This window comes from Bartonella sp. PS7NMGDW (assembly GCF_042193585.1).
In the GTDB taxonomy this organism is placed as follows: domain Bacteria; phylum Pseudomonadota; class Alphaproteobacteria; order Rhizobiales; family Rhizobiaceae; genus Bartonella; species Bartonella grahamii.
In genome coordinates, this window is record NZ_JBHILX010000003.1 from 28,637 (window position 1) to 77,980 (window position 49,344).

Annotated in this window: 49 protein-coding genes, 1 tRNA gene and 3 pseudogenes; 33 read left to right on the plus strand and 20 right to left on the minus strand. The window is 38.6% G+C overall.

The features are described 5' to 3' along the window. Positions 1-208: 208 nt before the first annotated feature. Together groL and groES are read right to left on the minus strand one after the other, a co-directional pair. Positions 209-1,853 (minus strand): annotated as a pseudogene (gene groL / locus ACFIKJ_RS02300) (chaperonin GroEL). Positions 1,854-1,911: 58 nt separating this feature from the next. Beyond that, positions 1,912-2,208, minus strand: coding sequence for a co-chaperone GroES (gene groES, locus ACFIKJ_RS02305; protein ID WP_005774667.1), 297 nt, complete (start codon positions 2,206-2,208; stop codon positions 1,912-1,914). A 226-nt stretch (positions 2,209-2,434) separates the two neighbouring features. Here groES and fumC point away from each other — a divergent pair, with 226 nt between their 5' ends. The 4 genes and pseudogenes from fumC to ACFIKJ_RS02325 all read left to right on the plus strand — a co-directional run bounded on the left by fumC (position 2,435) and on the right by ACFIKJ_RS02325 (position 6,504). After that, on the plus strand, positions 2,435-3,823 hold the full coding sequence (gene fumC, locus ACFIKJ_RS02310; RefSeq protein ID WP_375670214.1) for a class II fumarate hydratase: 1,389 nt from the start codon (positions 2,435-2,437) through the stop codon (positions 3,821-3,823). Positions 3,824-4,055: 232 nt separating this feature from the next. Next, positions 4,056-4,181 carry a hypothetical protein gene (locus ACFIKJ_RS02315; RefSeq protein WP_375651771.1) on the plus strand — a complete coding sequence of 42 codons (126 nt, stop codon included), beginning with the start codon at positions 4,056-4,058 and terminating at the stop codon, positions 4,179-4,181. A gap of 553 nt (positions 4,182-4,734) precedes the next feature. Beyond that, positions 4,735-4,969, plus strand: a pseudogene (locus tag ACFIKJ_RS02320) (lyase family protein); the annotation flags it as partial. A gap of 644 nt (positions 4,970-5,613) precedes the next feature. After that, positions 5,614-6,504: an outer membrane protein gene (locus ACFIKJ_RS02325; RefSeq protein WP_375649085.1), complete on the plus strand. Its 891-nt coding sequence runs from the start codon at positions 5,614-5,616 to the stop codon at positions 6,502-6,504. 1,369 nt (positions 6,505-7,873) lie between these two features. Here the strand turns inward: ACFIKJ_RS02325 and ACFIKJ_RS02330 are convergent. Next, a tRNA-Leu gene (locus ACFIKJ_RS02330) sits at positions 7,874-7,958 on the minus strand. A gap of 222 nt (positions 7,959-8,180) precedes the next feature. Here ACFIKJ_RS02330 and ACFIKJ_RS02335 point away from each other — a divergent pair. The 4 genes from ACFIKJ_RS02335 to ACFIKJ_RS02350 all read left to right on the plus strand — a co-directional run bounded on the left by ACFIKJ_RS02335 (position 8,181) and on the right by ACFIKJ_RS02350 (position 11,751). Beyond that, positions 8,181-8,786: a YqaA family protein gene (locus ACFIKJ_RS02335; protein ID WP_375625309.1), complete on the plus strand. Its 606-nt coding sequence runs from the start codon at positions 8,181-8,183 to the stop codon at positions 8,784-8,786. Positions 8,787-8,798: 12 nt separating this feature from the next. Further along, entirely contained in the window at positions 8,799-9,371 is a 573-nt protein-coding gene (locus ACFIKJ_RS02340; protein ID WP_375653632.1) for a disulfide bond formation protein B, read from the plus strand. A 313-nt stretch (positions 9,372-9,684) separates the two neighbouring features. Continuing rightward, positions 9,685-10,209, plus strand: coding sequence for a type II toxin-antitoxin system PemK/MazF family toxin (locus ACFIKJ_RS02345; protein WP_375651768.1), 525 nt, complete (start codon positions 9,685-9,687; stop codon positions 10,207-10,209). A 1,173-nt stretch (positions 10,210-11,382) separates the two neighbouring features. Beyond that, on the plus strand, positions 11,383-11,751 hold the full coding sequence (locus ACFIKJ_RS02350) for a hypothetical protein (protein WP_375648805.1): 369 nt from the start codon (positions 11,383-11,385) through the stop codon (positions 11,749-11,751). Positions 11,752-12,509: 758 nt separating this feature from the next. Here the strand turns inward: ACFIKJ_RS02350 and ACFIKJ_RS02355 are convergent. Continuing rightward, entirely contained in the window at positions 12,510-13,181 is a 672-nt protein-coding gene (locus ACFIKJ_RS02355; protein ID WP_375625305.1) for a hypothetical protein, read from the minus strand. A 1,078-nt stretch (positions 13,182-14,259) separates the two neighbouring features. Here ACFIKJ_RS02355 and ACFIKJ_RS02360 point away from each other — a divergent pair. From ACFIKJ_RS02360 to dut (ACFIKJ_RS02370), 3 genes are all read left to right on the plus strand, one after another. After that, entirely contained in the window at positions 14,260-15,069 is an 810-nt protein-coding gene (locus tag ACFIKJ_RS02360) for a hypothetical protein (RefSeq protein ID WP_375670215.1), read from the plus strand. Positions 15,070-15,215: 146 nt separating this feature from the next. Further along, a complete protein-coding gene (gene dut, locus ACFIKJ_RS02365; RefSeq protein ID WP_375625303.1) occupies positions 15,216-15,755 on the plus strand; it encodes a dUTP diphosphatase in 540 nt (179 codons plus the stop codon). Positions 15,756-15,971: 216 nt separating this feature from the next. Further along, on the plus strand, positions 15,972-16,409 hold the full coding sequence (dut, locus tag ACFIKJ_RS02370) for a dUTP diphosphatase (RefSeq protein ID WP_375670216.1): 438 nt from the start codon (positions 15,972-15,974) through the stop codon (positions 16,407-16,409). 886 nt (positions 16,410-17,295) lie between these two features. Here dut (ACFIKJ_RS02370) and ACFIKJ_RS02375 read toward each other — a convergent pair. Together ACFIKJ_RS02375 and ACFIKJ_RS02380 are read right to left on the minus strand one after the other, a co-directional pair. Next, complete coding sequence (locus ACFIKJ_RS02375; protein ID WP_375670217.1) at positions 17,296-17,883, minus strand: biopolymer transporter ExbD; 588 nt, start codon at positions 17,881-17,883, stop codon at positions 17,296-17,298. Beyond that, on the minus strand, positions 17,880-18,782 hold the full coding sequence (locus ACFIKJ_RS02380) for a MotA/TolQ/ExbB proton channel family protein (RefSeq protein ID WP_375626474.1): 903 nt from the start codon (positions 18,780-18,782) through the stop codon (positions 17,880-17,882). Before ACFIKJ_RS02380 ends, ACFIKJ_RS02375 begins: the two co-directional genes overlap by 4 nt. 997 nt (positions 18,783-19,779) lie before the next feature. Here ACFIKJ_RS02380 and ACFIKJ_RS02385 point away from each other — a divergent pair. Further along, complete coding sequence (locus ACFIKJ_RS02385) at positions 19,780-20,106, plus strand: YqjD family protein (protein ID WP_375626476.1); 327 nt, start codon at positions 19,780-19,782, stop codon at positions 20,104-20,106. Between the two features lie 3 nt (positions 20,107-20,109). Beyond that, positions 20,110-20,553 (plus strand): hypothetical protein, encoded by a 444-nt coding sequence (locus tag ACFIKJ_RS02390; protein ID WP_375626478.1) that lies wholly within the window; start codon positions 20,110-20,112, stop codon positions 20,551-20,553. Between the two features lie 46 nt (positions 20,554-20,599). On the opposite strand, the gene ACFIKJ_RS02395 is transcribed toward ACFIKJ_RS02390, so the two are convergent. Then, a complete protein-coding gene (locus ACFIKJ_RS02395) occupies positions 20,600-20,875 on the minus strand; it encodes a hypothetical protein (RefSeq protein ID WP_375670218.1) in 276 nt (91 codons plus the stop codon). After that, the gene (locus ACFIKJ_RS02400) at positions 20,872-21,672 is read right to left on the minus strand and encodes a helix-turn-helix domain-containing protein (protein WP_375670219.1); all 801 of its coding nucleotides are present in this window, start codon (positions 21,670-21,672) and stop codon (positions 20,872-20,874) included. The genes ACFIKJ_RS02395 and ACFIKJ_RS02400 overlap by 4 nt, the downstream gene beginning before the upstream one ends. A gap of 1,018 nt (positions 21,673-22,690) precedes the next feature. Here ACFIKJ_RS02400 and ACFIKJ_RS02405 point away from each other — a divergent pair. Continuing rightward, positions 22,691-23,284 (plus strand): hypothetical protein, encoded by a 594-nt coding sequence (locus ACFIKJ_RS02405; RefSeq protein WP_375670220.1) that lies wholly within the window; start codon positions 22,691-22,693, stop codon positions 23,282-23,284. Next, the gene (locus tag ACFIKJ_RS02410; protein WP_375670221.1) at positions 23,277-25,061 is read left to right on the plus strand and encodes an MFS transporter; all 1,785 of its coding nucleotides are present in this window, start codon (positions 23,277-23,279) and stop codon (positions 25,059-25,061) included. The genes ACFIKJ_RS02405 and ACFIKJ_RS02410 overlap by 8 nt, the downstream gene beginning before the upstream one ends. 449 nt (positions 25,062-25,510) lie before the next feature. Here the strand turns inward: ACFIKJ_RS02410 and ACFIKJ_RS02415 are convergent, their stop codons facing one another. After that, a complete protein-coding gene (locus ACFIKJ_RS02415) occupies positions 25,511-26,254 on the minus strand; it encodes a nuclease (protein WP_375648720.1) in 744 nt (247 codons plus the stop codon). A 158-nt stretch (positions 26,255-26,412) separates the two neighbouring features. Here ACFIKJ_RS02415 and ACFIKJ_RS02420 point away from each other — a divergent pair, with 158 nt between their 5' ends. The 18 genes from ACFIKJ_RS02420 (at position 26,413) to virB11 (ending at position 38,212) form a co-directional block, all read left to right on the plus strand. Next, complete coding sequence (locus tag ACFIKJ_RS02420) at positions 26,413-26,763, plus strand: TrbC/VirB2 family protein (protein ID WP_375648718.1); 351 nt, start codon at positions 26,413-26,415, stop codon at positions 26,761-26,763. Between the two features lie 18 nt (positions 26,764-26,781). Further along, the gene (locus ACFIKJ_RS02425) at positions 26,782-27,105 is read left to right on the plus strand and encodes a type IV secretion system protein VirB3 (RefSeq protein WP_375617900.1); all 324 of its coding nucleotides are present in this window, start codon (positions 26,782-26,784) and stop codon (positions 27,103-27,105) included. After that, positions 27,105-29,465, plus strand: a complete 2,361-nt coding sequence (locus ACFIKJ_RS02430) for a VirB4 family type IV secretion/conjugal transfer ATPase (RefSeq protein WP_375626492.1) — start codon at positions 27,105-27,107, stop codon at positions 29,463-29,465. Before ACFIKJ_RS02425 ends, ACFIKJ_RS02430 begins: the two co-directional genes overlap by 1 nt. Continuing rightward, positions 29,462-30,247 carry a type IV secretion system protein gene (locus ACFIKJ_RS02435; protein ID WP_375670222.1) on the plus strand — a complete coding sequence of 262 codons (786 nt, stop codon included), beginning with the start codon at positions 29,462-29,464 and terminating at the stop codon, positions 30,245-30,247. The genes ACFIKJ_RS02430 and ACFIKJ_RS02435 overlap by 4 nt, the downstream gene beginning before the upstream one ends. 24 nt (positions 30,248-30,271) lie before the next feature. Beyond that, positions 30,272-30,547 carry an EexN family lipoprotein gene (locus tag ACFIKJ_RS02440; RefSeq protein ID WP_375653622.1) on the plus strand — a complete coding sequence of 92 codons (276 nt, stop codon included), beginning with the start codon at positions 30,272-30,274 and terminating at the stop codon, positions 30,545-30,547. After that, entirely contained in the window at positions 30,544-30,813 is a 270-nt protein-coding gene (locus ACFIKJ_RS02445) for an EexN family lipoprotein (protein WP_375626498.1), read from the plus strand. The genes ACFIKJ_RS02440 and ACFIKJ_RS02445 overlap by 4 nt, the downstream gene beginning before the upstream one ends. Continuing rightward, a complete protein-coding gene (locus ACFIKJ_RS02450; RefSeq protein ID WP_375653619.1) occupies positions 30,810-31,247 on the plus strand; it encodes an EexN family lipoprotein in 438 nt (145 codons plus the stop codon). The genes ACFIKJ_RS02445 and ACFIKJ_RS02450 overlap by 4 nt, the downstream gene beginning before the upstream one ends. Positions 31,248-31,249: 2 nt before the next feature. Further along, a complete protein-coding gene (locus ACFIKJ_RS02455; RefSeq protein WP_375653618.1) occupies positions 31,250-31,627 on the plus strand; it encodes an EexN family lipoprotein in 378 nt (125 codons plus the stop codon). Further along, a complete protein-coding gene (locus tag ACFIKJ_RS02460; RefSeq protein WP_375653616.1) occupies positions 31,627-31,917 on the plus strand; it encodes an EexN family lipoprotein in 291 nt (96 codons plus the stop codon). The genes ACFIKJ_RS02455 and ACFIKJ_RS02460 overlap by 1 nt, the downstream gene beginning before the upstream one ends. Positions 31,918-32,054: 137 nt before the next feature. Then, the gene (locus ACFIKJ_RS02465; RefSeq protein ID WP_375653615.1) at positions 32,055-32,471 is read left to right on the plus strand and encodes an EexN family lipoprotein; all 417 of its coding nucleotides are present in this window, start codon (positions 32,055-32,057) and stop codon (positions 32,469-32,471) included. A 26-nt stretch (positions 32,472-32,497) separates the two neighbouring features. Beyond that, entirely contained in the window at positions 32,498-32,713 is a 216-nt protein-coding gene (locus ACFIKJ_RS02470) for a hypothetical protein (protein ID WP_375653613.1), read from the plus strand. Between the two features lie 53 nt (positions 32,714-32,766). After that, the gene (locus tag ACFIKJ_RS02475) at positions 32,767-33,183 is read left to right on the plus strand and encodes an EexN family lipoprotein (protein WP_375653612.1); all 417 of its coding nucleotides are present in this window, start codon (positions 32,767-32,769) and stop codon (positions 33,181-33,183) included. Between the two features lie 46 nt (positions 33,184-33,229). After that, the gene (locus tag ACFIKJ_RS02480; protein ID WP_375653611.1) at positions 33,230-34,126 is read left to right on the plus strand and encodes a type IV secretion system protein; all 897 of its coding nucleotides are present in this window, start codon (positions 33,230-33,232) and stop codon (positions 34,124-34,126) included. A 6-nt stretch (positions 34,127-34,132) separates the two neighbouring features. Next, entirely contained in the window at positions 34,133-34,420 is a 288-nt protein-coding gene (locus ACFIKJ_RS02485; protein WP_375653609.1) for a type IV secretion protein VblB7, read from the plus strand. Beyond that, positions 34,417-35,088: a virB8 family protein gene (locus ACFIKJ_RS02490; protein ID WP_375622639.1), complete on the plus strand. Its 672-nt coding sequence runs from the start codon at positions 34,417-34,419 to the stop codon at positions 35,086-35,088. The genes ACFIKJ_RS02485 and ACFIKJ_RS02490 overlap by 4 nt, the downstream gene beginning before the upstream one ends. Before the next feature lie 2 nt (positions 35,089-35,090). Then, positions 35,091-35,945, plus strand: a complete 855-nt coding sequence (gene virB9 / locus ACFIKJ_RS02495; protein ID WP_375625280.1) for a P-type conjugative transfer protein VirB9 — start codon at positions 35,091-35,093, stop codon at positions 35,943-35,945. 27 nt (positions 35,946-35,972) lie between these two features. Next, positions 35,973-37,142, plus strand: a complete 1,170-nt coding sequence (virB10, locus tag ACFIKJ_RS02500; protein ID WP_375648958.1) for a type IV secretion system protein VirB10 — start codon at positions 35,973-35,975, stop codon at positions 37,140-37,142. Between the two features lie 17 nt (positions 37,143-37,159). After that, on the plus strand, positions 37,160-38,212 hold the full coding sequence (virB11, locus tag ACFIKJ_RS02505) for a P-type DNA transfer ATPase VirB11 (RefSeq protein ID WP_375653608.1): 1,053 nt from the start codon (positions 37,160-37,162) through the stop codon (positions 38,210-38,212). A gap of 834 nt (positions 38,213-39,046) precedes the next feature. On the opposite strand, the gene ACFIKJ_RS02510 is transcribed toward virB11, so the two are convergent. From ACFIKJ_RS02510 to ACFIKJ_RS02560, 11 genes and pseudogenes are all read right to left on the minus strand, one after another. Continuing rightward, positions 39,047-39,253 carry a type II toxin-antitoxin system RelB/DinJ family antitoxin gene (locus ACFIKJ_RS02510; protein ID WP_375648956.1) on the minus strand — a complete coding sequence of 69 codons (207 nt, stop codon included), beginning with the start codon at positions 39,251-39,253 and terminating at the stop codon, positions 39,047-39,049. A gap of 78 nt (positions 39,254-39,331) precedes the next feature. Then, complete coding sequence (locus tag ACFIKJ_RS02515) at positions 39,332-40,165, minus strand: BID domain-containing protein (protein WP_375653693.1); 834 nt, start codon at positions 40,163-40,165, stop codon at positions 39,332-39,334. Then, positions 40,066-40,641 (minus strand): Fic/DOC family protein, encoded by a 576-nt coding sequence (locus ACFIKJ_RS02520; protein ID WP_375625276.1) that lies wholly within the window; start codon positions 40,639-40,641, stop codon positions 40,066-40,068. Before ACFIKJ_RS02520 ends, ACFIKJ_RS02515 begins: the two co-directional genes overlap by 100 nt. After that, a complete protein-coding gene (locus ACFIKJ_RS02525) occupies positions 40,592-40,855 on the minus strand; it encodes a hypothetical protein (protein ID WP_375670223.1) in 264 nt (87 codons plus the stop codon). Before ACFIKJ_RS02525 ends, ACFIKJ_RS02520 begins: the two co-directional genes overlap by 50 nt. Next, positions 40,842-41,030: an antitoxin VbhA family protein gene (locus tag ACFIKJ_RS02530; RefSeq protein ID WP_375670224.1), complete on the minus strand. Its 189-nt coding sequence runs from the start codon at positions 41,028-41,030 to the stop codon at positions 40,842-40,844. The genes ACFIKJ_RS02525 and ACFIKJ_RS02530 overlap by 14 nt, the downstream gene beginning before the upstream one ends. A gap of 196 nt (positions 41,031-41,226) precedes the next feature. Beyond that, on the minus strand, positions 41,227-41,472 hold the full coding sequence (locus ACFIKJ_RS02535; protein ID WP_375625273.1) for a HigA family addiction module antitoxin: 246 nt from the start codon (positions 41,470-41,472) through the stop codon (positions 41,227-41,229). Continuing rightward, entirely contained in the window at positions 41,444-41,605 is a 162-nt protein-coding gene (locus ACFIKJ_RS02540) for a type II toxin-antitoxin system RelE/ParE family toxin (RefSeq protein WP_375626656.1), read from the minus strand. Before ACFIKJ_RS02540 ends, ACFIKJ_RS02535 begins: the two co-directional genes overlap by 29 nt. A 779-nt stretch (positions 41,606-42,384) precedes the next feature. Then, a complete protein-coding gene (glmM, locus tag ACFIKJ_RS02545) occupies positions 42,385-43,758 on the minus strand; it encodes a phosphoglucosamine mutase (protein WP_375625271.1) in 1,374 nt (457 codons plus the stop codon). 545 nt (positions 43,759-44,303) lie between these two features. Then, positions 44,304-46,454, minus strand: a complete 2,151-nt coding sequence (ftsH, locus tag ACFIKJ_RS02550) for an ATP-dependent zinc metalloprotease FtsH (protein ID WP_375626535.1) — start codon at positions 46,452-46,454, stop codon at positions 44,304-44,306. Positions 46,455-46,568: 114 nt separating this feature from the next. Beyond that, the gene (gene tilS / locus ACFIKJ_RS02555; protein WP_375626537.1) at positions 46,569-48,056 is read right to left on the minus strand and encodes a tRNA lysidine(34) synthetase TilS; all 1,488 of its coding nucleotides are present in this window, start codon (positions 48,054-48,056) and stop codon (positions 46,569-46,571) included. Positions 48,057-48,074: 18 nt separating this feature from the next. Next, positions 48,075-49,344 (minus strand): annotated as a pseudogene (locus ACFIKJ_RS02560) (tol-pal system protein); the annotation flags it as partial.

Consider the following 49,344-nt stretch of genomic DNA (forward strand, 5'->3'; position numbering starts at 1 on the left):
TGGAACTTCAGCAACCATTGCTTCTGTTGTAATCAGAAGGCTAGCAATTGAAGCCGCATTCTGGAGAGCAGAACGCAAAACTTTCACTGGATCAACAATTCTTGAAAGCAATCAAATCACCAAATTCACCGGTTGCAAAACGTGAAAAAGCATTAAAAAAAACGGGCACAGAAGGCCCGTTTCTTTATTACTTCTATGGAATAAGAGCTTAGAAATCCATTCCGCCCATTCCACCCATTCCGCCACCTAAGCATTGGAGGCATTGGTGTATCTTTCTTTGGAACTTCAGCAACCATTGCTTCTGTTGTAATCAGAAGGCTAGCAATTGAAGCCGCATTCTGGAGAGCAGAACGCACAACTTTCACTGGATCAACAATTCCCAAAGCAATCAAATCACCAAATTCACCCGTGGCGGTATTGTAACCATAAGTGTCAGCATTATTTTCCAACACTTTGCCCACAATAATCGCGGCTTCTTCACCGGCATTGGTTGCGATTTGACGTGCTGGCGCTTGGAGAGCACGACGAACGATATGAATACCAGCTTCTTGGTCAGGATTACTTCCCTTAACGGTCAACGCATTTGCTGCACGCAACAATGCGGTACCACCACCAGCAACAATACCTTCTTCAACAGCAGCACGTGTTGCATTCAAAGCATCATCAACACGGTCTTTCTTTTCTTTCACTTCAACTTCTGTTGCACCACCCACACGGATAACAGCAACACCACCAGCGAGTTTAGCAAGTCTTTCTTGCAATTTTTCACGGTCATAGTCAGAAGTTGTTTCTTCGATCTGAGCCTTGATTTGATTAACGCGAGCAGTAATTTCGCTCTTTTGTCCAGCACCATCAATAATGGTGGTGTTTTCTTTAGAAATATTGACTTTCTTTGCACGTCCAAGCATATCCAAAGTGACATTTTCAAGTTTAATGCCCACATCTTCAGAAATAACCTGTCCGGATGTTAAGATTGCGATATCCTCTAACATTGCTTTACGGCGATCACCAAATCCTGGAGCTTTTACAGCAGCAATTTTCAAACCACCACGCAACTTGTTAACCACGAGCGTTGCCAAAGCTTCACCTTCCACATCTTCAGCGATAATGAGAAGTGGTTTTCCAGATTGCACAACAGCTTCAAGCACAGGAAGAAGAGATTGCAAATTAGACAATTTCTTTTCGTGAATGAGAATGTAAGGATCATCAAGGTCAGCGACCATTTTCTCAGCATTTGTGACAAAATAAGGGGAAAGATACCCACGGTCAAATTGCATACCTTCAACGACTTCTAATTCCGTTTCAGCGGTTTTAGCTTCTTCCACGGTAATGACGCCTTCATTGCCCACTTTTTCCATAGCATCAGCGATCATTTTACCGATTTCAGCAGCGCCATTAGCAGAAATGGTTCCTACTTGTGCAATTTCTGCTGAAGTTTGGATTTTTTTTGCTTTTTTGAAGAGGTTTGCCACCACTTCATCCACAGCAGCATCAATCCCGCGTTTAAGATCCATTGGGTTCATGCCCGCAGCAACAGCTTTAACGCCTTCTTGCACAATAGCTTGTCCTAAAACAGTTGCTGTTGTTGTTCCATCACCAGCGATATCATTGGTTTTAGAAGCAACTTCGCGCAACATTTGTGCACCCATATTTTCGAACTTATCTTCAAGTTCAATTTCCTTTGCAACGGATACACCATCTTTTGTGATGCGAGGCGCACCGAATGATTTATCAATCACCACATTACGACCTTTAGGGCCGAGTGTCACCTTAACAGCATTAGCAAGGATGTCGACACCGCGCAACAAACGCTCACGCGCTTCACGGCCAAATTTGACTTCTTTAGCAGCCATTTAATTTCTCCTTGGAGTTTTCTCAAAATAGTACACAATGAAAAACTAAGTGCTTCAATTAGCCCATAATTCCCATAATGTCAGATTCTTTCATGATGAGGAGATCTTCCCCATTAATCTTGACTTCAGTTCCAGACCATTTTCCAAAGAGGATACGGTCTCCTGTTTTAACTTCTAAAGGCACGCGCTTTCCGTTATCATCGAGAGCGCCATTGCCAACAGCAATCACTTCGCCTTCTTGGGGTTTTTCTTTTGCTGTATCAGGGATGATAATCCCACCAGCCGTTTTATTTTCAGATTCAACCCGACGGACAACGACACGATCGTGAAGTGGGCGGAATTGTATATTAGCCATGTTTTAAATCCTTAAAACTGAACATAATTGCATTAATCTTAAAAGTTCTTGCTAGCACTCATAGCTTGAGAGTGCTAGTATGAGTTAGATATAAAATCGGCATCTCTTAATGTCAAGAATAGCCATAAAAATAATTTCTCTAAATGAAGCTTCAAAGTCTTGCCTCTTATTGCACTTTCGCGTTATCTATCTTTTTGAGAACCCGTGAACAAAAAAGGATCTTATCATGGTTGAAACACGTCAGGAAACGGATAGCTTTGGAACGATTGCGGTACGTCAAGATCGTTATTGGGGCGCACAAACTGAACGTTCTCTGCATAATTTTAATATTGGTAGTGAAAAGCAGCCTCTTGCCATCATCTATGCCTTAGTCCTTATCAAAAAGGCTGCAGCTGTTGTAAATATGGACAAAGGAAAACTACCAGAAAATATTGGAAAAGCAATTATTGCCGCCGCCGATGAAGTGCTTGCCGGCGATTTTGATACGCATTTTCCACTCTCCGTTTGGCAAACAGGTTCTGGCACACAAAGCAATATGAATGTCAATGAAGTCATTGCTAATCGTGCCAGTAAGATTTTGGGAGGAAAACTTGGAAGCAAAAAACCAGTTCATCCCAATGACCATGTCAATATGAGTCAATCATCGAACGATTCCTTTCCCACAGCGCTTCACATTGCCACCACGTTGCAAACACGCCAACACTTACTACCAATTCTTGAAGCTCTTATTGCTACATTAAAACAAAAAGAGCAAGAATTTGCAGACATCATTAAAATCGGCCGCACCCATACCCAAGATGCAACGCCTTTAACCCTAGGGCAAGAATTTTCAGGCTATCGTGCCGCATTAGAAGCCAATCTTCAGCGCATTGAAAATGCTCTAACCGATGTCCACATGCTTGCTCAAGGTGGCACAGCTGTTGGCACAGGGCTGAATGCACCAAAAGGTTTTGACATTGCTTTTGCAAAAACAGTGAGCGCTTTCACAGGAATAACGTTCCAAACTGCCAGCAATAAATTTGAAGCACTCGCCCATCATGGCGCCCTTGCGCATTTCCACGGAAGCTTGAATGCTCTTGCTGCTGATCTGTTTAAAATTGCAAATGACATTCGGTTTTTAGGCTCTGGTCCACGTTCCGGTTTAGGGGAACTCAGTCTTCCTGAAAATGAACCCGGATCTTCTATTATGCCCGGCAAAGTTAACCCCACGCAATGTGAAGCCTTAACCATGGTCGCATGTCAAGTTTTTGGTAATCACACCAGCGTAACCTTTGCCGCAAGTCAAGGACATTTTGAACTCAACGTTTATAAACCTGTTATTGGCTATAACGTTTTACAATCAATTACCCTTCTTGGTGATTGCATGCGCTCTTTCGATATGCATTGCATTCAAGGATTACGAGCCAATCGCGTTCATATTCACTCGCTCATGGAGCGCTCACTCATGTTAGTCACAGCTCTTGCACCAGAAATTGGCTATGAAAAAGCTGCTGAAATTGCCAAAGCAGCGCATAAACACGATACAACTTTGCGCACCGAAGCATTAAAAGCTGGCGTTTCTATAGAGGATTATGACCGATTAGTTGATCCCAAAAAGATGATTGCTCCCCAATAAACAACCCACTAAAAAAGATGTAAACGTCTTAAAACAAATCTTTCTGTCAAAAGATCGGGGTGTAAGCACACACCCCGATGATGACCGATAACGATTACCCACAGCGTTCATTTTAGGCTCTGGTCCACATTTATGCTATGAGTGGTTTTGTTGCTTATGTTGCTTATATTGTACTTAAAAGGCACAACGGCTTTGGAAAGGAATATCCGGTTTTGGAAAGAAGTGGATAGTCATGGCTCAACACCCAATGGCTATACTGGCAGAAAGTGATTTAAATGGATATGATCTTAAAGTGTTTTTCATTCTAGCTTCGCATCTTGATTTTGACAATCTATTAGCTATTAACCAAACAGAATGAGCTCAAAAAATCGGTATTAATAGGCATAATTTCAATCGAAATATAAAAGATTAATGAATTCATAGTAGTTACGCTTTACAATGTTATCATTATTGATACATTCTGTAGGTAGCTCTTATCTCAATGAGATAATGTATTGATTTATAATGATCATCTAGCGTTATCCATATTGAATGAGAATTCTGAATACCATAGGATTTTCCCGTTTTAAATCTGTCCTATGTTGAATCAATCAAAATCACTCACTTGCACATCACAAGCGAGATAAATGTGTGGCGAAGTGAATGTGTGGATAGAAATTGTATAAGATAAGAAAGGACTAAACACGCCTCTAATGAACCGCCTCAACTGCCAAGGGCTGTCACAACATTGTGGAGAAGTCTGTCACAACAGCCACGGGCTGGCAAATATAATGATGATGCCGGCTTGCTTCTTTATGAAGCGTAAAGATAGGGTGCTCAATGGCTTTATCGTTATACCATTCACGAGCCACCATCGTGAAGTGGGTCTGGGAGCATTTTTATAAAGCGTGAAGATAGGGGTGCTCAATAGAGGAACAGCTGTTGGAAAAAAACTCAATGCACCGAAAGGTTTTGGACTTTGCTGAAACAATCAGCTCTCTGACGGGGATATCCTTGACAACTCGCAAGAAATTTGAGGCATTTACCCATCATAGCGCCCTCACCCATTTCCGTAAAAACCTAAGTGTACGCGCTAATCTCTTTAAAGTTAATCTCTTAAAAATCACCAACGACATTCAGTTTTTAGGCTCTCATCCACGTTCCGGCTTTAAGCGAACGAAAAGGAGAATTTATCGTTTTACATGGCGCATGAGAAACCTCATGAAACTTTAAATTCTCGCACTTTTCTCCTTCTTATTCTTCGTATTCCATTCAATCAATCAAAACTATTCGCTTGGATTGTCATAAGCAAAAGTGGCATATAGATAAAAAAAGAAATAAAGAAATAAAGTCGCTCATCCTCTCAAGTGCTCAAAAGGCTATCGCAATACAAAGCTACGCAATATCAGAAACGAGAAAAGAATATGATAGTGCCAATACGCATTTTGCCACTAATTGAATATTAAGTACAATGATATCAATCATAGTGGATAATATATTTAACACTGAGTAGCAAAGAGTGCTTTTAATATATATAAAATAATATTTTTTAAACAAATAAAAAGCCTGTTTAACATACTATAATTTTTTCTAAAACAAAGAGAACTCTGAAGAGGGTGTATATAAAAAATACTGAAAAATCAATACAAAAGCGGGATAATAGCATGAAAGAAAGTTTTAAGAACGCTTAAATATGGGTAATTATAGATTTTTTGAGTATTTTAATTTTCATAATGATATTAAATATAGATTTCTTTAACCAATTTGTATATAATACACTTTGTATTCGAAATAAACTGGGGACGTTTTTTATGAAAACAAAATGTTTAATTGCACTATCTATTTTCACTTTCATTACCACTTCAACAGCGCAAGCAGCAGATACGGTAATCTTTGAGCAATCAAAACCGAAGGTTTCATTGCAAAATGATTCATCGTCACGTATCTCACCGGTTACTGTTTCTGCACCTTTTTCTTGGTCTGGTTTTTATTTTGGAGGACAAATTGGATATTTTTCCAGTAAAAATATTCTAGATTACGCACAAGAAGCCAGGGATGGAAAATGGGCTTGGGTTGATAGAACTCTATCACCGAAACCATCAGGATTGAGAGCAGGTTTGTATGCAGGTTCTAATATTGATCTGGGAGATGACCTTGTTTTCGGTTTTGATACGGACATAGTCTGGTCTGGGAAGAAAAGCACCCAAACAGACAATGGAAAGAAAATTCTAAATGAATTAGACTCCATTAACATTGCCTTTAAAGAAGCTGGGATTCCTATCATAAAACCTGCAGCTCAGGATGAAACAATCCCCAACTATGGTGACATTGTTGTCAGCAGTGTAACATTAAAAGAAACATGGTCTGGTGCTGCGCGTGCGCGTATTGGTTTTGCTTCCCATCGTCTTATGCCTTATATTGCAGGGGGTGTAGCCTATACACAGATGCAATATATCATGTCACTTTTATCAAAATCGCAAGAAGATTCGACAATTTTTGCTTCTGGCGATGTGTTAGATAAGACAAAAACAATGCTTGGTTACACTATTGGTGGTGGTTTTGACCTTGCAATGACAGATAATATCATCATGCGTACAGAATATCGTTATTCAGATTTTTTTAAAAAGAAATTTGCAAACGATGACCTTAAAATCTCTTCTCAAACGCATGATTTTCGCTTTGGTATCGCTTATAAATTCTAAGTTTTGTAGAAAAATTGAACTATTAAAAACCCCTGTTAAAAACGGGGTTTTTTTTATGCCTCTTTCCCCCCTAAAAAGACCTAGATTCTAAAAACTAAGACTAAACTGTAAACAAATAGTCATGAAACAATAAAGCCTCTCCCTCTCTTAAAGCAAGCTCCTATCCTCTCACCCTTCCATGTAATGCATTTGGAATATAAAAGCTTTACCACCATACCACTGAGCACCATCATAAAATAAATGAGAGCAGTTATTAAGAGATATTTCTTTAATATAAATATGGATATTGTGCATCAATTGCAGTTTTATAGGGTGATGTTAACTTGGCCTCCCCACTCTCGAAGGATCAAGATTCTAAAAACCCATTTCTAAAATCATATCCGTTTGTAAGAACACAACAACTCTTGGGGACTCTTGGGGCGGGCTCCTCTTGGCACCTCCCCGTGGAATGCCCTTAAACCTAAAGTAAAACAAACACTCTTAAGAATATCCAACACACACTGAAAAAAATACTGCAACCTTTCAAGGAAGTTTACAGACCCTATATGACCACACTTCAAATGACAGTGTTTTACAGCTATTGCATACCAAAGTAGAGAGAGGATATTGCGGTTCTCTGTTTATATAATTTCTGTAACGGAGAGACAGCTTCATTTGGGGAGAATATGAAATTGTCAAGGCAAAAACCAGTTTCCAACCTTACCATTTCCTTTTACTTCGGTTTTACGACTTTCAAAAACCTCTAAAGCCCTATCTTTTAAGCCTCTACAGCTCTGTCTTTTAAAGAAAGGAGTTTACGCATTGCCTCATGCTTGTATTTCTCACGGACCTTTTTGGGATCACGCCCCTCATGTCATACGACAACGCTCCAAACCAAACACATTCAAATCTCAAACACGCTCAAATCCCAAATACATTCAAATCAAAAACACTTTGGTTGCCAATTCACATGCGTGTTTTAAAGAAACATCTCTCAAAACCCTCAAGCCCATTTTGCGACAGCACCTACAAGAATATAAAATCTATAGAGCACCATCTTTACACTTCATAAAAGTGCAAGATAAAAGTACAAGCTGGCACCATCCATCATACACTCCTACCCCCCAATGATGCCCTTGAAACGGTTTATTAAGAGGCATTTTTATTCATTTTTTGTAAAATTTCATTCCACAATAGCGCATCCAGCTTGCAATGTACAAGAGACATGATTTTGGTCAATTTAAAATAAACAGACTTAAAATGAGAGAATCCTATGGTATTCGAGGTTTTTCATTCAACATGCAAAACATTGAACACTGTTTATCAATTCCACATGTTTTATAAATCAACACGATGCGCCATAACAGGATAAAGGAAAATATTTATGAAGTGGTGCGGGTGGTCGGACTCGAACCGACACTCCTCTCGGAACCAGATTTTGAGTCTGGCGCGTCTACCAGTTCCACCACACCCGCACATTGCTATAAAAGACAGGACTATAAGAGACAGACTTGTCGATTATTCTTTTGCACTATATGAAGAAGCACAGATTCGTCAACAGAAGACTTCTCATTTTTTAAGAATTCATATCATTTTCTTATCTGTTTTATGAAATATTTTCTTTATTGGATTTCTCTACCGGATTTATAACAATCTCATTTGTAAAGTCTTTACCTCTTAAATTTATAGAAAGCCTCATGATATTAAACAAATTAAAGCTTTGGACGATTTCTTTAGCAAATCGGCGTACAGCACCACACTGGCTTGGTTTCATTGCCTTTATTGAAAGTTCTGTTTTTCCAATTCCGATAGATGTTTTATATATTCCGATGCTGCTTATCCATCAAAAGCGGGTTTATTACTATGCTTTGATTGCGACTATCTGTTCTGTATTAGGAGGCATTGCCGGTTGGTTTATCGGACATTTTGCCTATGATACTCTTGCCAAACCCATTTTAGAAATTTACGGTAAGGTTGAAAGTTTTGAATCTCTGAAAAATAGTGCAACCCTGCAATTTCTAGTCATTTTACTGATAACATCAGGTTTTTTTCATCTTCCCCCCATCAAGATTGTCACAATTTTGGCCGGTGTAATGAGTGTACACCTTGAACTTTTCATTCTTATTTGTATTTTTTCTAGAGGCGCTCGTTTTTATCTTCTCGCATGGCTGATTAAACATTTTGGACAAAAAGCAATGAATTTTCTAGTACAGCATTTCAAATGGATTATTCTCATTGGTTGTGTTAGTCTCGTTTTAATTTATGGGATTTTCATAGCTTTTTTAAACAAAAAGCTTTTATAAGGAACAGACTTAATGGCGTGCCTTTTGTCTTCTCACCCACTTTTATACAAGCACCTTCATCTTGAACCCAGCAGAAAAGAACAAAGTTTATGGGCTTTTTTTCTCGCTTTTTGTTTGTCCGCTACAATAGGTCTTGCCCTTGGTTTTGAATATTTTGGAGGGTATCTTCCTTGCGATTTGTGTCTCATAGAGCGTTTCCCCTATTATGGGGCCATACCCTTTTTGCTCTTAGCAGGTTTTGGGGCATATTTTTTTCGCATAACTGCTTGGATACAACTTTTATTTTTGTGTGTTTTTGTCTTAATGTGCATCAGCCTTGTTTTAGCCGTTTATCATGCAGGTGTTGAATATGGCTTTTGGGCAGCTCCCCTCAGTTGTGGTTTAAGCGCAGTCAGAAAAACCTCAGACATTAACCAGCTACTTAACCAATTAAACAACATTCATCCCCCTTCTTGTTCTGAAGCATCCGCACGCTTTCTTTTTCTTTCATTTGCCGGCTGGAATGTCGTCTCAAGCCTATTTTACATGCTTATTAGTTTTTATGTTGCCTCAAAAGGGCTCTTTTCAAGCAATAAAAAACTCTAACCATAAAATAGAAACAAAACCGCATGCACTCGTTCTCTCCAATCGTTTTCCCCTAACCAACACCCTCCAGTCACCAATCACCACCCAAAACCACCCACCGCCAAACCAACCCACCAACACCAACGAGTCACCAACATCCCACCTATCACCAACATCCCTCCTCTAGCGTTGTACACAAAAGACAAAAATAAGCAGATATATCCATTTTATGGTTTCACCTCTCTGTACTTATGAGCAACATTTTGATAAAAACCCGTGATAGAAAAGCCGTAAAATAATAAGTGAGGGGACCGATAAATATAAATGGTCTGCTATGGCTGAAGATAAGAACACAGCGCCTTCTACCCTATCACCTATTTCCTTAGATATAACCAAACTTGAAGAACCATGTGTTATGATGGAACATGATCATAATGCATGGCGCGAGCATATAAGAGAAACGGATTTAAATGCTCCTTACAAAAAACCACCTCACATAAAACCACGAATCAAATCGGCACCACGCATCAGACAAGTTTTTTGGTGCGATTTTCCTCATGATTCGATACTCCCTGAATTTTGGAAAAAGCGGCCTGTTTTAGTGCTTTCTAAGAATGCAAAATTATATGGAAATGTGACAGTTTTACCTTTTTCAACGAAATCACAACCCAATAATCCCGCTGCGTATCCAATACAATCTCCCATAGAGAATAAAAAAGCATGGATTATCTGCAATTATGTCACAACAGTTTCTGTAAGTCGTTTAAGTTGCTCACGTACCGTTCCAAGATTATCCAGCGAAGATTTTCATAAAGTTGTAGCTCTGATGCTCAAATATTTACCGCATTTACAGTATTGACTTTTGAGAAAAATAAGTGTATCTATATCAGCATACACGGCATCAGTAATGGTGGCCGCTTCCCCGAAAGGGGAGATAGGAACGAAGGAGTGGGAAACCGCTCCTTTCGTCATTTTTGGTATTTTTTTTGAGAACTTTTTAGCCATTTTTTGCAACCTTCCCTAGAACATATCCAACATTCATTCTCCACCGTTGTTGTTTTGAAATATCTGCGATTTTGGGTAAGAAGAAGGCACTCTCCGTACTGTTAATCCGGTAAAGTTTCCCACGGAGATTACCGTGATGTTGTACATATTTATCATTTCATTGCACAAAAAACCGTGCTGCCGTTGCTTAAACTTTATATGATTTGCCGCAATGGGAATATCTTTCCAAGATTGAAAAAAACATTTTCATAATTTGGCATAACAAACAATCCCTTGTTCTTCGCGCTCTTGAAGTGTTCAATCGCTCAATTTACCAAAAGATATTCGACCTCACAACTTGTTTATTTACGTCCCTCAATACGGATGAAGCGGATGAAAAAGCCAGCATTTTTGAAAAGAAAAAATAGTAAAGAGCATTTAATGATTCAGGCACTAAGAACTACACAGAATACTCCATTCATCTTTGAACGCATCAATTTCTGTAAAGAGAGCTAACAATGCTTATGTAATCTGAATAATATTAGTTTACTTACCATATGATAACCGATTGATAACGATAACGCTAAACACAGAACTTACATCACCATACCGCAAAATAGTGTTTTTACGATATAACATAAAATGATTACTTCACACCGCAATATATCTTAAAAATTGCATCAATACTTCATACAGATCATATGTCATTTACACCACAATAAAACTACATTTTGTTTATTTAAAATATCTCCGTTAATAATATAGAATTGCGTTTACGATTCACCAAAACAGATGATACAATAATTATAATAAAAACAATAATATAATTTAAGTTAAAAACCAAAATTGAAAAGTTTACAAAATCAATAAACTATGGAACTTACCTAGGTATAATACAAAATGTGTAATTTAACACTTTGTATTAGCAGCACCTTAAACACATAATTTAATTATGCATCATGGGATGCCACGGTACTTTTTCTATTTTGTTTAGAAGGTGTAATGAAAAAACTTTTTTGATTAAATCTTTTAAATTTGGATCATTATAATGAAAATATTTCAAAAAATCGCGTTATATATTGTTACAATAGCCTTTTTCTTTTCACAGGTTTTGGAAGCTAATGCTTATTATTTGAATAGTCATTCTCAAGATTCTAGTTTTGCTTCTACAGTGTCAAAAGAAAATAAAGTTGTTAAAGCTATTGATATGGTTATGGATCATATTTCAACACAAAGCACTGAACAAGATTTTAAAAAAGGTGTTGTAAAGGTAGGAATTATGATGGGACTTGCACCAGCACTTTGGGGTCTTATTGCGTATTTTTCATGGTTGTTTTCTAAAAAGCGGCCTCCCTATCGTACACCGAGTGAAAGAGCATTTGATGCTTTTGCGGACAGTGCGTGGATGCTCGTTTAAACAACGTTTCACTTAAATACAGTTTAAACAGTAAGCTTATTTAATACTTAATAACATAAACTGTAATTCAGATTACAGTTTATGTTTTTTTAGATTCAATTAATATTGTTAACTTTTCCCCACTCTACATGATAAATAAAATTTGATCAGCTATATTCATAACAATGCAATGCGATAAATTGAACACTGTTTGATATGATAATCTCTCTCTCATTTATGCACTCCTACCCTTAAACCTGCCCCTACAATCACAGCACAAAAACAATTCGTTACACGCTAAAAAATCCACCTAAATGCAAAAGCTTTAACAACGCTCAACCTCGACTATTTGAATAACAGCGATCATTCAAACTTTAACCAACGCGATAATACCCCTATTCTAAACGATTTATGTACCACCTCATCCGCAGCACATTGCCAAATATCCGTACATTTCCCCGAAAAATTTTCACACTTTTACGCATAGTAAAAAAAAGATTAACTTTAATCATGTTACTCTCCTTAAATTGACAACGGATTGCAAAATGCCCAAAAAAATCAAACAAAAATAGAGAGGTACGTTACGAAAACTACAGGGTAAATTTTACTGCCCCAAAATGTCTATTTTCCCCGTCTGAACCGTCAGAGGAACACTATAAAAATTATTTTCATTGAAAAACAATTACTTATAATCTAGGGAAGAAAAGTAAAAAACTCCCCCAGAAAAAGAGATTATCTTCAAAATTATCAAAAAAAGCAGCACAATTTTAGTGATCTTTTTATTTTTTTTCTTTTGATAAAAGAGAGCTGGCAGGTGTCTTAGGCGCCCCTCCGGTAGGTTCCCAATTCGCAACAGCCGCTAATTCCTCAATAACATCCTTTTTTAACTTACCATTTTTCTTATTGTGTAAATCATATTGATCAGCATTCTGTTGCAACCATTTTGCAAGCGTTCCTTTAACAGTTTTACCACCCTCAACCTCACTCACCGCTTCCCATGCCGCAACAATAGCAGCAAGCTTTGGAGCATAACGTGGATGCGTTGGATCTTGAAACGCATAATATTTTTGGTCCTTAGTCTCAGCAGAATCATCCTCAGGGAAAAAAAATGGAGGGTACAGACCACGCGATGAAAGCCATTCTTTTAAATCATCAACGCGAACATATGAGGAATCTGCATCTATAAAATCCGAAAAATTATAGTACGACCATTCTATCTCTAATCGATTGCTTTTTCCCGCTTGAACGATAGCATGATAAGCTGCACGGAAATTAGCAGTTTTCTCTGATGATACGGAAAGGTTATCTTCGTAAATATCACTTTTTTCTGGTTCTAATTTGTTGACAAACAAATACTTTCCTGGATTTAATCCAACTATTAAAAGCGCTGCCTGCAGTATTGTTAGTTTTTCAGAAAGCCGCCAAAATTTCAAACCATCACTATTTTCCATATATGCTCCCTTTTTTATCTGCACAATTTCGCTCTTTTTTAAAAACATCAAAAACGTTTGTTAACGCGTAGAGATTATGCACTTCTCACATTTCAACTCATCCCATACTTTAAATAAAAACACAGCACCCACACCCCTCCTTGTGATACACAAGAAAATGATTTGAATTGTTTCAATATAAGAAGTTTTGAAGTGAGAGAATCCTACTGAATTTTGGGCTTTCATGCAAGATATCAGGCAAGTTACAAGGCGATAAATGCCCCTTCATAAAGCATAAATTTTTATGCGTGATCTCAAACAATTTAATATGGATAATATCTCTTCATTTATGCACTCCCACCCTTAAACCTGTCCCTGCAATTACAGCACAAAAGATAATTCGTTACACGCTAACAAATCCACCTAAATGCAAAAGCTGTAACAACGCTAAAATGCGCGTAAATATCATAAGAATACTGTCTTACACCTCCACAAGTGGGATCAAGTGGCGTAAAACTGTACAATAAAATGCCATGCCTATAATGAACCGTGCTAAAGACTGTCACAACACTGGGAGCTAAGGTGTACGATGATGCCGGCTTGCTCTTTTATGAAGCGTAAAGATTAAGAAGACTCAATGGAGTTTATATTATTTCATGGAAATTTTGCGGCTCTACCCTTCTATACTCTTCACAGGGGCCCCCTCGCGAAATGGGCTTTTATCCCTTGAAAAAGATCTCTTTTTAAAGAATCATTTCAAAGTCCAAGAGCTGTTACAGTCTTTTGAACGCATCAAATGAATGATGATGCTAGCTTATTCCTTTCCTATATTCTCGAGCATCAATACATTAGAATGCTCCATTCAAACGCCCCTTTAGCAAAATAAAGCACATTGTCTCTTAAATTTTTTCACGCAATTATTTCTTTCATGCGCCCCTGTCGTCTCCATTTGATAAATCTCCTTGTACTTTCTCAGCATCCCAGCACCTTTTTTCTCAGTGCAACCTTTTTGTAATTTGTCAGTTTTTAACTTTTAGATTGACTTTTGGTTTATTTTTCTTATGTTTTAGAATTATTCTAAAGTGCAAAGGAACAGAAAATGTTGAAATTGTTTTTTTCATTTGTACAACGTAAAGCTCTGTCCTTTCGTTCAGCACAAAACGTGATGCTTAAAGCGCTCAAATTAAAAGAGCAACATGCGGCGCTCTATTTAAAATATGCAAAAGCTCTAGAACCTTATTCCTCTAAGGAAGCCGCGGTTTTTACCGCCATGGGGCTTCAAGAGCTTAAAAATTATAAGCAACTTTTGTGCCTTTCTTGCCATAATCGTGCAAACACTATCGGTTCGTTATGTGACAAAACTTCTCTTGTGAAAGGCAAGAGCCGCCATCCATCCCCAAAAACAACAGTGGCCAATAACACCATAAAAAAACCTTCGAAAACGCAAAGACAAACACTTTTGACTTGGATTCAACCAGGTCTTGCAGGATTAATGGATGGCTCTGTCTCGACCCTTGCCCCCATTTTTGCCGCAGCTTTTGCCACGGGAGACACGCACCAAACTTTTTTGATAGGGCTCTCAGCTTCAATTGGTGCAGGACTTTCAATGGGTTTCACAGAAGCAGCCCACGATGACGGAAAATTATCAGGGCGTGGTTCGCCATTAAAAAGAGGTATTGCCAGCGGCATTATGACAACATTAGGAGGATTAGGCCATACTCTTCCCTATTTGATCAACTCTTTTTATGTAGCAACAATTATTGCTTTTATCATTGTTTTTTTCGAACTAGGCGCCATCGTCTGGATTCAGAACAAATTCATGTCAACTCCCTTTTGGCGTGCATCGTTACAAGTTATTATTGGCGGAGCGCTCGTTTTTGCTACGGGTATCTTCATTGGTAGTATTTAAAACAAACAGCATGAAAAATAAGCATTTCCCATACAAAACAAGCAGCAAAACCCATCGTCCCATCTATAGATTTTTCGCTGCTTGTTTCAAACGGAATCTTTTGTTAGAGTTGTGTTTGTTTTTTCTATTTTGGAGATGCTTTGACCATGCCTTCTACGCACCTGAACAGCCAAAAGAGTCCTTCTTCCTCGAATGCATTTCCTTCTCCCCCTCCACAACAAATAACCTTATCGATCCAGCGTCTTGAGCATGGACAAGGTTTAGAACTTCCTCACTACGCAACGGCTGGTTCTGCGGGTCTTGATCTACGGGCAGCAATTAGAGAAGAAGAAACGCTTGTTCTTGCCCCAGGGCAGCGCGCACTCATTCCAACGGGTCTCATTTTTCACCTTCAACCTGGTTTTGAGGCACAAATACGCCCACGCTCTGGCTTAGCCTTAAAGCACGGCATCACATGCCTCAACACTCCAGGAACGATTGATAGTGATTACCGTGGTGAAGTCAAAGTTCTTCTTATCAATTTAGGCCAAGAAGACTTTTCTATCCAACGGGGAATGCGCATTGCCCAAACAGTCATCGCCCCCGTATTCCAAGTCAAAGTTTGCGCTATTGAACCAGAGCAAAATACCCAAAGCCATAACGAGAGCCGTGGAACAGGAGGTTTCGGTTCAACGGGACATACTTAAGAAGCTCTGAAAAAATCACTCCCCTCAAAATATAACACTCGCTTATTCTAACTACTCTTTCACTGAAAGTCTTTCGGGCTTTTAAAGTATAGAAGGAGTGCGCATTTGCTTTCAAAGTTTTTTTACCAAACACCCCTCTAAACGATCATCCTTACTCTTCCTCTGTCTCTTCTCAATCTTCACATGCCCTAACTTTATCCCTTCAGCGTCTTGCACTTGGAACAAGGAAACTTCTTCACTACGCAACGACTGGTTCTGCCGGTCTTGGATTTACAAGCAGCAATTGGAGAAGAAGAAACGCTTGTTCTTGCCCCAGGGCAGCGCGCACTCATTCCAACGGGTCTCATTTTTCATTTATCACGTGGGCTTGAAGCACAAATACGTCCACGCTCTAGCTTAGCCTTAAAACACGCCATCACATGCCTCAATACTCTAGGAACGATTGAGTGTGATTATCCGGAAGTGAAGTCAAAGTTCTTCTTATCAATTCGAGCCAAGAAAACTTTTCTATTTAAACGGAGAATGCGCATTGCCCAAACAGTCATCGCCCCCGTATTCCAAGTCAAAGTTTGCGCTATTGAACCAGAGCAAAATACCCAAAGCCATAACGAGAGCCGTGAAACAGGAGGTTTCGGTTCAACGGGTCATACTTAAGAAGCTCTGAAAAAATCGCTCCCCTTAAAATATAACACACACTTATTCTAACCACTCTTTCACTTAAAACCCCTTGGGCTTTTAAAGTGTAGAAGGAGTGCGCGTTTACTACTTTCAAAGTTTTTTCACTAAACGCACTTCTAAACAATCATCTCTCAATTACGTTTCTTGTACTACACAAAACTTCATTATCACCGGATACCCCTCCCCCATAACAAAAACATTGGCATTAACCATTAAAAGCTCACACACCGCTTGTAATGTCGACAATCTATATATCATATTGATTTATAATAATGAATTGTCTTTCAACTTAAATGAGAGATCTCAATACTGTAAGATTGTTTCATTGCAAATCTATTTATATTAAATCAATCAAAAGCATGTCTCTCACGTTCCAAACGTGGCTAGCATGTGGATAAAAACTGGAAAAATGCCTATAATGAATACTTGTACTCAGCACTGTCACAACATTGGGAGAAAATATAAATACTATAATGGTGCTCGCTTGCTCTTTTGTTAAGCATAAAGATAGTGAGGTTCAATAGATTTTTTATTATTTTACGGGAGGCTTTACCGTTATACCATTTATAAACACCGTCGCAAAAAGGGCTTTAAGATATATTAAGGCACACAACAATCACCCTTGCTGTTTTTCTTGATCGCACCTCTTGAGGCAAGATGAGCAGTGCTTAATCCTAAAAAAACCGATTCAATATATAAACCCCCTGCATAATATAAACCCCCTGCATATGCCTCCCCTGCGTAATATCAAACTCATGCGTATTGGGTTTAATAAATCCACGACAAAACCCTCATCAATTTCACTCTACGACTTTGAGTCATATGCTTTGCTTCCTGCAACAAAGGCTATTTTTATCACTGGTCAGAGGGCATCGGCTGGAATATTAGCGTTTACCGCAGTGCCCGTTATTACGGCATTCACATGCCCCACAACGTTACCACCCGCGCTACCACCCGCTCCATCGACAGCAACGTCCGCTACCCCTGTTGTTTTATTATTGATCTCACCTCTTGAGGTAAGATTGGTAGAGTTTTGCAATCCTACAAGACCGATTTTATTATATCCAGCCATGCGTATTTGATTTAATAAATCGATGACAGTACCATAATCAATTTCGCTATCGGCTTTGATTAAAATTTTTGTCTCTAAATTTTGCGTCGTTTCCCTCAACAAAGCTTCTCTTAAAGCTGCCTGTTCTACAAGATGATCACCAATGTAAAGAGAACGATCTTTTTGCAAAGTAACATAAAGGGGTTCATCAGACTGAACCACTGAAGGTGCTTGAGTTATAGAAGGAAGCTGAACGGGAATGGCAGATGTTGCCAAAGGCGCTGCAACCATAAAAACAATAAGCAACACCAATACAACATCAATAAAAGGAGTCACATTGATTTCGCTTTGCAACCCACTCTCGTCTATATCCCAATCATTATTAAGGCTTGCTTTCATTTTTTATGACTTTTCTGTTGTCTTTGTCTATCAAGTTCACGGCTCAAGAGCCTTTCAAGAGCCGCAGCGATATCACCTAAATCATTGCGATAACCATTCAAAGCACGCATAAGGCTATTATACATAACAACGGCGGGAATAGCTACAAAAAGCCCAATAGCCGTTGCGAATAAGGCTTCAGCAATTCCAGGCGCCACCACATCAAGTCGCGTTGTTTGAGACTGAGCAATCCCAATAAAAGAATTCATAATTCCCCAAACAGTTGCAAAAAGACCAACAAAGGGAGCAATTGCGCCAATAGTTGCAAGAACAGCGCTTCCACATGCAACACGGCGTGTAGCAGCCAGCAAGCAGCGTGACAAAAGTGAATGAACCCTTTCTTTTAAACCTTCATGAACATCGCGAGCCTTAGCATCGCGAACATCGCGGGAAACATCTTCATATTGATTGCTCTCCTCATAAAAGAGAATATCTTCAATCGTTTGTGCACTTTCCCCTGCACTGGTTTTTTCACCAGAGCTTTTATTTATCCCTTCAGGAGCAGAAAAATGAACCTGTTGTGTAGAAAGATACACCTCTTTAAGAACTTCTTTGAGAAAAAACACCCCAGCCCCTTTGCTTTCTTTCAAGCTAGCTGCCAAACGCGTAAGAGTCTGAGCATTAAGAACCAATTGAAGTTCATGACGTACTCTTCGTTTTACCAAAGTGATCTCAACAATTTTCACAAAAGCAATTGTCCAAGACATAAGTGAAGCAAGTAACAAAATAATGATAACGGCTTTCACCACCCAATCAGCAGCCATAAACATAGAAAGAGGAGAAAAATCATGCACTGTCAATACAGAAGACATATTATCTAAAGGGACTGTTTTATCTAAAGGGACTGTTTCAGATTCCATTTTTATCTCACATTCTTGTGCTCTTATCTTTATTTATGAGCTGGATCGTCACCCCGCACAGCATCACTGTTCCACAATGCCACTACCCTTTTAACGTCGCTTTCGCATTCCTCTTAAGAAAGAAAACTTGATAAATCAAGTATAGTTTTATTCCACAAGCTCTCTCTTATTCTAAAGAAATCACTCAAGAAATTTTTCTCTAACAATTCAACAAGTTTATCTTACTCAATCAATTTATTGCATAAATTAGGCAAAATGATAAATTTACAAGAAATATTGCATATAATATTTTCATTTATAAGAATAATTTATCATCGTTCCTGTTGAATAAATCCCTCATATCGCAAAGCTTCTTTCATTTCAGCGGCTCTTTTAAATCCAACAAAATAATTTCTTTCATGGAATAAGCAGCAAAAATATCATAAAATCCTTGGAGAAAAGGATATGCACTTCTCTAACAATCAGTGCACTAAAGTACCTTCTATCCAAATAAAAATATACCTTTTTTTAAAAAAGAACGATCGCAATATCTTAAACTGACCAAAAGTATAATGGGAGAGCGCGATTAGCCCTCAAATACATAGAGAGCAAAGAACAGAAATAGCATTTTCTTTTTCTTCTGCAAAAGCATAAAAATGACATTACTTCTGCCGCAAAATCACAATAACCATGTTTTTTATCTGTCACAAGCCCAAAAAATAAGCCTCAACCCGCTTTTTAAAAAAACTTTTATAAAAACTGTGCCATGAGAAACTGAAGAATGGTGCTAAATTCCTGCAAAAGCATAAGACAATTTTCAACCGATGTAATCCTTTACGAACAGAGCATATTGTATAGGAAAGATTTATTTTATCAAAAACAGTTTTAAATTCGACAAAGTGAAAGGAACCAAAAAAAACTTTTGGCGTTACTCAAGCAGTGAAAATTTTCACTCCAATGCAAATGATCACTATGAACACACCAATGCAAATATAATGAATCAAGAGGGAAAAATATCATGGCCCATAATAAAACAACACAGCACGATAAATCAGCCGTAGAAAAAGACCTACAAGGACAATTAGAAACGTTACGCACTGAAATTTCAGGGATTACCTCAACCCTAACAGATCTTGGTGCAAACAAATTCAACGCCGCCAAAGACAAAGCGGAAAAACTATATCACTCAGCGAAAGAAAGTGGTGAAGACATGATGTCTCAAGCAAAAGAAAAAATCAGTGATCTTGAACAAACCATGAATCAATGCGTTCGCAAAAATCCTGGTAAAAGCGTTTTGTTTGCTGCAGGGGTTGGTTTTATTCTTTCTCAATTACTGCGTCGTTAAGCAATGCATAAGTTTATCGCTCCTCTTTTAAACCATCTTGTCGGTGGAGGGCTTAAAAGCACAGTCAAACAAGTACGCCTTCAAGCAATTTGCTATGGGTTTATTGGCATTTCATTCTTCATGTCTTTGCTTTTTTTATGTATCATCGTTTTTATTGCATTATGTTCTGTTATGAAACCTCTTGCCGCCGCTAGTATCATGTTTTTAATTTGTCTTTCTCTTGCAGGATTAGGTCTTATTATCAATCGTGTTCTCAAGGCTTATCAACGCTATGACCAACAAAAAAAGACAGAAGAACAACGCCACAAACTCATGACAGACGCGACCGTTTCCAGCCTTGCAGCTCTCAGTCAACATTTCCCTTTTGCCAAATTGAGAGTTCCCATTCTCGGACTTGTAACTTATTTTTTGTGGAAAAAAGATAAAAAAGACCGCTTTTCAAAGTAAAATATGTAAAGCTGTCACTCTAATCCCCCCAATGTGCTTTCTTTTACTATAAAAGAAAGCACATCTTTTTCATCATAGTCTCTTTAGCTTCTTCAAGTTCCTGAAAAGAAATCCCCTTTATTTTCGCTAAAAAATCCATGGATCCGATTAAATCTCTTTCAGATTGCAATCCATGTTTCATGAACATAGCAACATGAGGCAAAGCTTGCGTTAAAAATTCTGATTTGATTGGAAGCAATGTAGTGTTTTTTGAAGATAGGGATAATTCGCTTCTACCTTTCTCTATTTTTTCATAAGCCTTTTTTTCATGACCAAAGGTCATGTTATTGATTTGAGTGTGTTCAGATTTTTCTGAACACTCGTTTTTGTTACAATTACAATCATAGTTAGGGGTTGTATTAGTAATTGCATAACATTTTTGTTATTTGTGCATAACATTTTTGTAAAAAATAAACGATCTAGGAGCCAATTAAAAAGCTTAATAGCTTTTTCCAATTTAAAGGTAGACGCTTTAAAAGGGGACCCAAGAACAGATTTAATCTTATTCATACGATTTAAAAACATTGAAGCAATAGATGTAAATTTTATCTCTTCAATACGAAGCTGCAATCGACGACAAACACCACAAAAGGTCCTAACAACCATATCATGATGTTTCTTTTCTTCTTTAATCGTTAAAATAGAGTGCTGAAGTTCAGGGTAACGCGCGATTAAAATGCTAAGGTCAATACCACAAGCAATTGGTACGTGATTAGCAGAATTAAAACTATAGCGTTTATAATTACCAGAATCCCGCATCACAATAAGACCTTTATCAAAAAGGCGTGAAAGTAATCTACTTACATGAACAGACGTACAACCAATTTCCAGACCAATTTGATGGTTGCTTTTAAAAACTAGTGGAATTTTACCTTTTTCAAAATGCGAAACGGGTACAGTATTCAAAAGTTTGGTTAATAAATGGACTTCCGTTCCTTTGATAAGACCAATTATAGGTAATTCTTGTACAAGAAAAATAAGTTGGCTTCTACTAATGTGTCCAATATCAGTATTATCAGCAATTTTTATATATTCCCAGTGCTTTGAAGTTAATTTTCTAGCAGATGTTTTATTAACCATAATTTTTAAAACCTCTCTATTGGAGGCAAAAAAATGCTAAAAATATCCCTTTTCTACAAAATTTCTCTTGCAGAATGCATCACGATAAATTAAATTGGAAATTACTTTGTATTTTTTTTAATTTACCGTACAGGTATTTAGAAACCCTTCTGTTAACGCAGTTGGGTTTTTATTTTTTTGCCATTATATTTCCCTCTATTTGAAACGACTCATAGCTCGAAAAAAGCGTGTCAAGGTCAAAGCTATATTAAAAAAAAAGATTTTCAATATGGTAAAGATTTTACAAACAAGCTACCAAAACAAATTCTAGATAAAAACATAACAACCATTTTTAGTTCTTTCTTATACAAATTTGATCCACACACTCATCCCGCTTGTTATGTGCAAGCGAGTGGTTTTGATTGATTCAACATAAACAGGTTTGGAATGAGAGAATCTTGCGTTATTCGAGGGTCTAATTCAATATGAATAACGCTAGATTATCATTATAAATCAATATGATTGTATCTTTAATAAGAAATAAAAGTTTGTATTTTAGCGTCGAATAGAACCTCTTTTAAAGGTAATTTTACCGCAAGTAGTATTTCACAAAATTACAATTAAAACAGAAAAATAATTGAAAAATTTTTCTTCTGAGAAGCTGATTTACGCAACAACTATTCTTTATTTCAGCCCAAAAAAACCTTTTTAAAATTACTTGATAAAGCAGAGCATTGCATATTTCTTATTGCGATTGAAGTGAAATAACCATTGAAATCAAGAATAATACTTTTTGAATGAACTTAATAATTAAAATGGAAATTAGCTGATCAAAAGAGTTTTTCGATTTATACCAGTATAGGCCAATTTGTTTTCCAAACTGAATATTGCGTAATACAGTTAAATTGACTTTACAATTATAAAGTTATAAGTCTTCAGACTTTTTACAAAATACTAATTGTCTTGAATATAAATAAGGCACATAATAACAATATGAGGAGGATATTATGATATACGGGGGACGAATAAATTTGATCGCGTGTGGAAAAACATTGAAACAGTTAAGAATCTTCAACCTCTGCAAAGCATAGGAATAAGAGCGACAGTTACCAAAGAGATTCTAGAAAATATTATTAATTTTATCGATTTTTGTATAAGCAAAGATGTCCATTATATCGGATTCAGCCCGCTCGATACGTCGTCATTTAGTTTTTCTAGAAAAAATAATACAAAGGATCGATCTAAGGCTTTAAGAAACAAAACTCTTCCGCCAAACGCTTCACTTTTTCATTTGAGAGATGAATTATCAAGGAAAGAATCCCCCCTCCAGATTTATATAGATAAAAAGTTCCAAGAAAAGAAAATCTCATGGACGTCACAAAATTTTGTAAATTGTATTAATTATTACTTAGGCGAAAATTCTACGTACGTTTCGTCGCCGTTAATGTGTTTATTTCCATTTTCATCCTTGGTATTGGACTATAATGGAGATTTAAAAAATTGCTTTTATTCAGAAGCTTTTGGGAATCTACAAAATTATGAGGCAATAGATTGGTCTGCTCAAAGCGTTTTAAAATCTTTGAAAGAATCTGGCGCATGTAGCGGATGTCGTGGGAAGGTATTTTGTGGATAAGGTTAAGCAATTTAAGATTTATAGTGTTAGCAAGTCTACTGCTCTAGTGGTTGCTGTTTTACCACTTTTTTTGTCGGAAAAATTGCATTTGTCGCAAGCGGAAATTGTTTTAATCGGTAGTTATTTTTTATTGCTTCCTTTGATCTTAGAAGTCCCCTTGGGTTTATTATCAGATGTTTATGGAAGTAAGCGCGTTATTTATACTGGTCTGTTTTTCTTTCTTTGCGGTTTTTTAGCTCTTTTTATGAATTATGCATATTTTGCTTATGCCACTTATTTGTTGTGTATTACATCAGCAGCCGCTTGTTTCTCAGGTGCGGAAGATAGTTTACTCTTTTCTGTAGTACCAAAGCATCGCACACTGTTTTCCGTTAAGTCCGAAGTGGCTGCTGTTACCTATAGTGTGACAACGGTACTTATTTTTTTAGGAGGAATACTTTATTATGTGCATCCTGCATTGCCTGTGATTTTTCAAGTCCTTTCATTAATTTTTGCTATTTTTATGTTTTCAAAACTGACGAAGGGATTAGATAGTTTTCATATCAACGCTCATCCGAATATTTTCACAGTTATGTGCGCCAGCGGTAAAGAAGTCAAAAATCCTTATCGCTTCACTCTTATTTTTTTAAGTGCAGTTTCAGCTTTTGCTATTTTGGTTAACAATCGAACTGTTTCTATCGCATTTTCTGATTTTTTGCCATTTCAACCTGCTATTTTGGTTTCGATTATTTTTATCATTGGGAATTTTTTTTCAGCAAGTTCCAATATATTGTTTCAGAAGTATTTTTCAAAGTTTCAAAATCCTATTTTTCCCGTCTTAATGATTGGTTGTATGGTAACCATTGCTTTTTTTCTCATGTCATTTCAAATCATTGCGGCTCTTATATTAGGATTTTTACTGCTATGTGTTTTTAAATCTGCTTATCGATCTTATCTGTCGTCTCTTCTTATAAATTCACTGATTGATCCCAAAGCTATCGCGACTGTTTTATCATTTACAGCCATTATTACAGCTGTTGTATCCTTTGCATTCAGTTTTTTATACGGTCATGTTTTTTCAACATTCTGGCAAGCTAATTTGTGGTTAGCAGTGATTATGGCTGTGATTTTTGGGGGGGCTTCTTTAATTATTTTTATCAAAAAGCAAGAAATCATTTGGTTACAGCCTGAAAATGCACAATCGTCAAAACAACATTTCTTGAAACGCAAGCATCAAGAGTTTTGCTATGGGCAAATTTATCCGGAAGCATCGTGCATTAATGAAAACATAAAGGATGGCTCTTTTCGACAAAGTCTCTATCCTGCACCAAATTTGATAACACTTTGCGATGAAGTAGTCGAATGGGAGTTTATCCGGGGTACTGTATTGAGCCAAATGGATTTTCTACATCAAAAGGCGATTATTGATCAAATCAATAAGATCTTTCAAGATCGATTAAGCAAGAATATAATCTTATCACATGGAGATTTACATCCTGATAATATCATTGTTACTCCTGATAGTTCTTTTATGGTAGTGGATTGGGATTTATGTCAAGAAGCCAGTCCGGAATTGGATATCTTAACATTTTTCACCAGTCCAAGATTATCTCTCAATTTAGAAGAACGGATAGACTATATTTCTCATTTGCTGTCTATATCAAAGGATGAAGCTTTACCAATGATAAAAGCGTTTGTGGCTAAAAAAATTTCTGATCTTTGTCTATACCAAAATATTTTCATGAAACAATTAGTATTGGATTATATGAACTTGAATAAGAAATTTCATGGGCGATAATATTGTAATTTGTAATGAAAATTGCAGTGCGGGCTGCAATCATTGTCCGTATTCGATAGAATGTATGGTGAGAGATGACGCGTTGCCTGAATCTTTATATCCAATAAATGACATAAAATCTGATTTTATTATTCTTTCTGGTGGAGAGCCTTTTGAGCTCGATTATGATTTACTTCATAAATATATAAGAGTTTGAGAGGCAGAAAGCCTTTCATTTAAAAAGCAAAACGAAATGACGTATAGCCAAGGGAACGCGCTCTTACATAGCGCTGTAGTGAGCAACCTATATGCATACGCGAGCTTTAAACACAATAATTTTTCATCATGAGAGTTGTCCACCAAGGACTGTGTGGACTATGATTAACTTTTACCTAATAAAGTTTGTAATGGAATATTGTCTTGATTTTTAAATAGCGCTTGAAAAGACGCTTTATCAATAATGGTCAATATTAATTATGGTCAATGGGATTATAGCTCCCGTGATCTCTTCGCCAATCTTCTGGTTGTTGAAATTTGCTCGACCATAAGCCATTTTGTGCTTTTTGAGCAGCAGATTGTAGAGTTTTATAGTCTGCTGGAGATGGAAAATTATGCTGATCTTGTGTTAACACCATCAACCCTTCTGCAAGCCCCAAACGTGCCAGATCAACCCCGTCCACAAAACATTGTGCATAATGAACCTGTTGAATGACACGTGCTTGCCGACAAGTAACATTTTTATCGATTGTTTTTGAGACAAGCCAAGCAGTAACAAAAGCACCACATGGCCACTTAACTCCGTTGCGTGAGGCAAATTGCCTCATTTCACAGCTTTCCACACCATATAAGCGGATATCACGGATAATCTTTTTTCTCCATCCATCGTCCACAAGCGTAATCATTTTAAAGGTCACACCACTTGTAACCTGTATAGCACCTGAATAAACCGGCACATTTTCTTCATAAAATTGTGATGACAATGGTTCTGGATGCAATACCACATTTTGTTGGTTTACATCTTGTTGGTTTGCATAATCTATCAATTGTGACTTCGGATTTTGAACGGGATTTTCTATTGTCTTTTCTGATCCTTTTAAAAAAGAATTTTGAGTAAGTTCTTCATTATTTTTACTTAAATAAAAGTATCCCCAAATAATAATACAAATTAAGACAATATATTTAGGCGCTGCTCTAAGAGATTTTAAAAGTATCATTTTGAATATTACTATATTTTTTGTTCATTAAATAATAAAAGATTAAATATTGTTAATTTATCAATAGAAAAATTTATTTTTTTCATTTATATGATTCATGATTAATATTTTGAATATTAATTTTACGATCAACTTAAACATAAAGCGGGGAATTTTTCATGAAAAACATGAATAATTTGTTCAGTTGTGAACATACCTTACAAAAAACTACTCTATCCAACACACAAAAGAAATGGTTAACAGCAGCATTGATGCTTTTTATTGCCTTCATGGCACTGAGTGAACCAGCATTTGCTGATGGCGGCTTCGGAAAAATTGAAACTGCTCTTGATAAAATAATTGAAGCTTTAACAGGAAAAATTGCAACATCAATTGCAACCATTGCGGTTGCTGGTATTGGGCTTGCATGGATTGCTGGTTATGTTGAAATGCGTAAAGCTTTTTTTGTTTGTGTTGGCATCGGCATTGTTATGGGTGCAACGCAAATTGTATCAATGTTTTCCCATTAAACGTTGCCTTTCAAAGCCATGAAAGAGCACGACAAGCTAACAGAAGATACGTTATTTCTTGCTTGCACGCGCCCTGCAATGATCGCAGGCGTGACGGTGGAAGCTATGGGATTAAATGGGATAGGAACGATGATATTGTTCATTATGGCAGGCAATATTTTTCTTCTCACCTTTGGTGTGATGCTACATTTCATATTCAAGGAAATCCTAAAGCATGACCATAATAAATTTCGTATTCTTCTGACATGGCAAAAGACATCTATTTTTGCCAGAAATTCGAGTCTATGGGGTGGGGGAAGTATTTCTCCATTACGATTAATTCGTAATTATGAGGAATTATAATGAATAGAACAGAGCGCAAACGTGAAAAGCAGCCAGAGGCGATCATTCCTTATGTGCGCCATGTCAATAAACACATCATTGCGCTGGATTCACGCGCTCTCATGTCCGTTATTAAACTTGAAGGCATTAACTTTGAGACAGCGGATATTATTGATCTGAATGTGCTTCACGAACAGCTCAATAATCTGTTTAAAAACATAGCGGATGAACGGATAGCGCTTTATAGCCATATTATCAGAAAGCGTGAAACCGTTTATCCGGATGGGACTTTCAGATCGGCATTTGCCAAGCAATTAGATGATAAATATCGCGAGCGGATGGTTTCACAGGAGCTTTATCGCAATGATCTTTATCTTTCAATTTTGTGGAATCCACACGTTGATCAAACGGATAAATTAGTGGAGTTTTTCAAACGTTTAGGCAAAGCCAAGCAAGAAAAGACAGAAGTTGATGCAGAGTCCATTCGCAAGCTTGAAGATATTACCACAGATCTTATTCAAAATTTAGAGCGTTATGGTGCAAAAAGACTGAGCCTTTATGAACATGAAGGTAATATTTATTCGCAGCAAAGTGAGTTTATCCACCAATTGGTGGGAGGTCGTCGTGAACGTATCCCTCTCACATGGGGGACGATAGCATCGACTGTTTATTCAGACCGTCTCATTTTTGGAAAAGAGATCATAGAAATACGCACCGAGGCGGAACAACGGTTTGCGGGCATGTTTGGTTGGAAAGAATATCCAGCAAAAACCAGGGTAGGCATGGCGGATGGTTTGCTCACCCTTCCCTTTGAGTTTATCTTCACCCAATCTTTTGTTTTCAAGAGCAAAAACATTGCCAAGCAGATTATGGGGCGCAAACAAAACCAAATGGTCAATGCAGGAGATCGTGCGGGCTCACAAATTATGGAGCTAGATGATGCGCTTGATGATCTTGAATCCAATCGTTTTGTTTTAGGGGAGCATCATTTATCATTGGCAGTTTTTGCTGATACGCCGCAAGAGTTAGCGGATAATCTTGCCAAAGCGCGTTCTCGTCTCACAGATGGTGGGGCTGTGATTGCGCGGGAAGATTTAGGGTTAGCAGCAGCTTGGTGGGCACAATTGCCTGGCAATTATGCTTATCGCACCCGCTCTGGTGCAATAACAAGTCGCAATTATGCAGCGCTTTCTCCTTTTCATTCTTTTCCGGTTGGGAAAATAGATGGCAATGTGTGGGGACCAGCGGTAGCCTTGATGAAAACCTCTGCTGGTTCACCGTTTTATTTTAACTTTCACTTTGGTGATTTAGGCAATACGTTTGTTTGTGGTCCCTCTGGTTCTGGGAAAACGGTTATTGTCAATTTTCTTTTAGCACAACTTCAAAAGCATGATCCCAATATGGTCTTTTTTGACAAAGATCGGGGTGCAGAACTTTTTGTCAGAGCGGGTGGCGGCACTTATATGCCCTTGAAGAATGGTAGACCGACAGGCATAGCACCGCTAAAAGGCTTAGACTATAACAATCCAGCAGATAGAGTTTTTTTACGCCAATGGATTATAAAGCTTGTTTCGTCTGAAGATCAAAAGATCAGTGAATCAGAAAGACAAGATATCACGGCAGCTGTTGAGCAGCTTGCCTTGTTGCCAAAAGAACAACGGACAATCTCGGCCTTACAAATGTTTTTTGACACCACGCACAGGGAGGGGATATCGGGTCGTTTAGAAAGATGGTGTAAAGGCAATGCCTTAGGGTGGGTTTTTGACAATCCTGATGACGACATTGGCATTGATGCAAAATTTATTGGTTATGACATGACGGATTTTTTAGACAATAATGAAATTCGTCCACCTTTAATGATGTATCTTTTTCATAGGATTTTATCTCTGATTGATGGGCGTCGTATTATCATTGTCATTGATGAGTTTTGGAAAGCCTTAGAGGATGATTCCTTTAAAGCCTTTGCGCAAGACAGGCTGAAAACTATCCGTAAACAAAATGGTTTGATGTTGTTTGCAACACAATCTCCCAAAGATGCGATCAATTCGACCATTGCTCACACCATTATAGAGCAATGTCCAACACAGATTTATTTTCCCAATCAAAAGGGCAATCATGGGGATTATGTAGAAGGTTTTAAATTATCGGACAGAGAATTTAACCTGATACAATCAGAATTAAGCCGTGAGTCACGGCGTTTTCTCATCAAACAAGGGCAAAGTTCAGTTGTAGCAGAGCTAAATTTACGCGGCTTTGATGATGAAATAGCCATTTTAAGTGGCACCACCAAGAATATTGAACTCCTAGAGACCATTATGGATGAAGTTGGACAATCTCCAGAAAAATGGCTTCCTATTTTTCAAGAAAGGTCAAAGAAATGAAAAAACTTTTATTGGCAACAGCCGTCTATGCAGCTTCATTTGGCTTTCAAACAAATGCCTTCGCACAAATGCCTACATTCGATTTACAATCTTTTACGCAAGGGGGAAAGCAACTTGAACAATTGAAGCAACAAGTTGATAAAGCAAAACAACAAATTCAACAAGGCAAACAACAGCTTGAGCAATTAAAGAGCCAACTCGATCAAGCGAAACAATTATATAACTCCTTAAATGTCAAGCCTGACATCTCGGGATTGAAAGACATGTTTAACAAGCAAGGGAGCAGTGGCGCCCTCCCTTCAGATTTCAACCACTTTCAACAATCGATGGGCAGTGGCGGTGGCGGCGGCGGCGGTGGCGGCGGTGGCGGCGGCAGCAAAAACGCGCAAAAATGGCAAGAAGAGCTTAAATACAAAGAGCCCTCAGGGGGCGCAGGATCAAAAGAAGCAGTAGATGATTTTTACGCACAAGAAGTGAAAAAAGCCGAACAGAACACGGTAGGACAAGCAGCAAAAGGCCAAGACGTCTACGAAGAAGCCAGTGAAACACAAAAAACCATTAACAAGCTCCTTGACGAACTTGGAAGTACTAAAGATTCGGGTAAAATTCAAGGCATTCAAGCACAATTATCAGCAATACAAGCAAAACTCCAAACACAAGTTCTCCAAATGCAAGCCGCCGCGATGATTCAACAAGCGGAATACAAAGCTGCCGAACAACGAGCTTACGAAGAATTTGCAGCGCGATATGCAGATTATGCCAAAAAACTGCGTGGTCAATAAACGAGAAAAAAGAGGGGCTTGAATATGAACAAGATCATCATAACAACATTGCTACTTTGCACAGGGCTAATCACCACTGGATGTGAAAAAACCCATAGCGTAGAAGAATTTAAGAAAGATCACAAATTATACGAAAAATGGAAAATGAAATGTATGACATCAGGGGATCTCGATTCGCAAAATTGTAAAAACGCAGAGCAAGCTTATCGTGAGAGTCTTCCAACATGGGGATGGGGGAGAACTGGCTCAACAAATGACAATAAACAAGAATCTGAAAAGAAACAGGACAATAAATCATGAATAAAGTTCTCATAACAACATTGCTACTTTGCACAGGGCTCATCACAGCTGGATGTGAAAAAACCTACAGCGTAGAAGAACTTAAAAAAAATAAAAAACTGATGGAAGAAGTATTAGTGAAATGTTTGACGTCAGGGGATTTGAATTCGAAAAATTGTAAAAATGCAGAGCAAGCTGAATTTGAAACCCGTAAAAAATGGAGAGGCTTTGGCTCAACAAATGACGATAAACAAGAATCTGAAAAGAAACAGGACAATAAATCATGAATAAAGTTCTCGTAACAACATTGCTACTTTGCACAGGGCTCATCACGGCTGGCTGTGAAAAAACTTACAGCGTAGCAGAATTTAAAAAAAATGAAAAATTGATGGAAGAATGGGGAGCAAGATGTGGATGGTCAGGAACTTCAAAAAATTGTGAAAACCTAAGAGTAGCAGCTTTAGAACTTGAAAAGGAACGTCGGAAAAAAGCTGAAGAAGAAAACCGTAAACTAGATGAAAAATTTAAAGCTGAACACAAAGCTTGGATTGAAAAAATGAGAGCTGAGAATGAAAAATTCCGAGCCGAACAAGAAGCAAAGCGACGCGCTGAAGAACAACAAGAAGCAAAAGAGCGCGCTGAAGAAGAACAAAAAGCAAAAGAACAAGCCGAAAGAGAAGCAGAAGAGCGCGCTAAAGCTAAACAACAGGACAGTCATTAATCATGAATAAAGTTCTCATAACAACATTGCTGCTTTGCACAGGGCTCATCACGGCTGGCTGTGAAAAAACTTACAGCGTCGCAGAATTTAAAAAAGATAAAAATTTACGCCTAGAATGGGATGCTAAATGTGGATTTGCAGGAACTTCAAAAAATTGTGAAAACATGCGGTTAGCATTTTTAGAACTTGAGAAAGAACGTCAGGCACAAGCTGAAGAAAGAAGCCGGAAAGAGGCAGAGCGCTTCAACAAAGAGATCGAGAAACTTGTAGCCAAAGAAAAAGCTGAAACTAAAAAATTACAAGCCGAACAAGAAGCGAAAGAACGAGCCGAACGAGAAGCAGAAGAGCGCGCTAAAGCTAAACAACAGGACAATAAATAATGAATAAAGTTCTCATAACAACATTGCTACTTGGCACTGGAATTATCGCTGCTGGATGTGAAAAAACTCACAGCGTAGCAGAATTTAAAAAAGATAAAAATTTACGCGATGAATGGAGACGTAAGTGTGGATGGACAGGAGATTCACAAAATTGTAAAAATTTAGACAAAGCAATAGAAGAAGTACGTCAAGAAAATTTTGATAACTATCTAAATAAATATCGTAAAAATGACGATAAACAAAAAATGAAAGAACAATCTGAAAAAGAACAAGACAAAGGCAATAACTAAATCAGTAAAAACATTTATGGCAACATTATGTCGCTGCCCTAGATTTATCATCACTGGTTATAAAAAACCAGAACATAGCATAATTTAAAAATTGTGCTCAAAACTTGTAAAACTGAAAGAAAGAAGGGGAAATATCTATGAATAAAGTTCTCATAACAACATTGCTGCTTTGCACTGGAATTATCGCTGCTGGATGTGAAAAAACCTACAGCGTCGCAGAATTTAAAAAAGATAAAAAATTGATGGAAGAGTGGAATGCTAAATGTGGATTCGCAGGAACTGCAAAAAATTGTGAAAACTTAAGATTAGCACAACTTGAACTTGAAAAGGAATATGAAGCAAAAGCTGAAGAAAGAGCGCGTGAACGCGAAGAAGAAGATCGTAAAGCGATGGAAAGATATGAAGCAGAAATAGAAGCTAGACATGAAAAATGGAAAATTGATTTTGAAAAAAGAAAAGCTGAAATGGAAAAAAGAAACGCTGAAGAAAAAGCAAAAGAACAAGCCGAACGAGAAGCAGAAGAACGCGCTGAAAAAAAACAAAATAATAATTAAGACATAATGAAGAGCGGAGCATCTCAATGGCAATAATAACCAAAGGCGTATTTACTGACATAGATGATATGTTGATGAAGAACCTTACAGATACAATGGATAAAACCATTTCACATTACTATTGCGCTTTAGCTGCTCAACTTAAAGAGCTTTGTGCACTTTATAATAGATTTATGGCAACATTATGTCCGTGCCCTAGATTTATCATCACTGGTTATAAAAAACCGATAACACAAGCATAATTTAAAAATTGTGCTCAAACCTTGTAAAACTGAAAGGAAAAAGGGGAATATCTATGAATAAAGTTCTCATAACAACATTGCTACTTTGCACAGGGCTCATCACAGCTGGATGTGAAAAAACCTATAGCGTAGCAGAATTTAAAAAAGATAAAAAATTGATGGAAGAGTGGAATGCTAAATGTGGATTCGCAGGAACTGCAAAAAATTGTGAAAACTTAAGATTAGCACAACTTGAACTTGAAAAGGAATATGAAGCAAAAGCTGAAGAAAGAGCGCGTGAACGCGAAGAAGAAAACCGTAAAGCGATGGAAAGATTTGACGCCGCAATGGAAGCTCAACATCAAGCAAGGCAAGCAGAAATAAAAAAACTAAAAGCTGAAATGGAAAAAAGAAAGGCTGAAGAAAAAGCAAAAGAACAAGCCGAAAGAGAAGCAGAAGAGCGCGCTAAACAAAACCAACATAATAATTGAATCAGAAATAATCATATTTGCAAAAATTAGATAGAATGGACGTGCAATGACATTCGAAGAAGTAGCTTACTTTACCATGGTAGAAAATATGTTAACGAAACCTATAATGAAAATAATGAATGATTCCGTTGAACATCTCTCAACAGGTTTAAGTACTCCGCTTAAAGCATCTTGTACAATCTACATTATATTTATAGGGTACAATATCATCTCAGGGCGTTCTTCTATGCCCTTATGGGAATTTATAACGACAGCTTTCAAACTTGGCATCATTGTTTCACTCGCCACTAATGCTGCTCTTTATAATGAGTGGGTCGGTAATATATTTTTTGAGGCTCTGCCGAATGCCATTGCACATGCCACACAAGGTACAATACACTCAGATAAAAATATATGGGATGATCTGATAAATAAAGCTATTTCACATATTTTAGATTCAACAAAATCTTCATCATGGCTTGCACTGGGGGCGTATCTTGTTTCATGGATTTATGCTTCGCTCTGTTACACAATTGCTATTATTTTTTGCCTAATTGGTTTTATCGTCACACTGTTTGCTAAACTTGGTTTGTTTCTTGTCATATCAGTAGGACCGCTCTTCATAAGCCTCTATATGTTTTCATCAACAAGGCGTTTTACAGAGGCATGGTTAGGACAAGTTGCAAACTTCATCATTTTACAGGTATTAGTCATCTTGCTTGGTAGTATGTATATCGAACTTGCAATGAGTGTCTTTACAAAAAACATTAAAGATTTCGTGTTAGCCTACGGCGAATTCTTCGTGGTTGGCGTTGGTGGTATTTTTCTTTTCTTCAATTTACCTAGTATGGCTTCCGCTTTAGCCTCTGGGGGGGCTTCTCTTACAGGCTCAGGAGGAGCTAAAACGATAACGAACGGTGCAAAAAAATTAGCATCACTAATAGCACAATTAGCAAAGGCCTAAGTTCAAATGCGGAAATTTAAAAAAATTGGGATTATCTTACCATTTCTCTTTCTCAGTGGCTGTGTGTCTTCACCAAACACACTGAAGTCACTCCCAAAATGTGATGGATATTCTAAACGTCCACTCAACAGATCAATGTGGAATTGGGAAGGGAAAAAACCCACGCCCACGCCCATTATCATTAGTAACAACACCCCTTCACCCCTAAAAGAAGGGAAGCTGGAAATGCTTCTGGCACAAAAATTAACGGATGAAGAAATCAAATCTTACAAAAATTGCGGGCAAAAAGCATGAAAGAAAAAGACATAGAACAATACATTGCTGAAGCGCGCTCGTTCGATCAAGATCGCATGCTCGCCTCACGCCGCACCACGCGCGCCTCGCTTGCCATTGCCGGCATCGCGGTTGCTGTTGCAATAATGTCTTCTCTCGCGGTCATCACCCTCACACCCCTTAAAACCGTGGAACCTTTTGTCATCCGTGTAGACAATTCAACCGGCATCACCGAAGTTGTGGAAGCCTTAAAAGAAGGTCCCACCAATGTCGACGAAGCAATCACACGCTACTTTGCTGCAAAATATGTCCGCTCCCGTGAAGGCTTCACCACAGAAGAAACACAACACAATTTCCAAACCGTCTCCCTCCTCTCTTCTTCTGAAGAACAGGAAAGATTTGCCAGCTGGTATGGAGCAAGAAATCCCCAAAGTCCTCAAATTCTCTATAAACACGCCGCCGTTACAATAACAATAAAATCAATCTCCTTTATCAATGACGATGTCGCCCAAGTGCGTTACTACAAAACCATTCACGACAACGACAACAACAAAGAATTCATCACCCACTGGGTTGCAACACTTACCTTTGAATACATCAATGCCCCTATCTCTGTCCAAAACCGTTTGATAAATCCTCTAGGGTTTATTGTTAATGAATATAGAACCGATCCGGAAGTGGTCAACTGATCATGACAAAAAAAATTCTTTTTCTCATTCTTAACATCGCTATTACCCTCTCTCCTATACCGATAAGCCATGCCAGTATTTTTCCCACCCGCGCGCCAAGCGATAGCCGCATTCGCTTTATCAACTATGATGCCTATAATGTCACAAAAATTATTGGCTCCATACGCTCATCGGTACAAATAGAATTTTCTCCCAATGAAGAAATTGCCCATGTAGCAATTGGCAACAGCGTTGCATGGGAAGTCGCCCCCGCTGGCAATATTCTTTTCCTCAAAGCGCGGGAAGTCCAACCCATTACCAATCTCCAAGTCGTCACAACAAAGCTTGATGGCTCAAAGCGCTCCTATCAATTTGAACTGATGGTCAAAGATGGAGAAATTTCCTCTGGACAAGAAACATATTTCCTTGTGAAATTTCGCTACCCACAAGAAGAAGCAGAACAAAGAAGACTCGCAGCCCTTATGCGACAAGAAAAACAACAAGCCCAGCGTATCGATAATGTCTTCAACGCTTCTGAAACCTACGGACCACGCAATTGGGCTTACACCGCTCAAGGATCAAGCGTGCTCGAACCCTCCTCCGTTTATGACAATGGCAAAACCACAACATTTACATTTCCAGACAACCAAGAAATCCCTGCCATTTACATTGTCAGCAATGACGGTACAGAATCGCTGGTTCCCAAAACCACAAGAGGCAACATGGTGATTGTCCATGCCATTAGCGCACGCTTCACCCTAAGACAGGGAAAAAACGTCCTATGCGTCTTTAACGAAGCCTATCAACCAAAAGGCACCAATCCAAATACCGGAACAACCTCACCATCTGTTGAACGTAAAGTTGCATCAGATCTTTAAATAAGCGGGAATTGAAGGGGACAACACATGAGTGATAAACCAATCATCGAAGATCGCGGATCTATTGGGGATGGCAAAAACAATAGCGCCAAAACCGCCGGCAAAAAAATAGTTGTCGCAATAGCCTGTATAGGAATCTGCGGCTATGTGCTCTGGAACATCTTATCCACCCCCACAGAACAAAAAGACACCGCAAAAGCTCATAAAAAACAAGCACAAAACTTTCACAATTCCCTCGCCCCTTTAGAGCTCGCGCCCTCTGACCCGCGCGCCAACATAGCGCCAATAACCTTACCACCCCCACAACCACTCGCACAAGAACCCAAAAAAGATGACCCACTACTTGATGCCGCAAGACGCGCCCCTGTTCTCGCTTTTGCCAAAGGCTCTAAATCGCAATTAAAAGACATCGTCAACACCACTCTCAACCCCCTTGAAAAATTCCATGCCCTTGAAAATCTCGCGAATGCGCAAAATTCTCCTGCCCTTCAAAACACACAAAATTTTGCAACCCTCTTAAAACCCACCACAACAGAAGAAACAAAAGCAAAACTCATCGGCAATAGAAACTTTATCATTGCCATGGGAACCTCTATCCCCTGTATCTTAGAAACGGCATTAAACAGCGACCAACCAGGCTTTGCAAGCTGCATCATCAACCGTGATATCCTCTCTGACAATGGGCGCGTTGTTTTGCTTGATAAAGGAACCCAAGTCGTTGGAGAATACCGCGGTGGAATAAAACAAGGTCAATCTCGCCTCTTTGTGCTCTGGACAAGAGCAAAAACCCCAACCGGCGTTATCATTCCCCTTGCCTCTCCAGCAACCGACAGTTTAGGCAGAGCCGGTTTTGATGGCAACATCAACACCCATTGGTGGGAACGCTTTGGCTCTTCCCTTTTACTCACCGTTATTGATGGTGCCACAACCGCCCTAACAAATAAAACAAAAAACAATTCCAACGCAGGTGCCAACAACTCTGGAGGCGGTGGTTTTGAAGGCGCAAACAACACTGGAAAAGAAGCCGCCAATATTGCCCTTGAAAATCAAATCAACATCCCCCCTACCCTAGAAAAATTTCAAGGCGAACTCGTCAACATCTTTGTAGCAAGAGATCTCGATTTTTCATCTGTCTATAAACTAGTCGTAAAGAGCAAAAGAAACCGCTCTACTACCAGCTATTCCTTTTTTCATTAAGCCAATAAAGTCACATTATGCCCTCAGCAAAAAATGCAGAACGCGCCTCTATCGTTTTAACAAAATTAAAGATCTTAGATGACTTCCTTAATGATGAAAATTTATTTGAAATTGTCATCAATCGCCCCGGCGAAGTAATCGTTGAGGGTCCCAATGGTTGGCAAACCCACATCGTAAAAGAACTAACCTACAGCGAACTAGAAGGGATTGCAAAAGTTGTTGCTGCCTACACAACACAAAAAATCAGTGTAGAAAACCCCGTTCTCTCCGCAACACTGCCAAACAACGAACGCATACAAATTGTTATGCCTCCAGCAGTTGCTGCCAATACCATTAGCATGACCATTCGTAAACCTTCATCACGCACTTTTTCTCTTGAAAGTTTACATGAAAACAATCTGTTTTCTGTTACCCAAAACACCAGTTTCACACCCACGCAACAAATGACAGAACGGTTATCTGAACTCTCTGATACAGACAAAGAGCTAACAGATCTCTTTATCGCTAAAGATTTTTGCACCTTTTTAGAACGCGCCGTTATTACACAACAAAATATCTTAATATCTGGCAAAACCGGTTCTGGTAAAACAACCCTCTCTAAAGCTTTAATTGCAAAAATCCCTGACTATGAACGAATTCTCACCATTGAAGACACGCCAGAACTTGTCGTTCCGCACGCCAACAAAGTCCAACTTTTTTATTCAAAAGATAACCAAGGCTTAGCAAAAGCAGGCGCAAAAGAACTGCTTGAATCAGGATTACGCATGCGCCCCGACAGAATCCTTCTACAAGAGCTGCGTGATGGTACAGCCTTTTACTATATCCGTAATGTCAACTCTGGTCACCCAGGCTCCATTACAACCGTCCACGCCTCAACAGCACTTGCAGCCTTCGAACAAATGACCCTTCTTGTCAAAGAAAGTGACGGTGGTGGTAATTTAGCACGCGATGATATCCGCGGCTTATTAATCTCGATGATAGATGTCATCATCCAATGCAAACGCCTCGAAGGAAAATTTCGTGTAACAGAAATCTATTACGACCCCTTCAAACGCCGTGATGCTTTCTAAAAAAACGCGACCCTCACACCCCTTTTATACCAATAGAGCTTTCTTAAAAACACGATTATAAGCCGCGGATATCATCGCGTGCTAAATTACCACCATAGCTTCAAGTTCATTTTCAATGAATTGAAAGCAAAAAGAAGTAAAAATATCATCCCCATTCCCAATCACGCATGCGCCCCACAAAAAAACCACAACGTGCCGAAAATGATATCTATAACCCAATATTTTTTCTGATTTTTTTGACATCAACATTTGCAGGAATATAGATACCAAATTTCGTATCCACTTCACCTTTAGCTTCAGACAAAAGCTTCACAAACACCTTGTAATATACGAGATCCTGCTTTATGTGCCTTATCCATTATTATTCTTTTCGATATTCATCAAGGCGCAGTATAAAAATTTTCTTCCACGCATTCCTTTCTGATTTTATCAAATTGCCTCAAGATAATTGACTGTAAACATCTTCGATCAACACCGAAATATTTTGACCACCAAAAAAGGGTATAACCCTATATCTCCCTCTTTTACCCCTCATGCTTTAAAACCTAACTTTCCTTGGCTTCCCTCCCGTACCTTCCATAAAATCACCAGCATCTGGATGAGTAGCAATAAAAGAAACAATATCAAATAATTCTTCAAGCGATATGCCTTCTTCTTTTGCAGAAATTCAATAAGCTGCCGTTTCAATCACGGTTTGCATACATCATTCAATATACGGAAAACACCCATAACGATAATGATGTAAATGAAAAGCTAATTTGAAGTGAATGATCAGAAATATCAAATATCCAAATGATGAAACAAATCTTACCTATCTTTAGCAATACATATCTCTTAACCCTTATCACTTTTCTCAAAAGTTTTAAGCGTTTCCAAATTAGGAATATACATATCAAATGGCAATCCCTTTTCATAAACAACTTTTGTCAAAGCAATACGGATGAAATCAGACACCGTAAGTCCTAAATTTGCTAATATTTCACCGGATTTTTTTAACGCCCTATCTATGCAGGCACGTACAACATCTTTTGTCACACCCATATTAAACACCTTTTGAGTACCTCTCTTTTGTCATATCGCTTAATAGGGCTTATACAGCATAAGGCTTTATCCTTGCCCTCACCGTATCATATCTATTGATCTTGCACGCGCTATTGCGTTGATTTTCTCCTGTTGTCTCTGTTGCAAAAATTTAACCGCCATTTGAAACTCTTTTATGCAATCTTTATCATGAGACTGTTCTTTGGGGACCACTTTTGATAAATCAAAACCATATTTATGAATGGCATCATGTCCAAAACGTTTATCTAAAGCACTTTGTAGCTTTAAAAACTCTTGATTGATCTGCTCTGGTATCTTTGAATAACTATCACGACCAGCTTCAACATTTTTCATAAAAGTCACTGCTTCTTGTGAAAGCGAGGGGACTTCAACTTTCAATCGCTCACGCTCCCGTGTAAGCCTATTTATATGTCTCTCATAAGAATTCTTATAAAAGGATTGAAGCTTTTCAATAGAAGAAAGTGTACGAGGAACATGAGAAAGCGCTTCTTTTCGTTCTTTTCCTGTAGCCTTCAATTTATCGATAAAACGATCTGATCCACGCAGTTCTCCTGCTCTATCAGGTTCCCTTTCCAAAATATCAGATAATTTATCGCCTTTACCTGCTAAAATCGTTTGCTCAATCCTAAGCGCAGCCTCTTGTGGATCTCTATAAATAAATGCTAAACGACTGTTTAACTCCTTAAACATATTAACATAAGATTTTTCATTCCTAAGAGCGCTGAGCACCTTCTGTTCTAGATTAGAGTTATCCGTATAAGCAGCAAGGTATGGGGCTTTTTCTGTTGCTTTTAACGTAGCATTAACATCCCTTTGCGATTGCTCAACTTCAAGTTCTTCTTTTTGAAGTCTGCTAAAAGCTGTCTTTTCTCTATCCCAAGGAGTTTCAATCTTCTCTTTTTTTGTTCCAAGCACTCTTTATTAAGATCAATGCAAAAAGCAATATTTTTGCCAATACCTTGAGAAACATCATCCCTTTTATTTTCTGTAAACTTGGTAAGGTTCTTATAGATGAGTGCAGACAGATATTCTGAATTACCAAAATGTGCTTCAATTGACGCACGTGTCATTTCTTGTCGCTCAATACCCTTCCAGTTGATACGATAACCAGCTTCACAAGCAAGTTGCACCATAAATTCGCGCTGAGTGCGCCCATTCCCCTCTCGAAACGGATGCAACGCATTCAACTCGCCCATGTAATACCCAGCCCTTTGGCTAAAGTCATAAGCGCCAAGACCACGCAGATACTGTTCTTTTGCAAGCTTTTGTGTAATCTTCGGTGCATAACTTTCAATCTGATTATAACTAGCAAACATACTATTGCCTTTGGCAATATCCACTAAACGAACTTGTCCCGCGCCATTCATATATGTCACCAAACAGTCTTCTATGAATCTCTTTCATGTAATTCAGATCAAACTTACCACCAATAGGAGTATGTACAAATTCGAAAGATTTTACATAAGAAATCGTAGATTCTACACGCTGCAGTGTGGCTTTGTCTTTAATACCAAGCCGATTATACATCACACCAGTTTCAGGATCAGTATAAGGATCACCGCTCCCCTTATACTTCCCCACGTTTTACCCGCTCCATATAATCTTTGAGGATATCACTTATTTCAAGCTCTCCAATAATAACACGTTCCATTTGCTCAACGACTTTTGGATCTGGCTCTAATCCCTCTAAACGTTGGCTTGCCAATGCATTTTTAGCAGCAAAGCGACGCAGCTTAATTTCCTCTTCACTCAACATATAAAACCTTCCTTTGCTTATATTTATTATAGCCAAGCAGACTATAGAAACAAGATTTTATTGCCTTATCTTACCGTGTCACATCTTTTGCCTTTATCCGCGCTATCGCATTATTTTGCTCTTCCACATGTCTTTGTTGCAAAAATTTAACAACCATTTGAAGCTCTTTTATGCGTTCTTTATCATGAGACTGTTGTTAAAAAATTGCTTTTGATAAATCATAGTTTGTTTGCATAGCAAGCCAAGCACGTGCTGTGCTTACACCAGACATTTCAAGCCTAATAGCAAGATTAGCACTCATAGCGGCTTTTCCATTTAAAACTCTAGAAAGTGCTCCACGAGATATACCAAGCCACTCTGCTGCTTCATTAACGGATAAACCAAGCTCTTTGATCACATCTTCACGCAATAACTCACCAGGATGTGAAGGATTCTTCATCATTATTTAGATCTCCTTTTTGATGATAATTTAGATAATCAACCATTTCGACATCTATGCTATCAAAGCGAAATATTACACGACAATTTCCATTTACAGTAATTGACCAATAATCCTTGAAATCGCCTTTTAGCAGATGTAATCAAAAAGACGGATAACTCAAATCTTTTGGCGATACATCTACTTCAAGAGCACCTAGAATACGCTTTAATTTTTGAGCATGGGCGGTTCTAACCCCTTTAGTCGTACCAGTATTACAAAAAGCTTCAATTCTTTTATGTTTAAATCCTAAGATCATAAATTAATATAGCGTGTAACACTACAAGATACAAAAAACGTTCATAATTTTTATACCACAGGGCTTTTTTTACTTTATAAACATTAGAACTGTCGTGAAAAAATTGCTCATTCTCATCTCTTTCTAATTATTCTACTCATTATTAGAAAAGTATAAGTTCATAATTAGGAGGAGCTAAACGTAATAGGAGCGCATCATATCCCCAATTGGCAGCTGCACTTAGAAACATAACGACGATATAACCAATAGCCATTGCTGTTTGATGTTCATAAGGATCTGCCCCCGCTGTATATCCAGTAAAAAGAATGAATAAGACTAATAAATCCCCCCTGCTATAAACTCTGTTAAAATAATAACTGGTTTACGAATAAGTAAAAGAAAAAGGAAAATCAAAAAAGGTATATTTTAAATATCTTACGAACTATAGAACACTCTACGCGTTATATTTATTAGAACTCTATTTTTCTCTTTTTTATTTAATTGATTAGTAGATAGAATATCCATTACCGTTATTACATCACTCACATAGTTAATAATCACAACTTTTGTAATTGCCAAAATCCCACATTACAATAAGATCTTTATCAAAAGATAATCTGATAATTTTCTCAAAAAATTCAAGATTCCTCAAGTGCAGTACCCATGCGTACATCATGATGAATAATAACATCCATCAACTCTGTCACGACTGTGTCCAATACTTCTCGTGCATCGCCTTCAGCCATAAGGCGGATAACCGGCTCAGTTCCAGAAGCACGGATCACCAGCCGTGCCTCTTTTCCCAACCGCTTCTCTGCTTGATCAATGGCCGCTTTGACCGGATTTTTTTTCAAAACATTTTTATTTTTAATCGTTACATTTTTTAAAATTTGCGGTACAGGTTCAAACCGTTTACACAATTGGCTCATAGGACTTTGACTTTCCTTCATACAGGCTAAAATCTGCAATGCAGCCACCAAGCCATCACCCGTTGTACCAAAATCACTGAGCACAATATGCCCAGAAGCCTCACCACCAACATTATATCCCTTTTGGCGCATGGCATCGACAACATAACGATCTCCAACATTTGTCCTTACAAGGTGCAATCCTTTACTGTGCAAGAAACGCTCCAGTCCAAGATTTGACATAATCGTTGTGACAACACCATTGCGCCGTAATCGTCCCATTTTATGCCAATTTTCAGCAATTACAGCAATCAACTGATCTCCATCAACCGTTTGTGCTTTTTCATCAACAATGAGAACACGATCTCCATCTCCATCAAGAGCAATCCCCACATCAGCACGCACTTCATGCACTTTTCGTTTTAAAGAGCTTAAATCGGTTGATCCACATTTTTGATTAATATTGGTACCATTGGGCTCATCATGAATAGCAAAAACCTCAGCCCCCAATTCCCATAAAGCACGGGGAGCAGCTTTATAAGCAGCCCCATTGGCACAATCCACAACAATACGCAAAGCATCTAAGCGAACATCACGCGGCAAGGTTCGTTTGGCATATTCAATATAACGATAAATATCCCCCTCAACCCGCTTTGCATAACCAATTTCAGCAGAACTTGCTAAAGACTTTGAAAGATCTGTATCGATCAATTGTTCAATTTTAGCTTCCATATCATCTGAAAGTTTAAAACCATCAGGACCAAAAAGTTTAATGCCATTATCATAGAACGGATTATGAGAAGCAGAAATCATCACCCCAAGATCCGCTCGCAAAGAGCGGCAAAGCATTGCAACAGCAGGTGTTGGCACTGGACCCAATAAAAAAGCTTCCATCCCCGCAGAAGTCAACCCTGAAACCAAAGCATTTTCCAACATATAGCCAGATAATCGTGTATCCTTACCAATCACCACACGACGTGATTGATGTTGTGAGCGGAATAAAACCCCTACAGCCATCCCCACCTTCATGGCAAAATCGGGTGTCATAGGAAATGAATTGGCTTTCCCCCGAATTCCATCTGTACCAAAATATTTTTGCACCATGCCTCTTTCCTTTAATATATAATTCTTCCCTTGGCTTTTCTTTAAAACCCTAACAAGCCCCCTTGGTACAATAGTCCCCTCCCCATATAAAATCAGATCATTGATCTAAACCTTCATGCATTTAGACAATCAAGAATCCTATTCATCATCTACACATCTAAACCCCTCTCAACCCATTATGTTCACACCCTCACACATAAAAGCAATAGTATCTCCTCAAAATGCTTTACACATCTCCTGAACACAACCAAAGGATAATCTCACACATTTGCTAAACCCGTAAAAAACCCCAGCACCTAACCTCTAACCTTATCAAATCCGTAAGGAAATCTATCGCCAACCTCACACCTTGCTAAATCAGTAAAGGAAAATACCACCTCGCCTTATCGCCTGCTAAAACTGTCATCATACAACAGCTTTGCTTAATTTTTTGCTTCCATATTTTTGCAAATATTACATTAAAGGCGCAAGCTTTGCTTGCGCCTTTCTCAAAGAATTTAGAAGTTTTCCTAAAACATCGTTACTCAAGCGTTATTAAGCAGTTCTTATTTTTCTTTATCATCTCCCGCAGTACTGGGCTTCTTTTCAGCATTACTTTTAGAGCGGTTGACTGATTTTGTGGTACCTTTTGTGCTTTGCGCTTTTTTCTCAGTCTCATCCGATCGGACTTCATTAGACTGAGCCTCCTTAGGCTCAACATTACCGGATTTTGCTGTTTTTTTCCCAACAACTCCCTCTGCTTTGTCTGCCTCTAGTTTACTGATCTCTACTTTATGAGGCGCTGTGTTAGCGTTTTTTTCATCTTCCACTGTTGTCTCTGTCTTCATTTTTCCAGTTTTTGGAACAGAAGATCCCCGTGGCGCAGCATTCTCATCTTTCTGTGTGCGTGAAGGAGGCTTTCCTGCAATAACTTCGTTAATTTCAGCTCCCGTTAAAGTCTCATATTCCAACAAACCTTGTGCCAAAGCAAACCATTCTTTTCTTTTTGTTTTCAAAATGTTAGTCGCATTTTTATAGGCATCATCAATAAGCTTACGCACTTCCATATCAATCATGCGCGCTGTTTCTTCAGAGACATTTTGTGTTCGCGCAACAGAATGACCCAAAAAGACTTCATCTTGGTTATCGCCATAAGCTACATTTCCAAGCAGATCAGAAAATCCCCACCGTGTGATCATTGCGCGTGCTAGTTTAGTTGCTTGCTCAATATCAGAAGAAGCACCGGATGTGATATTTTCCTTTCCAAACTTTAATTCTTCAGCCACACGTCCACCCATCATAATGGCCAAACGAGAAATCATCCACCGATAACTCATGGAATAGCGGTCGCCTTCAGGCAATTGCATCACCATTCCCAATGCTCTTCCCCTTGGAACGATTGTTGCTTTGTGGACAGGATCAGCAACTGGCACATTAAGAGCCACAATAGCATGCCCTGCTTCGTGATAAGCAGTGAGTTCTTTTTCCTCTTGTGTCATAGCGGTTGAACGACGTTCAGCCCCCATCATCACCTTATCTTTGGCATCTTCGAATTCTTGCATCGTGACAACTCTTTTATTACGGCTTGCAGCCATAAGAGCAGCTTCATTGACCAGATTCATCAGGTCTGCACCGGAAAATCCTGGTGTTCCCCTTGCCAAAATTTTCAAATCAACGTTAGGTGCTAAAGGCACGTTGCGCACATGCACTTTCAAGATTTGTTCACGCCCAGAAACATCAGGATTTGGCACAACAACTTGTCGGTCGAAACGCCCTGGTCTTAACAAAGCGGGATCAAGCACATCGGGACGGTTTGTTGCGGCAATAAGAATAATACTTTCATTGGGCTCAAACCCATCCATCTCGACAAGCAACTGATTTAAGGTCTGTTCACGTTCATCGTTTCCACCACCAAGTCCAGCCCCCCGATGACGTCCAACAGCATCGATTTCATCGATAAAAATAATACAAGGTGCATTTTTTTTAGCCTGTTCGAACATATCGCGCACACGGCTCGCCCCAACACCAACAAACATTTCAACAAAATCAGATCCTGAAATGGTAAAGAATGGCACATTGGCTTCACCTGCCACAGAACGTGCTAGCAAAGTTTTACCGGTTCCAGGAGGACCAACAAGCAAAACACCGCGCGGAATACGTCCCCCTAAGCGTTGAAATTTTTGTGGTTCGCGTAAAAATTCAACAATTTCTTGAAGATCTTGCTTTGCTTCTTCAACGCCAGCAACATCTTTAAAGGTAACACGTCCTTGCGCTTCATTAAGCAATTTTGCTTTTGATTTCCCAAATCCCATTGCACCGCGTGATCCATTTTGCATTTGCCGCATAAAAAAGACCCACGCCCCCACGATAATAATAACAGGCAATAAGGAAAAGAGGAGATTGAGGAAAATGCTATTTCCAGAGCTTTCCGGAACAGCTTTAACATTAACGTTTTTGCTTTCCAATTTTTGTATCAAACCTGGATCGCGAGGAGCATAGGTTGAGATAGTTCTATGTTCAATGGTTTGTCCTGTTAATTTTTGACCTTGAATGGTCACAGATTTTAACTCATTATTCTCAACTTTTTGCAAAAATTCAGAATAGGAGACTTCTCCACCACCAGAACGCTGACTATCTCCATTAAAGAGAGAAAACGACACAATCAAAATGAAGGCAATAACTCCCCAAATAAGGAGAGAGCGGTAATTGGAATTCATATTCAGCCCACTTAATCAAATATAGATTTCAAACAGTTCCCCTTAACATATAACCTTGTCAGCCCCTTGCCAAGAGATGAGAAGCTGTTTATTTTCTTTTAGAGTAATTTTCCTTTATCTTTTCACCTTAATATTAAAAAAAGGTTCCACAACATTTACCAAGGCAGCATCTTCTCGTGAAGAAAGCCAATCGAAAGGTGCCATAATACGCTTGATTATAACATGTTTATGAACAACTGCTTGAGAAATCAACTCTGGAATATCATACCCTTTGTGATTTGAGATCATCAGCAGCGATTGTAAAGAGGGAAAATGAGGCTTTTCAAGCTCAAAATCGCTATTTTTTAATAAAAATTTCAGCTGTTCTAAATTTGCGGCTCCAACCTTTATAGCCTCAGATCCATGATTTATGATTTGATAGCGCCCATCCCATATAAAAGTTTTATCTGGCTCAACGATAGCCTCTTTCATATTTCGCCCTTCACGCCACAAAGAAATTCCGTGCTTGTTATATTCAATAACAGAGCCCGCATAAGTAAAACGCTTCTTTTCTGGAGAATCGAGACAGAGTTTTTGAACAAGCATGCTTAATTTCTGATTGGGAAGTAAATAAAATCCCCCTCCCATCAGCACCGCAAAGAGCCCCACCACAAAAGGAAAACTGGAATGTTTCTGTAAAAATAGCGCAGGCTTTGCTATGAAACAACGCCCATGTTGAACAGTAATATCCAGCGCTAAGATCAAATCAGCGATATTTTTCGCTTGTTGACGACGCTGCAATGCGGCTTCATTTATTTTTTGAGCAATATAAGCCAATTTTTCAGGATGAAGAGATTGACGCACGCGCACACGCTCAAATTTGCGATCTTCATTGGTTGGATCATCAATCCATGTTTGTCCTTGTAAGCGTAAATAATTCCGTAATGTTTGGCGTTTTACACCAAGGAGTGGACGAATCAAACGTACTTTTCTATGCAACAACGCTTCACGCGGAATACAGGATAAACCACGCTCATAGAGGAGACCATAGTTTTTTTCGGCAATATTTTTTCTCGTTTCTCTGGCATGATCCTCATCATGTATACCCTCGGCTTCACCGCGCAAAGAACCGGCAAAACCACTGGAATAAACCTCATCACGCATGGCACCAACTTCACCGTGCAACGCACCTCTATTTTTTTGGAGACGTTGATACCGCATTTGATAGGTTTCAACCTGATCATTGAGTGTATGGCCCGTCATAATAACTGATGCACCTTGTTTTTGTGCTTCTTTAACCAAAAGATCATAGCGTGCAACACGAGCACTGGAAGCAATATGCGTCTTTGGTTTTTCGCCTTCCCACCGCACAGCGATATGTTTAATGTGATAAACGCGACAAATTTTCGCAACAGTTTCTGCTTCACGCGTCGATTCTTTACGCAATTGATGATCAACCGTGACAACAATCATTTCTGGAGGAACTGAGAGAGTTTCCAAATGCTCTTTGACCAAAAGCATCAAAGCCAAAGAATCACTCCCCCCTGAGACGGCAAGAATCAACTTCTGACATTGAATAAAATCCGATGTTTTAAAGAGATTTCTTGCCAGTCTAACGCACACCGAAAACGACCTCGCTATTTATTCTGCAGGTTTACAAAAAATAGACTCTAGTGTGTTTTGACGTTTTGATTTTTTCACAAAATGAGCACAATCGTCTTTATTTGGCTCAAGAGCGACCATACTTCTTGCTAATTTCAGCAAAATCTCAGAGGTATAGAGCTTCTTTTTATCTGCATACCATGCGGTAAGATAAACTTGCGCTGCTTCATGATAGCGTTTTTGTCCCAACAAAGATTCAGCCAACCAAAATAAAGCATCATCACTCAAAGAATCTTTTTTGTAACGATTTTGAAAAGCGCAAAAGCTTTTTTCAGCATCAACATAGTTGGCAGAACGAATAAAATCATACCCTTCCTTATACAAAGCTTTAGAAGAAGAAAGATTGTCACTCTGATATGCTTCAATTGGAGCACTTACTTCATGCGCTTTTTTAAAATGTTTAGTGTTTTCATGATCATGGCTCTCCACCTTAGCTTCCACAGCAGCAACCTGTGTCTGATCACCTGCACTATGGTCCTGCTCCATCTCTTCTTTTACAGTCTGAGATTTTTCATCCACAGCGGACTTTTCAAAAGAACAAGAATAAACAGAAGAGGCTTTTTGATCAAAAAGTCCATGAAACTGCTTGTTAACATTTTTTAGATTGTTATGCTCAAGCACCATTCGTATTTTATGCAAAAGCTTATCTAAATCATAATCTTTAAATAAAGCCTGTTGATTCTCTAAAATAATCCCTTGGTGCTCCACAACACTAGCGGCTTTTTCCACCGCGCTAGATGCTGCTTTATCAGCTGCTTCAGGCGCTTTCTTCACTGCATCAATAGCCTTATCAACAGCGTCAGTGGCTTTTTCCACCGCGCTAGATGCCGCTTTATCAGCTGCTTCAGGTGCTTTCTTCACTGCATCAATAGCCTTATTAACAGCGTCAGTGGCTTTTTCCACCGCACTAGACGCTGCTTTATCAGCTGCTTCAGGTGCTTTCTTCACTGCATCAACAGCCTTATCAACAGCGTCAGTAGCTTTTTCCACCGCGCTAGATGCTGCTTTATCAGCTGCATCAGGTGCTTTCTTCACTGCATCAACAGCCTTATCAACAGCGTCAGTAGCTTTTTCCTCCACGCTAGACGCTGCTTTATCAGCTGCTTCAGGTGCTTTCTTCACTGCATCAATAGCCTTATTAACAGTGTCAGTAGCTTTTTCCACCACGCTAGACGCTGCTTTATCTGCTGCTTCAGGTGCTGTCTTCACTGCATCGACAGCCTTATTAACAGCGTCAGTAGCTTTTTCC

What these genes read in the sequence shown, in the direction of transcription:
- ACFIKJ_RS02390 (WP_375626478.1), top strand. Translation starts at nt 20,110, where the DNA reads ATGCATAAGTTTATCGCTCCTCTTTTAAACCATCTTGTCGGTGGAGGG.
- fumC (WP_375670214.1), top strand. Translation starts at nt 2,435, where the DNA reads ATGGTTGAAACACGTCAGGAAACGGATAGCTTTGGAACGATTGCGGTA.
- ACFIKJ_RS02440 (WP_375653622.1), top strand. Translation starts at nt 30,272, where the DNA reads ATGAACAAGATCATCATAACAACATTGCTACTTTGCACAGGGCTAATC.
- ACFIKJ_RS02355 (WP_375625305.1), bottom strand. Translation starts at nt 13,181, where the DNA reads ATGGAAAATAGTGATGGTTTGAAATTTTGGCGGCTTTCTGAAAAACTA.
- ACFIKJ_RS02455 (WP_375653618.1), top strand. Translation starts at nt 31,250, where the DNA reads ATGAATAAAGTTCTCATAACAACATTGCTGCTTTGCACAGGGCTCATC.
- ACFIKJ_RS02480 (WP_375653611.1), top strand. Translation starts at nt 33,230, where the DNA reads ATGACATTCGAAGAAGTAGCTTACTTTACCATGGTAGAAAATATGTTA.
- ACFIKJ_RS02420 (WP_375648718.1), top strand. Translation starts at nt 26,413, where the DNA reads ATGAAAAACATGAATAATTTGTTCAGTTGTGAACATACCTTACAAAAA.
- ACFIKJ_RS02435 (WP_375670222.1), top strand. Translation starts at nt 29,462, where the DNA reads ATGAAAAAACTTTTATTGGCAACAGCCGTCTATGCAGCTTCATTTGGC.
- ACFIKJ_RS02510 (WP_375648956.1), bottom strand. Translation starts at nt 39,253, where the DNA reads ATGGGTGTGACAAAAGATGTTGTACGTGCCTGCATAGATAGGGCGTTA.
- ACFIKJ_RS02345 (WP_375651768.1), top strand. Translation starts at nt 9,685, where the DNA reads ATGGCTGAAGATAAGAACACAGCGCCTTCTACCCTATCACCTATTTCC.
- ACFIKJ_RS02460 (WP_375653616.1), top strand. Translation starts at nt 31,627, where the DNA reads ATGAATAAAGTTCTCATAACAACATTGCTACTTGGCACTGGAATTATC.
- ACFIKJ_RS02325 (WP_375649085.1), top strand. Translation starts at nt 5,614, where the DNA reads ATGAAAACAAAATGTTTAATTGCACTATCTATTTTCACTTTCATTACC.
- ACFIKJ_RS02315 (WP_375651771.1), top strand. Translation starts at nt 4,056, where the DNA reads ATGGCTCAACACCCAATGGCTATACTGGCAGAAAGTGATTTAAATGGA.
- ACFIKJ_RS02395 (WP_375670218.1), bottom strand. Translation starts at nt 20,875, where the DNA reads ATGACCTTTGGTCATGAAAAAAAGGCTTATGAAAAAATAGAGAAAGGT.
- ftsH (WP_375626535.1), bottom strand. Translation starts at nt 46,454, where the DNA reads ATGAATTCCAATTACCGCTCTCTCCTTATTTGGGGAGTTATTGCCTTC.
- ACFIKJ_RS02475 (WP_375653612.1), top strand. Translation starts at nt 32,767, where the DNA reads ATGAATAAAGTTCTCATAACAACATTGCTACTTTGCACAGGGCTCATC.
- ACFIKJ_RS02400 (WP_375670219.1), bottom strand. Translation starts at nt 21,672, where the DNA reads ATGGTTAATAAAACATCTGCTAGAAAATTAACTTCAAAGCACTGGGAA.
- ACFIKJ_RS02385 (WP_375626476.1), top strand. Translation starts at nt 19,780, where the DNA reads ATGGCCCATAATAAAACAACACAGCACGATAAATCAGCCGTAGAAAAA.
- ACFIKJ_RS02530 (WP_375670224.1), bottom strand. Translation starts at nt 41,030, where the DNA reads ATGTTGAGTGAAGAGGAAATTAAGCTGCGTCGCTTTGCTGCTAAAAAT.
- ACFIKJ_RS02415 (WP_375648720.1), bottom strand. Translation starts at nt 26,254, where the DNA reads ATGATACTTTTAAAATCTCTTAGAGCAGCGCCTAAATATATTGTCTTA.
- ACFIKJ_RS02535 (WP_375625273.1), bottom strand. Translation starts at nt 41,472, where the DNA reads ATGATGAAGAATCCTTCACATCCTGGTGAGTTATTGCGTGAAGATGTG.
- ACFIKJ_RS02520 (WP_375625276.1), bottom strand. Translation starts at nt 40,641, where the DNA reads ATGAATGGCGCGGGACAAGTTCGTTTAGTGGATATTGCCAAAGGCAAT.
- ACFIKJ_RS02375 (WP_375670217.1), bottom strand. Translation starts at nt 17,883, where the DNA reads ATGAAAGCAAGCCTTAATAATGATTGGGATATAGACGAGAGTGGGTTG.
- ACFIKJ_RS02380 (WP_375626474.1), bottom strand. Translation starts at nt 18,782, where the DNA reads ATGGAATCTGAAACAGTCCCTTTAGATAAAACAGTCCCTTTAGATAAT.
- ACFIKJ_RS02335 (WP_375625309.1), top strand. Translation starts at nt 8,181, where the DNA reads ATGATATTAAACAAATTAAAGCTTTGGACGATTTCTTTAGCAAATCGG.
- virB11 (WP_375653608.1), top strand. Translation starts at nt 37,160, where the DNA reads ATGCCCTCAGCAAAAAATGCAGAACGCGCCTCTATCGTTTTAACAAAA.
- ACFIKJ_RS02485 (WP_375653609.1), top strand. Translation starts at nt 34,133, where the DNA reads ATGCGGAAATTTAAAAAAATTGGGATTATCTTACCATTTCTCTTTCTC.
- glmM (WP_375625271.1), bottom strand. Translation starts at nt 43,758, where the DNA reads ATGGTGCAAAAATATTTTGGTACAGATGGAATTCGGGGGAAAGCCAAT.
- ACFIKJ_RS02445 (WP_375626498.1), top strand. Translation starts at nt 30,544, where the DNA reads ATGAATAAAGTTCTCATAACAACATTGCTACTTTGCACAGGGCTCATC.
- dut (WP_375625303.1), top strand. Translation starts at nt 15,216, where the DNA reads ATGCCTTCTACGCACCTGAACAGCCAAAAGAGTCCTTCTTCCTCGAAT.
- virB10 (WP_375648958.1), top strand. Translation starts at nt 35,973, where the DNA reads ATGAGTGATAAACCAATCATCGAAGATCGCGGATCTATTGGGGATGGC.
- ACFIKJ_RS02360 (WP_375670215.1), top strand. Translation starts at nt 14,260, where the DNA reads ATGTTGAAATTGTTTTTTTCATTTGTACAACGTAAAGCTCTGTCCTTT.
- ACFIKJ_RS02340 (WP_375653632.1), top strand. Translation starts at nt 8,799, where the DNA reads ATGGCGTGCCTTTTGTCTTCTCACCCACTTTTATACAAGCACCTTCAT.
- virB9 (WP_375625280.1), top strand. Translation starts at nt 35,091, where the DNA reads ATGACAAAAAAAATTCTTTTTCTCATTCTTAACATCGCTATTACCCTC.
- ACFIKJ_RS02470 (WP_375653613.1), top strand. Translation starts at nt 32,498, where the DNA reads ATGGCAATAATAACCAAAGGCGTATTTACTGACATAGATGATATGTTG.
- ACFIKJ_RS02430 (WP_375626492.1), top strand. Translation starts at nt 27,105, where the DNA reads ATGAATAGAACAGAGCGCAAACGTGAAAAGCAGCCAGAGGCGATCATT.
- ACFIKJ_RS02450 (WP_375653619.1), top strand. Translation starts at nt 30,810, where the DNA reads ATGAATAAAGTTCTCGTAACAACATTGCTACTTTGCACAGGGCTCATC.
- ACFIKJ_RS02490 (WP_375622639.1), top strand. Translation starts at nt 34,417, where the DNA reads ATGAAAGAAAAAGACATAGAACAATACATTGCTGAAGCGCGCTCGTTC.
- ACFIKJ_RS02350 (WP_375648805.1), top strand. Translation starts at nt 11,383, where the DNA reads ATGAAAATATTTCAAAAAATCGCGTTATATATTGTTACAATAGCCTTT.
- ACFIKJ_RS02425 (WP_375617900.1), top strand. Translation starts at nt 26,782, where the DNA reads ATGAAAGAGCACGACAAGCTAACAGAAGATACGTTATTTCTTGCTTGC.
- ACFIKJ_RS02465 (WP_375653615.1), top strand. Translation starts at nt 32,055, where the DNA reads ATGAATAAAGTTCTCATAACAACATTGCTGCTTTGCACTGGAATTATC.
- groES (WP_005774667.1), bottom strand. Translation starts at nt 2,208, where the DNA reads ATGGCTAATATACAATTCCGCCCACTTCACGATCGTGTCGTTGTCCGT.